Origin of the sequence: Roseibium marinum, from assembly GCF_002906165.1 — a bacterium.
Classification (GTDB): Bacteria; Pseudomonadota; Alphaproteobacteria; order Rhizobiales; family Stappiaceae; genus Roseibium; species Roseibium marinum.
On sequence record NZ_PPCN01000001.1, the window covers coordinates 744,483 to 799,774 of the forward strand.

Genomic DNA, 55,292 nt, shown 5'->3' on the forward strand with positions numbered 1-55,292 from the left:
CGCTCGCGCACCAGGTGACCGACCACTTCCTGATCGAATTTGGTGAGGCTCCACTCCACCAGCCGCCGCGTTTCGGCTCTGGCGTCCGGATGATCGGGCATGAGGCGTTTGTCGGCGACCGCATACCCACGGGTTTCGTCGAGATATTCCATGATCGGACCCGGACCGCAGATCGAGGGACCTTCGTTTTCCACCAGGACCGGAACCGTGCCGGCCGCGTTCAGCATGAGAAGCTGCTGCGTCCGTTCCCAGGGGTTGATGTGGTGCTCCTCGAACGCGGCCCCGTATTCACTGAGGATGAGTCGCACGAACCGGGACGACGGCGAGAACGGATGATGGTAAAGCGTGAGCATTTAGCGGTTTAGAGCCTGAACTGTGGCGAGACTAGGTCACGCCTTCATAAAAAAGTCCGAAACGGCGTGCTGCGCTTGCCCGCGGGACCGCGCAACGCGGCGCATTCGCCGGATGGGAACACCGTATTATCGGTGAGTTTGACTCAGATATGGTTATCAAGGGTTTGACGACCCGCGATTGCACCGTCAAATAGGCGGCATCCGGATTCGCGTCGCGGATTCTATCAAGCCGTTTTGGAGAAACGACAGGCAATGGACGGTCAGACGATTGTACACGCTCTTATTCTGGGGATTGTCGAAGGACTGACAGAGTTCATTCCGGTATCTTCCACCGGCCACATACTTCTCCTCGGACATTTTCTCGGCTTCGAGAGCACCGGCAAGACCTTCGAGGTGCTGATCCAACTCGGCGCCATTCTGGCGATCCTGTCGGTTTATTTCGCCCGGCTCTGGAACCTGTTCATCACCCTGCCCAGCGATCCCACCAGCCGCCGCTTCGTCGCCGGTATCCTGATCGCCTTTCTGCCGGCGGCCGTGATCGGCGTGATGCTGCACAGCTTCATCAAGGAAGTCCTGTTCGAGAGCCCGGCGCTGATCTGCTCCACGCTGCTGATCGGCGGCGTCATTCTGCTGTGGATCGACCGGCTGCCCCTCAAGCCGCGCTATACAAACGTCATGGACTACCCGCTGTCGCTGTGCCTGACGATCGGCTTCTTCCAGTGTCTCGCCATGGTGCCGGGCGTCTCCCGCTCCGGCGCGACCATCGCCGGTGCCCTCCTGATGGGAACCGACAAGCGCTCGGCTGCGGAGTTCTCGTTCTTCCTGGCCATGCCCACCATGGCCGGGGCCTTCGCCTACGATCTTTACAAGAACCGCAACGTGCTTTCGATGGACGACGCGGTGATCATCACCATCGGCTTCGTCGCGTCGTTCATTTCCGCCGTCTTTGTGGTCAAGGGCCTGCTGGACTTCGTCTCCAGGCACGGCTTTGCGCCCTTCGCCTGGTGGCGGATCTTTGTCGGCCTTGCCGGATTTGCCGGACTTTATTTTCTAGGCTGAGCGTTCCAGCGGCGGCCCGGCGCCATAGAGCGCCGTCAGCTCCGCCAATTCCTGCGCCAGTTCCCGCCGCAGGCCGTCCGGCCCGATGAGTTCGGCGCCCGGGCCGAGCCAGCGGACCAGCGGCAGGATACGCGCCGGTTCCGTCGACGGAATGCTGATCAGCACCTTGCCCTCCTCCGCCGGGGTGAACACCGCGTGGCGGTAATACCAGTCGGTGCTCAGCTTCTGGGCCTGGCGGGAGGTGATCAGGATCTTGGCGATCTCCTCTTGCTGTTCCCAGCGGCGCATCGCGCGTGAGAGCCACGTCCCGCCGAGCAGGCTCTGGATGGAAAAGTCCTTGTCGGGCCGGAAGAAAAGCCCGCTGATTTCAAGGCCGCGCACCCGGTCGGCCCGGTAGACCTTGACAAGATCCGTGTCCACGCAGCGTCCGGCAAGATACCAGTGATCCCGGTCGAACATGACGCCGCGCGGTTCGACGTCATGGGCCTTCACGGTCTTGCGGGAGGGGTTCACATGCTCGAACCGCACGCGCTTGCCGTCCAGGATGCCGGCCATGAAACCGTCCAGCGCCTTTTGCCAGTCCCCGCTCGGCTCCGCCTTGGTGCCGGAATGGAAGATGTCCGGCGGGATCGGCTCGATGCCGACAATCCGTTCCGCATCCTTGAACAGCCCGTGGACGCCTTTCGGCAGCGAGGCGAGCAGCTTCTGTTCCGCCGAGGCGAGGTCCGCCGCCAGCGGCACCATCCGGCTGGCGCGCACCATGGCCATGGCGGCCAGCAGCGCCGCGGTCTCGTTGCGGGTCAGGGCGACGGGCGGCTGCAGGTAGCCGCTGGCCAGCCGGTAGCCGCCTTCCGCGCCCCGTTCCGCGTCAACAGGAACGCCGAGGGCGATCAGCCGGTCGATATCGCGGTAGATCGTCCTGAGCGACACCTGGAAGCGCTCCGCCAGCACCGTCGCCGGTATGAGTTTGCCGCCTGTCAACAGCAGCAGGATGCCGAGCGCGCGTTCAATCGGGTTCATCGGATGGCCCCATGGGAGAGAATCTCGAAAAAAAGCATATCCCGCGAACATAACGAGATCAAACCTGACTCCCTGCTGTCAGGATTGGCCTGTCATTCTCTTTTTGTCCCCGAAGATCGAAAGAAGAAATCGGGTAACTACCGTCCCGCCCTGCTTTCATCGATCCTCCATGAAGGTTGCGGAGTTGGCCGGTTTGAAAATGTGAGAGCCTCCGGCCCGCGCCGGAATGCTCCGGGAGAAGTGAGATGAGCGTTGAGATCGATACTGTATTCCACCGCCGCGCGCGCAGCCGCAGTCTTTTGGTGTCTGGCCTTCTGGTGTCCGCCCTTGGTGTATTGGCCTCCGAACTGCGGCGCTATTTCCGCCGCAGGGCGACTGCCAGGGCTTTGTCTCATCTGACGGCGGACGACCTGAAGGACATCGGCCTGGTCCGCACGGAGTTCGGCTACCGCGAGCTGCATCACGACCGGCTCGGAGCCGACTACTGGCACAAATGACGGACTTGCCGGCGGCTGATCCGTCAGCCGCCGGACCTGCGCGTCAGCGCCTTGATGTCCGGCTTGTTCCAGGCCAGGAACATCACGGCGAGCGCCGCGATCGAGACCGCGATGACGCCGTAGAAGGGCAGGTCGAGGTCCAGGCCGATCAGGTCGCCGCCGAGCAGTGACACCACGCCCGCATCCAGGGTGAAGACGGCGATGGCCACGCCCATCACCCAGCCCTGTTCGCTATCGTCGACGGACGCCGAATACAGCCCGAGAAAGGTCGGATAGGCGATGCCGAAGACGAAATAGAAGCAGAACACCGGAATGAAGGTGAGGATCGCCACGGGCGATGCCAGGAAGGCGGCGGCGGAGACGGCCCACACCACAAAGGTCACCGTCAGGATCGCCTCCTTGCTGAAGCGCTTTTGCGCCGGCACCACCAGGAAGGTGCTGGAAAAGGCCAGCGCCACGCCGATTGTCAGCATCACCATCGAGCCACCCAGCGTGCCATAGCCGAAGCGGCTGCTGAGATAATTGTCGACGAAGATGTAGAACGACATGTTGGCGAACTGAAACAGCACGAACACCGCCGTCAGCCGCATCACCTTCGGATACTTCCTGATCTGCCACAACAGCTCGACGATTTCCGCCGGACGGAAGACGAAGGGCGGCCGGTCCGCCTGCCTGTCGTGTTTGTCGCGGAAGGCTGCGAGCACCAGGATTATGGCCACTCCCACGAGCGCGAAACACGCAAGGAACGGCAGCTTCACGCTGGCGATACTGCCCGCGAAAGCGGGATCCGACAGAAAGCCGCCGATGATCGGCCCGCCGACCAGCCCGAAGCTGATGCCGGTGATGATGTAGCCCATGTTGCGGTTGCGGTCTTCGTCGTCGCTGCTGGCGTCGATCATCGCGGCCTGGGCGATCGGCTGGTTGCCGGCGGTCAGCCCGGTGATCGCCCGCCCCACGATGAGCAGCGCGAAGCTGTTCAGGTAGAGCGCCAAGATGGACAGCGCATAACCGCCGAGCGCCCCGAAGAGGCAGATCAGGATGGCGTTCCTGCGGCCGATCACGTCGGAGAGCTTGGAGACATAGGGCGCGCCGAAAAACCAGCACAGGAAGAACACGCCGATGATCAGCCCGTAGTCGAAATGCCGCGCCGCCTCCGACGTATCGCGCGCCAGCATCGGCGAACCGGTGTCCATGATCAGCCCGTTGAGGATCGGAAACACCAGCCCCTGGCCCAGCATGTCGACAAACACCACAAACAGCAGAGTGAATTTCGCGGCAAATGACATCGGCGCCCCTCGGCAAAAGAACCGATGTCATCCCATCCCAAAACGGACCGAATTGCCAGCCCTGAATTTCCTCGAAGCACTGCCACCCGCCGCGGCCTGATCCCCTTCCCCCTTGTGGGGAAGGGCCAGGGAAGGGTCAGGGAAGGGGGTACACCGCGCAGCGGTATCCGGCCCGAGTCTCAAACCCCCGGCCTCACCCCAAGCACCGCGCGGGTCCCGGATCAAGTCCGGGACAGCGGAAGGAGGTGGCACCGCCCCGCCTCACACTCAGCGTCATCCCCGACTTGATCGGGGACCCAATCCACGCTTCCACAAACGAGACCCCCCGCAAGGCGCAGGGCCTATCCGCGTGCTTTTCCAAAAAAGCATAGGCTCTGGAAACCAATGGATCCCCGATCAGGTCGGGGATGACTCCCGGAGGTGGTTGCGGGAGGCGCCCGCCGCGGCCTGATCCCCTTCCCCCTTGTGGGGAAGGGCCAGGGAAGGGGGTAACCCGCGCTAGCGGTATCCGGGTCTCGAACCCCCGGCCTCACCCCAAGCATTGCACGGGTCCCGGATCAAGTCCGGGACAGCGGAAGGAGGTGGCACCGCCCCGCCTCACACTCAGCGTCATCCCCGACTTGATCGGGGATCCAATCCACGCTTCCGCAAACGAGACCCCCCGCAAGGCGCAGGGCCAATCCGCGTGCTTTTCCAAAAAAGCATCGGCTCTGGAAACCAATGGATCCCCGATCAGGTCGGGGATGACTCCCGGAGGTGGTTGCGGGAGGCGCTGCCGCCCGCCGTAGCCTGATTCCCTTCCCCCTTGTGGGGAAGGGCCAGGGAAGGGTTAGGGAAGGGGGTAACCCGCGCAGCGGTATCCGGGTCTCAAACCCCCGGCCGCACCCCAAGCACCGCGCGGGTCCCGGATCAAGTCCGGGACAGCGGAAGGAGGTGGCACCGCATCGTCTCACACTCAGCGTCATCCCCGACTTGATCGGGGACCCGATCCACGCTTCCGCAAACGAGACCCCCCGCAAGGCGCAGGGCCTTTCCGCGCGCTTTTCCAAAAAAGCATAGGCTCTGGAAAGCAATGGATCCCCGATCAGGTCGGGGATGACCACCGGGAGGTGGGTTGGCGAGGCAATACTGCCCCACAACCGCCGCGGCCTGATTCCCTTCCCCCTTGTGGGGAAGGGTTAGGGAAGGGGGTACACCGCGCAGCGGTATCCGGGTCTCAAACCCCGGCCGCACCCGAAACGCTGCGCGGGTCCCGGATCAAGTCCGGGACAGCGGAAGGAGGTGGCACCGCCTCGCCTCACTTTCAGCGTCATCCCCGACCTGATCGGGGACCCGATCCACGCTTCCGCAAAGGAAAAACCTCGTAAGGTGCAGGGCCTATCCGCGCGCTTTTCCAAAAAAGCATAGGCTCTGGAAACCAATGGATCCCCGATCAAGTCGGGAATGACACCGAGGAGGTGGCAATGGAAGGTGGGGCGACCACCGGCAGGCGGCCGCGAGCAGACCGCTTCAAGCCGGGCGGTGCGCGTCGTACTGGCCGTGTTCGCGGTAGCGTTCCAGATAGGTCGGCAGCACGGCGGCGAGCGTCGCCTGGGCGATGCCGAGGCCGTCCAGGGTGCGGCCGTCCGCCTTTGCCGCCGAAGAGACGACATTGTCGGTCTTCAGCAGCTCCACCTGGTCGGCGGTGAACGGCGCCATCGGGAACATCTGCAAGACCTTGCCCATGGCCGAGGCTACGGGGAAGGGGATCGGCAGCAGCGTGCGCGTGCGGCGGGTGACCTCGAGCGTTTCTTCCAGGCACTCGCGGAAGCTCTTGATCTCGGGCCCGCCGAGCTCATAGACCGCGCCGGCGGCCAGATCGCCGTCGACGGCACGCGCCGCCGCTTCGGCGACATCGCACACATAGACCGGCTGGAACTTCGTCTCGCCGCCGCCGATCAGCGGCAGCACCGGCGAAAAGCGCGCCATGCCGGCGAATTTGTTGAAGAACTCGTCTTCCGGTCCGAAGACGATCGACGGCCGCAGGATGACGCTGCCGGGCAGGGTCTCCAGCACGCCGGCCTCGCCCGCCGCCTTGGAGCGGGCATAGGCGGAGGAACTCTCCGCGTCCGCGCCGATGGCGGAGATATGCGTGATGCCGGCAAGACCCGCCGCGCGGGCCGCCTCGGCGATGGCGCGCGGGCCGAAGGCCTGCACCGCGTCGAAGGTCTGTTTGCCGGAAGGCGCCAGAATGCCGACCGCGTTGACGACGGCGTCCGCGCCCAGAACCGCCCGGTCGACGGACCAGCGGTAGCGCAGGTTCGCCTGCACCGCCATGATCTGCCCCGGCATGCCGAGCGGCTGCAGGTGCGTCGCCAGATCCGGCCGCCGCACGGCCACCCGCACCCGGTAGCCGCGCCTGGCCAGTGCCTGGACGATATGGCGGCCGAGAAAGCCCGAGCCGCCGAAAACCGTGACGAGTTTGCCGTTAAGGGAAGTGGACATCGTGAAATGCCTTCTGTCGCGCCGAAAATGAACTGTCCTGCCCCGGGCGTTCGCCCGGCTCTCACCAGTCTCTTAGCCCTTTGCAGCCGGTGTGTGAAGGGCCGGCCATGACCTTGGGAGCAATGAGCGCAAAAAGTAGCATTCCATGATTGACAACCCGTAACCTCCCCCTTACAAGCCCCCCTCACAGCCCAGGTGGCGGAATTGGTAGACGCGCTAGCTTCAGGTGCTAGTGCTCGAAAGGGCGTGGAGGTTCGAGTCCTCTCCTGGGCACCAAATTCCGGTTTCGGACGGACTGCCAAAGTCCGAAACACTCAAAAAAGCTCCGGTTCGCCGGGGCTTTTTTTGTTTGTGGTGTCCGGTGTTGTCCGGTGGGGTGTGTTGGTACTATTGTCGATCTGAAGCCCATTTTGACCTGCGATGAGTTGGTCTTAGGACGGAGCGAGACCAACATTTGCCTCTATCCGATGCTCAATTCGCCGCCTGAAGCAGTGAGAGAAAGAAAAGAAGATCAGTGACGGGGTGGGGCTGTATCTCCTGATCAAGCCAACAGGTACGCAGCTTTGGCGTTTGGCATACAGATTTGGACGCAAGCAGAAATCGCCCGCACTGGGTCCGTACCCTAGTGGAAACACGTTTAATGTTGTCGCAGACGAACTTTTGGCAAAGGTGACTAGGGACGAGCTGGCGGAAACAACTCTCACAAAAAGCGTTGGCTGCTGGACTTGGCAAGGCCCGATCTAGGGCATAGGCCGATCACTAACATTACTGCTGCTGAAATTCTGGTGTCTTTGCGCAAAGTGGAATCGCAAGGAAATTATGAGATCGTTCGCCGACTGTGGGCGGCAATTGGTCAGGTTTTCCGCTACGCAATCGCGACAGCACGTGCGGACAATGACCGGGCATTCGGTCTGCGTGAAGCACTAACAACGCCGACAGTTGTCCATCACGCAGCGATTACAGACTGGCAGCGCTTGGCCGGATTGATCGGCGCATTGTGGGAATATGAAGGGGCGTACGGAGAACAATATGCAAATCAAACTTCATAATGAGAGCACTTCTGGGGATGTCAGCTAAAGATTCCACTCACAGTGAAAATACTATAAAAGGATGCCGTTTAGATTCAAAAATAAGGATAAATGACAATGAGATTTCTTGTATTGGTTTTAGTCACTTCGTTTGCCCTTTCTGGCTGCAAGAACCAATATGAAATCACAGGAACCAACGCCAGTGGAACTGAAATTTTCAAAGGTAGCGCACTCGGGTTTCAAGCCGGCAAATTTAATATTGAGAGCAACAAAAACCGAAAATGTAACGGTAGATTTGACTCCGTCAATGACTTAGCAAGTGGATACGGCAAAGGTGACTTTAAATGCACAGATGGCAACGAAGGAACTTTCTGGTTCAATATCGAAAAGAACTATAAAAGCGGGAATGGTGCTGCGTACATAGGTGGTGAAAAATTTAAATTCATTTACGGAAAACAAACCTGATTATACGCCAAGCATCTTGCCCGATCCGCGAGCAAGACCCGGCGCCCGTGAAGAATCCGCAAGCCACTGATTTTGTTCCTCTTTAGCGCTGTTTTCGGTTGTTGTTTTGCAAGATTTTAGCCTGATTACGTCGATTTCCTTGCGATTTTACACGGCGTTTTGGTCGTGATTCATGCCCTTTGATGATGTGTTTAAAGGGGGGCGTGTCGGCCATGAAGCTTAATGACCCGGTTGAGACAGGACAGCGGGATTTTTTCCGGGCGCGATTGGATCAGGTCCTCGACATGGCGCATCCCAACTTGGAATTTGGGATGACGATTGGAGCTTGGCTTCAAAGAATTGGCATTGCTCGGTTGATCGCACTGCTATGCCGCTCAAGTGAAGAGCCGGAATAGATGCAGACCCGCCGATTTGTTTACCGGCTTCAATCGTCGTCAGCAGCCATTCAGAAGCCTTAAAGTGGGTGATTGAGATCAAAGGTCTGTCCGAGGTAAAGCGGTTCTACATAGCCCAGCAACGATCCGGGCAACCGAGACGGAACCATCGACCTGATCGACGGCGACCGCCTTTGCGATCTGCTCAAGCGATACGATCTTGGTATGAAGACTGAAATGATCGAGGCGGTGACGATCAACAAAGGTTGGTTCGATGGCCTTTGAAGGCGCGGGGTTCCGGTGCGCGCGAAACGTTGGATAGGCGCGATGAAACTGCCCCACACCGGGGTCATCACCGGGCCTAACCCGGTGATCCATGCCGTGCCGGTGCTCCAAGTCAGGCCTGAGATTTTTGACCCGCAACGGCATGGATGCCATGGTTGGGCCATGGCAGGACCGGGGGAGGGGAAAGAGGATTGTTATTGCCGGTCCTCAATTTTTTGACAGGTCTCCAGTGCGTCGTCCCGGACGCAGCGCAGCGAAGATCCGGGATCGGTGGGCCGAGGTCTGTCGATAGACAGTTTTCAAGGGCTGCGGCTTGTGGCTCTCCGGTCCCGGCTCGCGCTGCGCTTGGCCGGGATGACTTCGGTGAGGCCCAAATTGCGTCGTCGGTCTGAGGGCCGTTTGGAAAGTCCTTTTCGGGGAACCGGCACCGGAATTGATGTTTCAAGATCTTTTTAAAAGGAGCCCCCATGCGCCAACCCGGATCCATGAATTCCCTTGAAAACCTCGGCCGGGTGCGCCTGTCCGAAAACTTCTTCATGCGGGATTTTCTCTATTCGGAAATCTCGAATTTTTATGGCATCCCCAACATTCCGCATCATCCCGATGTCGCCATCGAGGCGGGCACGAAGCTGTGCGAAGAGCTGTTGGAGCCGCTGCGGGCCGCCTTCGGGCATGTCGCCATCCGCTCCGCCTACCGCTCGCCGGAGGTCAACGGATTCGGCAACGAGAACGACCTCAATTGCGCCCGCAACGAGGCCAATCATGCTCATCACATCTGGGACTACCGCGACGGCGAGGGCCGTCTGGGGGCGACCGCCTGCATTGCCGTTCCCTGGGTCTGGGACCGTCACAGCGAGGAAGGCGACTGGCGGCGGCTGGCGTGGTGGATCCATGATCATCTGCCGTATAATTCGCTCTGGTTCTTCCCCAAGCTCTGGGCGGTCAACGTCAACTGGCGCGAGGCTCCCGAGCGCCGCATCGACAGCTACGCCGCGCCGGTTGGCCTGCTGACAAAACCGGGCTTCGACAACCACGCGGGCGATCACGGTGCGTGGTATGAAGGCTTTCCGGCGCTCAAGGGGCGTGGTGAGGGCGGTGGTTCGTGAAATTGCTGCTATGCAAGCCCGGAAAGGCAAGGGCGTCCCATTCCCGTTTCCGCCTCCTTGCCCCCCCGGCTAAACGAACCAATTGATACCGTCTCTGGCAACGCGGCTGGCATCCGTCTCCCACCTTTGCGGGCCCACCCCTCGCCCGGCATTTCCGGCAACGGCACCCCGCTAGACATTCCCGCCCGCCTTCGCCATTTTCCCGCCTTCCCCCAGATGATCCGAGAACAGTTCTTCCATGAAGATGCTGAAGAGATGGGAGCGGCCTTCGACGTTTGCCTTTGAATAGATCTTCGCCGTTTGCGCGCGGACCGTGCCGGCGGCGGTGCCGCGCAGGCGGGCGATGTCCTCGTTGTCGAAGCCTTTGAGGACCAGAAGGGCGACGTCGCGCTCCGACGGGGTGAGATCCCAGCTGTCGAAGAAACTGTCGATGAGCTGCGTCATTTCTCCCCTGGCCGCGCGCAGGCCCGTCGCCATCGAGGAAAACCTCCTGAGAAGCTGTCTCAGCTCCAGCATCAGGTAGATGACCCCGCAGATCAGCGCCAGGGCCGCCAGGGCCTCCAGGGCCATGTGGATGTCGTCGAGATGCCCTCCCTCGGTCATGTCGACAAAGACATCGCCGACAAAAAAGAAGGCGCATAACGCCTGCAGAAGAATGATGGCGGCGAGCGTGAAGGCCCGCCGCTCATTGGCGTTTTTCGGGAAATTGAGGCTGGTCATTGAACGGATCGGTCCCCGGGCACTGTCTTGCGCCCCGTGATCATCGCCGGGACGAGCGCGACGCGCGTCCGCCAACTATCGAACGCCACGCCGCAAATGTGAAGCGCCACGCTCACGAGCAGCCAGTTGAACGCCATCTCGTGGGCTTCCTCCAGCCATTTTGATCCGAAAAAACGCAGCGTGCCCATCAGGTAGCCGGTCGCCACGAGGACGAGGACGGTTGCCCAGATGTTATAGGCCATCAGCGCGCCGAGCGGATTGTGCGACAGGTGAACGGGCCCCTTGCCGCAGACCATCAGCCGCAGATGGCGGAGCGCCGCCGCCGGGTTGGGGGGAAACGCCGCGAAACGGGCCGGGCCGGTGCCGATCAGTCCCCAGACAACCCGGGTCGCGACAAGGGCGAACGCCATGTAGCCGACGATCTCGTGCAACGGGCTGTCCCCGTCGAGAATGGCGCCGTTGAGCAGGATTGCCAGTGCGAGGCACCAGTGAACCAGCCGGACCAGCGGATCCCAGACCGCGAAGGTGCGGGCGCCGGAGCGCCCTTTGAAAGCTTCGGAAGCCGGAGCCATGGCGACCTCACTTCATGTCCACTTTCGTGACCTTGCCGGTCTGGGCATCCACATAGATTTCGCCCTTCGCGGTTCCCTTGACGAAGTAAACCTCGATCTTGCCGTCTTCCATTTCGGACTTGCGGACCTCGTATCCCTGGCTGGTGAGGGTTTCGGTGACCTGCTGCAGGCTCGTGCCGAGGCCGGTCCCGACCTTCAGTTCGGCCGGCACATCGCCCGAGGCGAATGCGGAGGTTGCGGACAGAAGAGTGGCGAGAAAAATGAACTTACGCATGACGATCTCCTTTGAGTGACGCGTTCGAGTGACGCGTTCCCGGGCGCTTCGGCATGAAACGGCCCGATGACCTCGATCTGGAGGTTCTCTTTCGCCGAAACCATTGTTCTTGCGCTTATTCGGGCGCGCATAAGCGCGCGCTTATGCGCTGGCTTGCCGGGAGGAATGGGGCAACGCTCCCGGCGGCGGACTTTTCCCGTGCTGTCCTGAGCCCGAAAGCCCTTACTCCTGCGCCCACAATCTCCCCATGTCGAACCCGTCCACATCCTTCAGCAGCTCGATGAAGCCGTGCGCGGCGTGGTCCAGCGACTGGCGGCCCTTGTCGGCGGTGGCCAGGGAGGCGTTGCCGATGGCGCCGGCGGGGTTGAGGTCCTGGGCTTTCCAGCCGAACTGATGCTGGCCGTGGGCGCGCAGGTGGGTGAAGTCTTCCACGAAGGCGTGCTGGTTGGAGCGGAAGTCCTCGGCGCGCTCCATGCGCACCAGTTCCGGGTGGAGATGCAGCATGATCGAGGTTTCGACGTCGCCGCCGTGGATGCCGTAGGTGAGTTCCTCGGAGGAGAATACCCCCTCCGGCTGGCCGAAGCGGGCCCAGGCGGTGCCGGAGGCCAGCATGGAATGGCGCACGCGCAATTCGCGCGTCACGATGTCGATCAACGGCACGTTGCCGCCGTGGGAATTGACGATCACCAGCTTGCGGATGCCGGCGCGCTGAACGCTCTCGCCGATCTCCAGCCAGGCCTTTATGGCCGTCTCCCAGGTCAGCGTCAGCGTGCCGGGCGAGGAGATATGCTCGTTGGATTTGCCCACCGCCTGCACCGGCAGGAAGGTCGCCGGAAGGTCTTCCGGCAGCAGCTCCACGACGCGGCGGATCTGGCCTTCCGCAATGGCGGTGTCGGTGAACACCGGCAGGTGCGGACCATGCTGTTCGATCGCCGCGACCGGCATCACCGCGATCCAGTTCTCCACGTCGGTCCCGCGAAAATCGGTCGTCGTCATTTCATGCCAATAGGGTGTCGGCAGCATCGGATGGTCCTTCGGGTAATTCGGTCCGGCCAGGCTCGGCCCGGTTTGGGGCAGGGGCTGTCAGGTGTTATGGCGCGGCGGCGATGACTTCCACCTCGACGACGAATTCCGCGCGCGCGAAGCCGGAGACGATCATCAGCGTGGAGGCCGGCGGCGGGTCGGAAATATAGCTGTCGCGCACCTTCATGTAACCGGGAAGATGGGCGCGGTCGCTCACATAGGCGTTGATGCGCACCACGTCGGCAAGCGTCATGCCCGCTTCGTCCAGGATGGCGGAGATATTGTCGAAACACAGCCGCGTCTGGCCCTCCGCGTCAGCGGGGACCGTGTCGTCGGCGGCAATGCCGAGCTGGCCGGAGGCGAACAGCAGCCGGTGGTCGGGCGGAACCTCGATGGCGTGGCTGTAGCGGGCGAAGGGCGGGCGGATGCCGGCGGGCGTGTGGGCGCGTGTCAATTTTCATATTCCCGTCGTGAAAGGCAGCTAATATCTGAGAGCTTTTGCGCAAACCTATCCTGCGCTTGCCGGTTGGGCAATTTCCCCCGCTGCGTATTTTGGATGCTTTTGCTAAAATTTCAAGCATGTCTATTTTTTATGCTGACACGGTCCCGCTCCTGTGCAATTGTCTCTCCGCTACCGGCGTCCGGCGACGCTGGCGAGAATTCTGGCGGGCGAAGGATAATACCGGATCCGCTTTATTGCCTGTTCCGCTCACAGGGCCTTATCGAGGCACAGCGGCAGAGCATTCGGCCCGTTGCGGGCGGATTGACCTGCGCGGTGTATGAAAAGATAAGGGAAGGCGGATACATGACAGTTTCACGGAAAATCGGAATTGCGGCGCTTGCGTTTGTGGCATCCACGAGTGCGCATGCACTGGAAAAGGTCACCTTCGGTACGAACTGGGTCGCCCAGGCCGAGCATGGCGGCTATTATCAGGCACTTGCGGACGGCACCTATGAGGCCTGCGGCCTCGAGGTTGAAATCAAGCCGGGCGGACCGCAGGCCAACAACCGCATCCTGCTGCCGGCAGGCAAGATCGACTTCCTGATGGGCGGCAACATGCTGCAGGCCTTCTCTGCCGTCGAGCAGGGCATCCCGACCGTCGTCGTCGCCGCGCATTTCCAGAAAGAGCCGCAGATTCTGATGACCCATCCGGGCGAGGGCCTGGACACCTGGGACAGCCTCAAGGGCATCAAGCTGCTGCTCGGCAAGGGTGGCCTGAACTCCTTCTACCAGTGGATGAAGGCCGAATTCGGTTTCACCGACGAGCAGGTCCGCCCCTACACCTACAATTCCGCGCCGTTCCTGGCCGACAAGCAGATCGGCCAGCAGGGCTACGTGACCTCCGAGCCCTTTGCCGTCGAGACCGAGGGCGGCTTCACGCCGAACATCTTCCTGATCGCCGACTATGGCTACAACACCTATGCCACAACCGTCGAAACGCGTGCGGATCTGATCGAGAGCAAGCCGGAAGCGGTCAAGTGCTTCGTCGAGGGCTCGACCATCGGCTGGGTCAATTTCCTCTACGGCGACAATTCCAAGGCGCTTGAGCTGATCAAGAAGGACAACCCGGGCATGTCCGACGGCCAGCTCGCCTTTTCCATCGAAAAGCTCAAGGAATACGGCATCGTCGACAGCGGCGACACGCTGACCATGGGCATCGGCGCCATGACCGACGAACGCCAGAAGTCCTTCTTCGACAAGATGGTCAAGGCCGGCGTCGTCAAGTCCGATATCGATTACACCAAATCCTACACGCTGGATTTCGTGAACAACGGCGTCGGCCTCGATCTGAAGAAAAAGCTCTCCGGTAATTAACTGGCGAACAGGATCGGCACCGTTTCGCGGCAGCCGGAAAACATGCAACCATGGCCGGAATCTGAAACCCGGAAAAACACTCCCCGGAAACTTGATGCCGGGACCTGAAGCGTGTCGCGTTAAATTGAATTCAGGAAATCGCCCGAACGCATTTGCAATGCAAACGCTGCCTGGGGCGTCTTCCTGAAACCATGAATCCGCTTAAACGCGACACGCTATAAAATACCGGAAACGCAATCAATGACGGCCATGGCGCAAACGAAAATGCAGACTGATCCAAACCCGGCGATCGTATCGCTGAAGGGCATCTCCAAGACCTTTTCCAACGGCACGGTGGCGCTCAACAACATGTCGCTCGATATCCGCCAGGGGGAGTTCGTCTCCCTGCTCGGGCCGTCGGGCTGCGGCAAGTCGACGGCCCTGAGGATCATCACCGGTCTCACCGGACCGAGCACCGGCCGCGTGGACTGGCCCCAGGAAACGGCGAGCGCCACGGAGCACGAACTCTCCTTCGTCTTCCAGGAACCGACGCTGATGCCCTGGGCGACGGTGTTCGCCAATGTCTGGCTGCCGCTGCGCCTCAAGGGCATCTCGCAACGGCAGGCCCATGACAGCGTCATGGAAGCGCTGGAAATGGTCGGGCTGGCGGAGTTCTCCAAAAGCTATCCGCGCGAACTGTCTGGCGGCATGAAGATGCGTGTCTCCATCGCACGGGCGCTGGTGACCAAGCCGAAACTGCTGCTCATGGACGAACCTTTCGCCGCGCTTGATGAAATCACCCGCTTCAAGCTGAACAACGATCTCCTCCACCTTTGGGAGACCTTCGGCTGGACGGTCGTCTTCGTCACCCATTCGGTGTTCGAATCCGTCTATCTGTCCGACCGCATCGTCGTCATGGCGGCCCGGCCCGGACGGGTGGTCAATGACATGGCGATCGACGCGCCTTATCCGCGCGACGAGAGCTTCCGCACCTCCACCGTCTATAGCGGCTTCTGCCGCGAGGTGTCGCAGGCCCTGCACGCGGCCATGGATGCGGGAGACGACATGTGATGCACACCCGCGCAGGTTTCCGGAAGAGGGGAAATTCATGACCGTCGCGCTGACCGGCAAAGCCGCTCCGGCCGGAGACACCTATGCCGCGCCTCTCGACGCGGCCCCTCTTGACGCGGAAGAGCTGAAGCGCGTTCGCGCCGCCCGGGTCGAGTCGGTCGGCCGGTGGGTGGTGCCGCTCGTCATCCTGGTTCTGTCGATCTGGCTGTGGGACCGGATCTGCGTCTGGAACGAAATTCCCCACTATATCCTGCCCAGGCCCGGCCTGGTGTTCGAGACACTGCTCACCGACTGGCCGATCCTGTCGGTCGCGCTTCTCAACACGCTGAAGATCACCTTCGGCGCGCTTTTCATCGCCACCGCCGGCGGCCTCGGGCTCGCGGTGCTGTTCACCCAGTCGAAATGGATCGAAATCTCCTTCTTTCCCTTCGCGGTCATCCTGCAGGTCACGCCGATCATCGCGATCGCGCCGCTGATCCTGATCTATGTGGATTCGCTCTCCGCCAGCCTGCTGATCTGCGCCTGGATCGTGGCCTTCTTCCCGATCCTCTCCAACACGGTTCTGGGGCTCAATTCGGCCGATCACAACCTGCGCAATCTCTTCCAGCTCTATGGCGCCAGCCGCTGGCAGACGCTGCGCTACCTGCGCCTGCCGGCGGCGATGCCGTATTTTCTCGGCGGTCTGAAGATCGCCGGCGGCCTGTCGCTCATCGGCGCGATCGTGGCGGAGTTCGTGGCGGGCTCGGCGGGCTCCGGCTCCGGCCTCGCCAACCAGATCCTGGAGGCCAGCTACCGGCTCAACATGCCGCGCATGTTCGCCGCCCTGCTGATGATCTCCGTGACCGGAATCCTGATCTTCCTCACCATGAACCTTCTGTCGCATCTGCTCCTGAGAAAGTGGCACGAGAGCGCCCTGAAGCGGGAGCTCTGAATGGGCCACATCCTCAAGGCCGGGCTTCACGGATCCGGTTATCTGAAAAACGCGACGGTCCCTGCCTGCCTGATTGCCGGCAATGACGGCCTGAAACCGGAAGACATGGTCGCGGCCGATCTGGAAATCTCGAAGGGGAAGCTGGTGCGCATCCTGCCCGCCGGAACACCGACGGGACTGCACGGCACGTTCGATCTCGACGGCAGCCTGGTCCTGCCGACCCTTGTCGACCTGCACACCCATCTCGACAAGGGCCATGTCTGGCAGCGCAAGTCGAATCCGGACGGAAGTTTCCAGAGCGCCTTGCGCGCCGTGGGCGAGGACAGGGTCGCCAACTGGTCGGCCGAGGATCTGCGCGCCCGCATCGAATTCGCGCTCAAGTCCGCCTATGCGCACGGCACCTCCGCGATCCGCACCCATCTCGACAGTCTGCCGCCGCAGGACGGGATTTCCTGGCCCCTCTTTGAGGAGATCCGCGGTGAATGGGCCGGCCGGATCGACCTGCAGGGCGTCTGCCTCTTCGGCATCGACCGCCTGATGGAGGACGGCCGGACATATCTCGACGGCATCGCCGGCCGGGTCGCTGCCGCCGGCGGTGTCATGGGCGCCGTGACCTATATGGTGCCCGGTCTCGACAGGCATCTGGAAGCGGTCTTCCGCGCGGCGATGGAACGCGGCCTGGATCTCGATTTTCACGTCGACGAGACCCTCGACCCCTCCGCGGACTCCCTGCGCCATATCGCCGAAACCGCCATCCGGGTGGGTTTCGAGGGCCGCATCGTTTGCGGTCATTGCTGTTCGCTGTCGGTTCATGGCGAGGAAGAGGCCGTAAAAACACTGGATCTCCTTGCCAGGGCCGGGATCGCCATCGTCTCTCTGCCGATGTGCAACATGTATCTCCAGGACCGGCAGGCAGGGCGCACGCCGCGCAGGCGGGGCGTCACGCTGCTGCACGAGATGCGCGCGCGCGGCATACCGGTCGCCGTCGCCTCCGACAACACCCGCGATCCGTTCTATGCCTATGGCGATCTGGATCTTGTCGAGGTTTATGCCCAGGCCACCAGAATTCTTCATCTGGATCATCCGGTCGCCGACTGGGTCAGCACGGTGACGACGACGCCGGCGGATATCATGAATGTCTCGCACGGGCGGCTGCGCCCGGGGGCCCCCGCCGATCTGATCCTCTTCCAGGCGCGCAACTGGAACGAGCTGCTTTCCCGACCGGCGGGACCGCGCGAAGTCATCCGCGAGGGCTACAGCATCGACAGCACGCTGCCCGATTACCGCGAGCTCGATCATCTGATGCAGGACCCACTGATGCAGGACCCACTGATGCAGGAAAGGCAAGCCTGACCATGAGCGCCATCGCCGCCCTTAAAGCCGACCTCGAAGGATTGCAGATCGAGGACAATCCGCAGATCGTCCGGCAAAAGAGCCGCGATTTCTTCTGGTATTCCCCGGTGCTGAAGCAGCAGCTTGAGGATGTCACCGCCGATCTGGTCGTGACGCCGAAATCCGAGGCCGAGGTCATCCGCGTCCTGAAGGCCTGCTACGCCGCCGGTGTGGCGGTAACGACGCGCGGCGCGGGAACCGGCAACTACGGTCAGGCGATGCCCCTGTCGCGCGGCGTCGTGCTGAACCTTGCCGAAATGACGGCGGTAAGGGATATCCGTCCCGGATCCGTTGTCGCCGAGGCCGGTGCGATCATAGCGGACATCGACGCGGCGGCGCGCGCCCATTCGAACCAGGAACTGCGCATGCACCCGTCCACTTACCGGACGGCGACCATCGGCGGGTTCATCGCCGGAGGGTCCGGCGGCGTCGGGTCGATCAACTGGGGCGGACTGCGCGATCTGGGCAATGTCATCCGGCTGCGCGTCATCACCATGGAGGCCGAGCCGCAAGTTCTGGAAATGACCGGCGACGATCTGCAGAAGGTCATGCATGCCTACGGCACCAACGGCGTGATCACGGAAGTCGAGATGCCGCTGACGGCCGCTTATGACTGGGTCGACGTGCTGGTCGGCTTCGACGACTTCATGGACGCCGCGGTGTTTTCCGACGAGCTTGCCAATCTCGACGGGCTGCTTGTGAAGAATATCGCCCCTATCGCCGCGCCTGTGCCGCATGACTATTTCCTGCGCCACAGGAAATTCATCCGCCGGGACCAGTCGGTCGCCGTCCTGATGGTCGCGCCTTTCGCGATGCCCGCCTTCGAGGCGTTTGTCGCCCGGCAGGCAAAGGGCGAGGTACTTTACCGCTCGGATCGGGCGAGCGAGGAAGACAGAACCCGGCTGCCTCCGGCCTATGAGCTGGCCTGGAACCACACCACCCTGCGCGGCCTCAGGGTCGATCCGAGCATAACCTATCTGCAGGTGCTTTATCCTTTCCCGGACCAGATCGAGCGTGTGCGCACGATGCACGAGCTGTTCGGCGACGAGGTGCCTGCGCATCTGGAATATGTCCGCTTCGACGGCAACATCACCTGCTTCGGTCTGCCTATCGTCCGCTATACGAGTGAAGCGCGGCTCAACGAAATCATCCGCCTGCATGAGGACAACGGCTGTCCGATCTTCAACCCGCACCGCTATACGCTGGAGGAGGGCGGCATGAAACGCACCGACGCCGTCCAGCTCGCCTTCAAGAAACAGGCGGACCCCAAGGGCCTGCTCAATCCGGGCAAGATGATCGCCTGGGAAAACCCCGATTACGATTTTTCGAGCGATCAGGTTTTTCTGTTTCCCGGCCTGCAGCAGGCCTGACGATTCATGCCGCCGATTCCCGGCGGGAACAATAAATAACGTGTCGCAAAGGCCAGACCCATGCGCGTTCTTGTGGTTTTCAGCCACCCCTGCAAGGAAAGTTTCAACGCCGCCCTTTGCAAAAAGGTGGTGAAGACCCTGGAGGAGCAAGGCCACGAGCTGCATCTGACGGATCTTTATGCCAAGGGTTTCGATCCGGTCATGAGCGCGGAGGAAAGGCGCGGCTATCACACGCCGCAGGCCAACACGGAGCCGATCGCCGACGACCTTGCGGACATCATGTGGTGCGAGGCGATTGTTTTTGTCTATCCGACCTGGTGGTTCGGTCTGCCGGCGATGCTGAAGGGCTGGCTGGAGCGGGTATGGGTGCCGCACGAGACATTCAAAATGCCGACGGCGGACCAGGGCCTGCGGCCCAACATGCAGCACATCAGGCGTATCGCCATCGTCACCACCTGCGGGGCAAGCTGGTGGGTCTCCAAGCTGATGGGAGAACCTGGGCGCAAGACGATCCTGCGCGGCATCGGGCTTCTGTGCCGGCCCGGCTGCAGGACGCTCTATCTGGCCCACTACAAGATGGACAGCTCGACTAGCGAAAGCCGGGAAAAATATCTGCGCAAGGTCGAGCGAAAAATTGCGGCATTCACGGCAAAATAGCGGCCCGCTCGCCTATTTAGCTTCGCCCGGCTGGCCCGGTGGAACGGCCTTTGCCGCGCCCTGTCCGATCTGGGTCTGATAGCGGGCGAAATTGATTTCCACGATATCGATATGATCCCGCATGGCCTTGGCGGCTTCGTCCCGCTGGCCGCGCAGGATGGCGTTGACGATCCCCACATGTTCCGTCTGGGACTTCTTCAAACGTCCGAGCGTGCGGAACTGGGCCCGTCGAAACGGCGCGAGCCGCTGGCGTGTCTGCAGCGTCAGGGAGGCCAGATAGCCGTTGTGGCTGCCGCTGTAGATGGCGGAATGAAAGTCTTCATTGTGGACATGATAGCGCTGCGGGTCGCCCGAGCGCATGATCTCGGCAAGCTGTTCCAGCAGCGCCTGCAGGTCCCCGCGCTCCTCGCGGGTCATGTGAATGGCCGCCAGGCCTGCACAGGCCGCTTCCAGCTCCGCCATGGCAACGAACATTTCATGTAGCGATTCAGGCGAAAGCTCCTTGACGAAACATCCCCGGTGGGGCCGCAGTTCCACCAGCCCGCTCGTCTCCAGAAGCCGCAACGCTTCGCGGATGGGTGTTCTGGAAACGCCGAAGCGGCAGGCAAGGCCCTTTTCGTCAAGTTGCTGACCGGGTGTCAGCGCGCCTTCGACGATCTCGTCGGCAAGCTGAAGGCGGATGTCTTCCGCACGGGTCCGGCTTGCGGCTTTCGGTTTTATGCGCATCTCGTTCAATGCCGTCCTGCCGCCTGATCCGACCGTTGCAAAGCCGGATAGACCGGTTTGCCGGGCTGTTCAAGTCAAAGGTTGTCTGCGGGGCCGCTGACGATCAGGTCTCGCTGATGACGCTGACATGGGCCGCCGCCACCTGCCAGCCGGCATCGGTTTTTATCCAGGTCTGCATCTGCCGGCCGACCTTGCCGGGTGCGGTGTCACGGTAAAACAGCGTCGAAGCCGTGGCGTAGGCCGTGCCATAGGTGGTGATCACGGTCCGCTCGAGCCGCCGCGCCAGATTTCCGTCATTGCGAGCGGAGCGGAACGCTGCGATCTCCCCATAGCCGTAAAGGTTCTCTCCGCCGCCAAAGCGGATGGTGGTCGGCGCATCGAAAAACAGCCGGTCGAGCGTGGCGACATCGTTGGACACGAGTGCGTCTTCGTATTCGGCAAAGACCGTCTCGACCTCCGCCTTCACCGCTGGAATGTCGATGTCCATCAGGTCTTCATCCTTTGCGCGCGAATGCGGTCGTGCAATTTTCCAAGAAACGGAATGTCCCGGAACTGATCCGGTTGAACCACGTCCCAGGCAACCCCTTCGGGCTGCGGGAAAGGCGTATGCGTTTCGATCAGGCCCTGCTCGGTGGCGATCGCATGAAGCGCGCTGTCATGGGCCATCATCACCAGTTGGTCGTTGTCGACAACCTGGGAGGAATGAACCGTCGTTGTGATCGGCGTATCGGGTTTCAGCTTGGACAGCTCACGGAAAATTCCGAGTTCCAGGTCGGCAAATCCACCGCCCTTTCCGGTCCGTCCGCCCGCCCGGCTGACGGCAACGCAGCCGACGACGACGAAATCCAGCGGCTCCATGTCTTCGAACTCGACCGGTTCGCCATGTTCGACGAAGCCCTGCGAGGTGGCGGCCAGCTCGAACTGGATTCCGTTTTTCGCGAGTTTTTCCGGATCGAGCCGGACGAACGGGAAGGGTTTCAGCAGTTCCGGCACCGGCGCGTAGACGATCTTGCCGTCATAAAGCGCTCTGAGCCGGACCGGGATCTGCGGCGGGTCCGGATTGCACTTCACCGTCCGCGCCGTCCGCCATTGCGGCAGTCTGGAAAGGTGATAGGCCGCCGTGTCCGCGCCGACGAAATTCGGGATGCGGCTGCCGGCCGGACCGACGCTGATCCCGTTGTCTTCAAGACCGGTCCAGATATCCTGCCGGATCTTGTCCTTGTCCTGGTTGCGGCCTGCCCAGCGTGCTGTCTCCATGAGTTTTCCCTGTCTTCAAGGTTCGTTGTGTTCAATGCGTGCTAAATCCGGGCGACCGGCGCCGCGGCGATGCCGTCCCGTTCAAGCTGGTGGGCGACGCGCAGCGCGAGATCCTCCCGCCATGCGGGCGCGATCACCTGCACGCCGATCGGCAGATTTGATCCATCCGGCCAGACCGGAACGGCGACCACCGGCAACCCGATGAAGGAGATCGGCTGGGTGAAGAGACCGATATTCGGCCGCGCCGGCATGGTCTCGCCGCCGAGCGTGATGGCCCTGGTGCCCGAGGGAAGGGCGCTGAAGGGGGTCGCGGGCGCCAGGATGATATCCACATGCTCGAAGATCTTCCGCATCATGGCGCGGAACCAGCTGCGGAACCTTTGCGCCTGTTGAACCCAGACCGCGGGCACCATGGTCCCCGACAGGAAACGGTCGCGCGTGTCCGGATCGAAATCGTGGGGCCGGTGGAGGATCCGCTCGAAATGCAGGTTCGCCCCTTCCGCGACCGTGATCACATAGGCCGCCGCGCGCGCCCGGGCAGCTTCCGGAATGTCGATTTCCGCCGATGCCCCGAGGGCCAAGGCGACCTTGTCGACCGCCGCCAGCGCTTCCGGTTCCAGCTTCTGACGGAAATATCCGCCGGCAATGGCGATCCGAAGACCGTTCGCGCCCTTGGCCAACTCCGCGCGCGTGGCAAGCACCGGCCTGTCCGACTGGGCCGGGTCGTTCTCGTCGAAGCCCTGCAGGACATCGAACACAAGCGAGAGGTCTTCCGCCGATCGCGCCAGCGGACCGAGGTGATCCAGGCTGCCGACGAAGGGATAGGTGCCATGGCGCGACAGGCGGCCATAGGTCGGTTTCAGACCGAAAAGGCCGCAAAAGGACGAAGGCACGCGGATGGAGCCGTTGGTGTCTGACCCGAGCGTGACCGGCACCATGCCGCTGGCGGCCGCCGCACCCGAGCCGGAAGACGAACCGCCCGACATCCGGGAAAGATCATGCGGGTTGAGGCAATTGCCGTCATGGGCGTTCTCGCCGGTAAAGTCATAGGCGTATTCGCCCATGTTCAGCCCGCCCACCAGCACGGCTCCGGCCCGGCTCAGGTTGCGGATCAGCGTCGCATCGGCTTTTGCCGGGGCGTTCTCAAGATTGATCTTCGAACCCGCGCGCGTGACGACACCTTCCACATCGAAGAGGTTCTTGACCGCAAAGGGAACGCCGGTAAGCGGCAGGTTTGCGCCGCTGGCAACGGCCTCGTCGATCCCGGCCGCCTCGGTGAGGGCACGATCCGCCGTCACATCGGTAAAGGCGTTGAGGACAGGGTTCAGTTTCTCAATCTGCCAAAGGCAGTCCCGAACCACGTCCACCGCGCTTGTCGTGCCGGAGCGGACAGCTTCCGCGGTGGCCGACGCGGTCATTGCGGTGAGCTTGCTGGAAACCGTCATGGTTCAAACACCGGCGCGGCTTCGACTTCCTCGTCCAGCGGGAAGGAAAGCACCAGTTCCGCCGCCTTCTGCGTGGCGGCGATATGCGCCTCGACCACCGGCCGCCAGTCGTCCTCGATGGTCAGTCCCATGACCTTTTCCATGTGCGCCACATGGGATTTCGCGTCAAACTTGCCGCTCATCGAACCTCCGGAGTGTTATTCATTGACTGCCGCCTTCAGCGCCTGAAGAGGCGCGGTCCAGCCGACAATACCGCCCTGGGCGCGGATCATGTCCAGCGTGGCCGCCTTGAATTGGGGAAAGTAGCTTTCCGTCGCCTCCTCGATCAACAGGCACTCGAAGCCCCGGTCGTTGGCCTCGCGCATGGTGGTCTGCACGCAGACTTCCGTCGTCACTCCGGCAAAGATCAGGCTTCGGATTTCACGTTCCGCCAGGATCTCGCCAAGCGATGTCGCGTAGAAGGCGCCCTTGCCGGGTTTGTCGATGACGATCTCGCCTTCGGCCGGGAACAGATCGGGGATGATCTCGGCTCCCGGTTCTCCCCGGATCAGGATCCGCCCCATGGGGCCGTGATCGCCGATCCGCAGGGAAGGACTGCCGCGTTCGCGTTTGGCGGGAGGGCAGTCGCTCAGGTCGTGACGATGGGTTTCCCGCGTATGCACGACCGGCCAGCCTTGCGCCCGGAAGAGGTCGAGAAGGTCTCGTGCCGGGCCGATGGCGCGCTGCATGTGGGAAATGTCGTTGCCGAGCGTTTCGCCGAACCCGCCCGGTTCGATGAAGTCGCGCTGCATGTCGATCACGATCAGCGCCGTGTTCGCCGGATCGAAGCTGAATTCGAACGGTTCCGCATCGACTGTGATCATCAGTGGTGTCCCGCCATTGCGTGTCCGATGGTCGCCCGGTCGGTCCGCGCCATCGGCGACTGGTAGGTGATCCGTCCTTCCGACATGACGGCCACCGTGTCGGCCAGTTCGAGAATTTCGTCGAGATCCTCCGAGACCAGAAGAATGGCGGCGCCCTTGTTGCGCTGGTCGATGATCTGCGCCCGGATTTCGGCCACCGAGGCGAAGTCGAGCCCGAAGCACGGATTGGCGACGATCAGCACGTCGACATCGCCGGAAAGCTCGCGCGCCAGAATCGCCCGTTGCACGTTGCCGCCGGACAGGTTCTCGATGGGCTCTTCGGTGGAGGGCGTCTTCACCCGGTAGGCGTCGATCAGGCCCCTGGCCTTCTTGCGCATCGGCACCGGCGACAGCCAGCCCCTGAACGGCGAGATCGGCGACTTGTCGAAGGTACGGAAGGCCATGTTCTCCGCGACGCTCATGCGCGGCACGGCGACGTTGCGCAGCGGCTCCTCGGAAAAGCCGAAGACCTTGAACCGGTCCATCTGCCGGCGCTCCGGTTCATATGGCCTGGTATCGATGAAGATGCGGCCGTCCTTGAGGAGGCGCTGGCCGGAAAGCACTTCGATCAGCTCCGATTGGCCGTTGCCGGAGACCCCGGCGATGCCGAGGATCTCGCCGGCATGGATTTTCAGGCTGATCGCCTCGATGGCGGGCAGCTCCTCGTCGTCATCGGCGAAGAGGCCGGCCAGTTCCAGCTTGAGCTTCTTTTCCGGCTGCGCGGTGCGCGCCGCGCTTTCCCGGATGTCCGTTTCGCCGATCATCATCCGGCTCATCTCGGCGATGGAAAGGTCCTCGACCCGGCCGCTGCCGACAACCCGCCCGCGCCGCAAAACCGTGACATCATCGGCGTAGGCGGTCACTTCGCGGAATTTGTGGGTGATCATCAGTATGGTCAGGTCGCCCGCTTTTGTCATGCCGTGCAACAGGCCGAGCATTTCATCGGCTTCATCCGGAGTAAGCACCGAGGTGGGTTCGTCCAGGATCAGAAAGCGCTGGTCGAGATAAAGCTGCTTGAGGATTTCCAGCTTCTGCTTTTCGCCGGCCGACAGGCCGGAGACCGGCACGTCCAGGGGCACCCTGAAAGGCGTGGTCTCCAGAAAGGCGTTGAGCGCCGTGCGTTCCTTGCCCCAGTCGATCACCGCCGGTGTGTCCACCCGGGCGATGACGAGGTTTTCCGCCGCCGTCAACGAGGGCACCAGCGTGAAATGCTGGTAGACCATGCCGATGCCGAGAGCGGTTGCGGCGCGCGGATTGGGAACATCGACCTGAACATCGTTGACCAGCATCTCGCCGCGTGTCGGCTGGTAGAAACCCATCATGCATTTGACGAGCGTCGATTTGCCGGCGCCGTTTTCGCCGAGCAGGGCGTGAAATGAGCCGGACGCGACCCTGATCGACACATCGTCCAGCGCGGTCAGACCGCCGAAAATCTTGGTCATGCCGACGGTCTCGACACCGATGGCGCGCGTCGCCCCGGGCCTTGTTCGCGCAAGGCTCATGACTGTTCCCCCTTGGGTGCGAGGCCCGCGAGCAACGCCTTGCTGTCGGCGACGGCACCGAAAACACCGCCCTGCATGGTGACCATCTTCAGCGCCGCCGCGTGGTTGCCCGCATCGGTCGCCGCGCAGCAATCGGAGAGGATCAGGCACTCGAAACCCCGGTCGTTGGCCTCGCGCATGGTGGTGTGCACGCAGACATCCGTCGTGATGCCGGTGAGGATCAGGTTCTCGATGCCGCGCGTGCGCAGAAGCAGCTCCAGGTCGGTTGCGCAGAAGGAGCCCTTGCCCGGCTTGTCGATGACCGGTTCGCCGGCAATCGGCGCAAGTTCGGGAATGATCTCCCAGCCGGGCTCTCCGCGCACCAGGATCCTGCCGCAGGGACCCGGATCGCCGATCCCCGCGCCGATCTGCCGTGAACGCCAGCGCTTGTTGGGAGGCAGGTCGGCGAGATCCGGCCGGTGGCCCTCGCGGGTGTGGATGATGTGATAGCCGGCCTGCCGCATGGCGGCCAGCACCCGGCCAATCGGCGCGATGGGCGCGCGTGTCAGGGAGATATCGTAGCCCATGCTGTCGACATAGCCGCCCTTGCCGCAGAAGTCGGTCTGCATGTCGATGATGACGAGCGCGGTATTTTCCGAGCGCAGATCGCCATTATAGGGCCAGCGATAGGGATCGGCCGTAACCTGGCCTTCCGGAGCAGGGGGTGGGAGGTCTTCTGCCAGGCTCATCGCCGTCACTCCGCCGCGTCGCTGAGATTCTTGTCGCCAAAGGCCCGTGTCGGACTTTCGAAGCCGCAGGAGGTGCCATCGGTGTGGATCACCTCGTCTTCCCAGGGCAGCCGGTATTTTCCGGCGGCAAGGTCGCTCATGTAGGTGTAGGGGCAGTCCTGCGCGCCGCCCTTGACCGCGACATAGCCGCGGTGGCCGAACTGATAGATGTTGTTTTCGACACCCCAGGTGATCCGCGCCTCGCGAACCAGGTCCGGGCGCACTTCCGCGGTGATGATCTCGTTCGCCCGGCCGCTGGTGCCGTGGGCCATGATTGTCCCGTCGAAATTGACGATCATGCCTTCGCCCATGGAATCGAACGTGCCGTCCGTGCCGCACATGCAAACATTGGCGGTCACCATCAGGTTGCAGAAGGCGTTGGACTGGTTGGTGAATTTCCAGCTCTGCCGGATCGGCGCGGTATAGCCGGCGGTGCGGATCATGATCTCCGCGCCCTTGTAGGCGCATTCGCGGGCCATCTCGGGAAACATGCCGTCATGGCAGATGATCAGCGCCAGCTTGCAGCCGTTCGGACCGTCGATCACCGGGATGCCCTGATCGCCCGGTTCCCAGGGCTCCACCGGCACCCAGGGGTGCATCTTGCGGTAATAGAGCTTCAGGTCGCCCGTGTTGTCGATGATGAGGCCGGAATTATACGGCATGCCGCCGGGGTTGAATTCCATGATGGAGAAACAGCCCCAGATGTCGTTGTCGGCACAGGCCTTTTTGAAGGCAGCGACTTCCGGCCCGTCCAGACGGCACATGATTTCAGGATTGATGTCCATCGACAGGCCGTGCAGCGCATATTCGGGAAACACCACCAGGTCCAGGGTGGACATGTTCCGCCGCGCCTTGGCGACCATGTCCACGATCACCTGCGTTTGTTCGGCAAGATCCTGGCGCGTGACGACAGTCGGAAGCTGCAACTGCACCATGCCGAGCACCACGCCGTTCGGGGATTTGTTCAGGCCTCCAAGTCCGCTCATGGTGACGTTCCTATTTGGTTATCGACAGCTCGCCCGGAGCGCCTTTCAGCGACCGTCTGGGCGAGGTGCTCGCGATCATGATCAAAAGGGTGAGGATGTAGGGCGCGGCGTTGAAGAAGTGATAGCCGCGCGAAATGCCGATGGATTGCAGGGCCGGTCCGAGCGCGCCGGCCGCGCCGAACAGCAACGCCGCCCAGAAGCAGTAGATCGGGTTCCATCTGGCGAAGATGACAAGGGCGACCGCCATCAGCCCCTGGCCGGACGACAGGCCCTCCGTCCAGCTTCCCGGATAATAGAGCGACAGGAAAGAACCGCCGATGCCGGCGAAGAAACCGCCGGCCATGGTGGACAGCAGGCGGACGCGGTCCACATGGATGCCGAGCGCCAGGGCGGCGGGCGCGCTGTCGCCGGTGGTGCGGATGATCAGCCCGTATCGGGTGTTCTTCAGCGCCCACCACAGGAAGATCGCCAGCGCGATGCCGAGCAGGAAGAGCGGATTGATTTCCAGCGCCTGGCGCACGGCCGGATGATCGCTCCAGGTGCCGAAGGAGATCGACGGCAGGCGCGGCGCTGACGGCTGGATATAGGGCTTGCCGAAAAAGAAGGCGAGGCCGGTGCCGAACAGCATCATGGCGATGCCGATGGCAATATCGTTGACCTTCGGCAGTTTGCAGAGATAGCCGTGCAACGCGCCGAAGAGCGAGCCGCACAGTCCCGCGACCAGCACCCCGAGCCAGGGTGAGCCGGTATGATAGGAAATCGCGTAGCCGGACATGGCGCCGAAGACGAGCGTGCCTTCCAGCCCCAGATTGATGCGTCCGGATTTTTCCGTCAGCATCTCGCCGAGACTGACGAAGAGAAACGGCGTCGAGACCCGGATGGCGCCGGCGAACATCGCCAGGAGGACGGTCATCAGACCGGGATCGTCTCCCATCATGCGGCTCCTTTCGATCTGAAGAAGGACAGGCGGCCGTAGAAGGTCTCGGAGACCAGGATCACCAGAAAGAGAAGCCCCTGAAGCACCAGCACCGTCGCGTCCGGAAGATCCATGCGCCGCTGGACCAGCCCGCCCGAGGCGGCGATCCCGCCCAGGAAAATCGCGACCGGCACGATGACGAGCGGATTGTGCCGCGCCAGGAAAGAAACCAGGATGCCGGTAAAGCCGTAGCCGGCGATCAGCGAGGCATTGGCCTTGCCATGGATGGCGGCGACCTCGAAAAATCCGGCAAGGCCCGCGCAGGCCCCGGCGATGGCGCAGGAGATCACCATCAGCTTGCCGACGGGAAGACCCTGCGCCTGCGCCGCCCGCAGATTGCCCCCGGCGATCTGGGCGGCAAAGCCGAATGTCGTCCGGTTCATCAAGAGATAAAGGGCGCAGCACAGGAGAATGCCGATCAGCAGGCCCCAATGGACATCCGTGCCGGGAATGACGCCGATCATGTTGTCCGCGCCGAGCGGTTTGGTGGAGGGCTTGTTCGGATCCGAAGGATCGCGCAAGGCGCCTTCGACGAAGAAGTTCAGGATCGACACGGCGATATAGAACATCAAGAGGGACGCGATGGTTTCGTTGACGCCGCGATAATGGCGCAGCGCGCCGACGATGCCGATCCAGATGCCGCCCGCCATCATGGCGGCGATCGCCATCACGCCGAGCAGCAGGTAGGCGGGCGCCCAGTCGATCATCGGGATGGCGATTGTCGCGGCGGCGAATCCGCCGAGAACCAGCGCACCTTCGCCGCCGATGATGACAAGCCCGAGACGTGCGGGAATGGCGACGCAGAGCGCGGTGAAGATCAGCGGCGCCGAGCGGACCAGCGTGTTCTGCCAGGAAAAGCTGGTGCCGAAACCGCCGCGCCAGACCAGCGCGAAGAAATCGGCCGGCGATTTGCCTACAAGCAGCAGGAAGATCGAAAACAGCACGCCTGAGACGATGAGCGCCAGAAGCGGAATGACGACAAATTCCGCCGACCGCCGGAAGCGGTCGAAAAGCTCGCTCAAGAAGCCGGACTGAACCGTGAGGCCCGGGGCTTCGGTGGTCTCTGCCATGTCCTGTTCCTCGTTTTCCGCGTTCGCATGAAATCAGCGATGCCGGTCAGGCACGCGGCCACTCAGAAGAGTTTTTTCCCCGGACGGATGCCCGGGGAAACTGCGGGATCGAAGCGGGACGATCAGGTGATCGAACCGGTGACACCCTCGATCAGATAGTCGGTCTGGTCGAGGGACGGCTCGTAATTGTCGAAGCTCGCACCGGCCGCGAGCAGCGGCGTCCCGTCCTGTTTGTTGATCGGCCCGACGAAGATCGGCTTGCCGGCCGTGACGTCGGCGCGCGCGGCGTCAGCCGCGGCGATGGCGGCCTCCGTCGCACCGGCGCCGTAAGGCGTGTTGCGGACGAAATCGACATCGAAACCGCCGCCGGTGAAGTTCGGCAGAGGCTCTCCCTCGGCCAGATCGGCCGCGAACATCTTGTAGATGGTTTCCCACTTGTACTCGGCGCCGGTGATGAAGCCCTTCGGAGCGAGCGGTGCCTGGGAAGCGTTGTGGCCGCAGCATTTGACACCGCGGGACTCGGCCGTCTCGATCACCACCTTCGGGCCGTCGACATGACAGGTGAGAACATCGCAACCGGCATCGACCAGCGCGTTGGCGGCTTCCGCTTCACGGACCGGCATCGACCATTCACCGGTAAAGATGACCTGGACCGTGGCATCGGGGTTCACCTTGCGCGCGCCGAGCAGGAAGGAGTTGATGTTGCGCAAAACCGTCCCGATCGGCTTGGCGGCTACGAAACCGAGCTTGTTGCTGGTGGTGGACAGGCCTGCCGCCACGGCGTCGACGTAGTGCGCCTGATCGAGATAACCGAAATAGCTGCCGGCGTTTTTCGGATCGCCTTCGGTCCACAGCGGCGCGGCATGGCGGAACTCGACATCCGGATACTTCGCGGCAAGGTCCAGCACGAAAGGTTTGTAGTAGCCGAAGGAGGTCGCGAAAATCAGGTTCGCGCCGTCCAGGTTGATCATGGATTCCATCGATTTCGCGGCCGCGATGGTCTCCGGGACATTCTCCTCTTCGACCACGGTGACGCCCGGAACGTCCTTGAGTGCCGCCGCTGCGACGGCATGCGCCTGGTTCCAGCCGAAGTCGTCCCTGGGACCGACATAAACGATGCCGACGGTGAGGTTGCCGGCCTGCGCCAGCCGTGACAGGCTGGCCGAAGACAGCAGGGCGAGACCTGCGGCAGATGACTGCAGCAGTGTCCGGCGAGAAAGTTCGAATTTCGACATAAAGTCCTCCGTTATTACGGCAGCGCCACCAAAAGCCCGCCAATCTCCGTCTGGCCTCTGGTTTAATTTAGCAAGGCGCGTGCCATTTTCTCGGTTGCGGAACTCCTCGGCGTTTCCTCTGTTAATATATTGTTTTTGCTTATATTTCTCAGGTGTCCGAGTTGCGTTTGGCGAGGTTGGTCAGGAATGATTGTATGCAATCATCATTTTAGTGATTAAATTTTATGCGTATTTTTCTATATGGCTTTTTCATAGGCAATGAATGTCCGGCTACAGGCTTGCGGTCTTTACCGGTTCGTAGCTCGCATCCAGCCTGGATTTCAGGTACTCGGCGCCTGAGACCGGCGCATATTTCGCTGTCCCGCCCGCTTCAATGCAGCCCGGCATGCAGGCGACTTCCGCATCCGGATTGGAATCCAGGAAAAAGGCGATGGAATAGCGTTCCAGACCGCTGGAATTGACCACGCGGTGCGGCGTTGAAACATAGACGTCGTTGGTCCAGCGCATCAGGCAATCGCCGATATTGCAGACGAAAGCACCTTCGATGGTCGGCGCTTTCAGCCACACGCCGTCCCGGCGTCGGACTTCAAGGCCGCCGACCGCGTCCGGCAGCAGAATGGTCAGGTTGCCGTAATCGGTGTGAGTCCCCGCGCCGATCTGGCCTTCTTCCGCATTGGCCGGTTGCGGCGGGTAGTGCAACAGGCGCAGGGTCGCCATCGGAGCGTCCAACATGCTTTCGAAAAAATCGTCATCCGCGCCGAGATCGACAGCGAGCGCCCTGTGAATCCGCCGGCTGAGCACCCATGCGGCGTTGTAATAGGCAAGCAGGGTTTCCTTCCAGCCCGGCAGGTCCGGCCATTGATTGACCGCCCTGAACGGTTCGCCACTGAGAATGCGCGGATCGCCGGCCTCAAGATCGAGCCCGATGTTGAAGGCTTCCTTCAGGTCCGACGGCTTGGTCGGGTCGAGGTTTTCGCCCTTCATCGGCACATAACCGCGATTGGTTTTGAAAAAGTTCTTCGTCAGAGGCATCTTCGCCTCTATCGGCTGGGCGAACAGCGTGCGCGCGGCAGAAAATGTGTCATCGATCAGGCTTTGCGGAATGCCATGGTTGTTCACATAGAAAAAACCGGTGTCGCGTGCCGCCCGTCCAAGCGCGGCGGCAGTCTTTTCGAGGCCGCCGGGTTTGCCGGAGATCAGCGGTTCCAGATCGATGACGGGAAGGTCCGTATCGGACATGGTCTTTATTCCTTTCCGGCACTCTTATTCGGCGGCGGCAATCGAACCACTGTCGGTAAAGCTGCGCCAGCTTTTAAGGTGCGTGATGTTCTCCGCGCCGCGAACGCCAGCGGTTTCGCAGATGAAACCCTTGACGGTCCGCCCGTCGGCAAGCTCCAGCGTTCCAAGGCCCAGCGGCGACGGAATGCCTGCCAGAAAGCTGCCGGTCTGGGTCTTCGGCATGGCCCAGATTTCCAGCTCGATCTCGCCGCCGTTTGCGGTTTCGCCGCGTACGAGACCGGGACGCTTCGGCGGTCCGCCCGCCAGTGCGTAAAGGCAATAGGCATCGCTCGTGCGTGCGGTCTCCAGAAAGCGTGCGCCGCGGGAAGTGAGTTCATGGTTGAGCGCCATGCCGGACATATGCGCGCCGCAGACGGCAAGCGCGATTTCGTCCGCTCCGGCGGCAGGGACCAAGGTGGCGGGGGCCAGCAGCGTCCAGCCGGTCGCGCCCAGCTTGTGAACGCCGAGTTGCTCCAGCCGGCTGCCGATGGAAGCCAGGAATGAGTCCCTGCCGGCCGCCGCCAGCAGGGTCACGCTGCCCGGACGCCCGTCGCTGCGCGGGGCGACCGGCACGGCAAGGCCGCACATGTCGAGCAGGTTGACGAAATTGGTGTAGGTGCCATTGCGCGAATTCGGTCCGATGGGATCGGCTTCCAGATCCGCGACGCTGTAAAAGGTCGGCATGGTCGGCACGCACAGCAGATCGAGCGATGCGAGCACAGGTTCGGTTTTCCGGGCAAGTTCCTTCAGGCGGTAAATGCCACGAAAGGCGTCGGTCGCGCTCAGGTCCAGGGCGGCCTCGACGACCTTGCGGGTCACCGGGTGGACGGCCTCGGGCGCGTCGCGCATCAGGTCCTCGATCACGGAGTGCCGTTCGGCGACCCAGGCGCCTTCATAAAGCATGTGCGCAACGTCGTAGAAGGGTGTGAAATCCACTTCGACGATCTCGGCCCCCTCCGCTTCGAGAAGCGCAACGCTGTCGCTGAAGGATTTCGCCTGGGCCTCGTCGCCGCAAAACTCGATGGATCCGGCATCGGGAATGCCGATGCGGAGTTTCGCAGGCACAGGGGAGAGATCGGGCGTTGGCACCACCTTCGAATAGGCGTCCGCCGCATCATATCCGGCCGCGCACTGAAACACGCAATAGGCGTCCTCCACGGTCAGCGCGAAGATCGAGATCGTGTCCAGAGTCCGGCAGGCGGGCACCACGCCGGAGGCGGAGAGGGCGCCGAGGGTCGGCTTGAGGCCGACGATATTGTTAAGGGCGCCGGGGACCCGGCCGGAGCCTGCCGTGTCCGTACCGAGGGAAAAGCTGACGATGCCGTGCGCGACGGCAACGGCGGAGCCCGACGACGATCCGCCCGGGACGATGTCCGGATCGACCGCGTTCCTGGGGGGCTGATAGGGAGAGCGGACCCCGACGAGACCGGTCGCGAACTGGTCGAGATTGGTCTTGCCGATGACAAGTGCGCCCGCCTCTTTCAGCCTTCCGACCACGAACGCGTCTTCTTCGGCCAGGTACTCATATGCCGGACAGGCGGCGGTTGTCGGTTTCCCGCCCGCGTCGATGTTGTCCTTGATGACGAAGGGAATGCCCCAGAGCGGCCTGGCCGGATCGTAGGCACCGAGGGCGGCGGCGGTCTCCAGCACTTCCTGCTTGTCGAAAAGGTAGATGAAAATCCCCGGATCATCGATGCTGTCGATCCGCCGGTAGACTTCCTCGACAATGTCCTTCGCGCTCGTACCGCTCTTGTAGGCGGCCGCAAGGGAAGGAAGCGTGAAGGGGAGATCGAACATTTTATTCCTCGTTATTCCTGGTGTCATTCAGCGGCGGATGTTGCCAGAACAGGCGGTTTGGGCGCGGCGGCCAGCAATTGCCGCGTATAGGGATGAGCCGGTGTTTCCATGACCTTTGAAGTCGGTCCCTGCTCGACGATCTCACCGTCTTTCATCACGATGACATGGTCGCAGAGCAGCCGGACGACGTGAAGGTCATGGCTCACGAAAAGATAGCTGATCCCGAGCTTTGCCCGCAGGTCGACCAGCAGGTTGAGCACGAGAGCCTGGATCGAAACATCGAGTGCGGCGGTTGGCTCGTCGAGGATCAGGAATTGCGGATCGACGGCGATGGCCCTGGCAATTCCGACACGCGCTTTCTGGCCGCCCGAAAGCTGGTGCGGGAACCGCTCCAGCAGCGGGCGGGGCAGGCCCACAAGATCCGCCAGTTCCTCCACCCGCGCCTTCAGGTCCAGGCGGGAAAGGTTGGTCAGCCGCGCCAGCGGCTCGCTGATCGAGTGACGGGCCGTATGCCTGGGATTGAAACTGTCGGTCGCGTCCTGGAACACCATCTGGATGGCGGCCCGGCGGGGATCGCGCGCGAAACCGGCGGCGGGTGTCAGTGCGAGATCCTCGCCGTTGAAGAGGATTTCGCCTTCGGTCGGATCGCTCAGGCGCACCAGTATCGACGAGGTCGTCGACTTGCCGCAGCCGGACTCCCCGACCAGACCGACGCTCTCGCCCTTGTTGACGGTAAAACTGATCCCCTTGACCGCGTGCACGGGACCGGATTTGCCCCGGTAGGTCTTGGTGAGGTTGCGCACCTCCAGAAGCGGCGTGTCCGATTTCGGCAGGTCCGGCTCCGGCGTGCGCTGCTCGGCCGGCAGGAGCGCGCGCACGCAAGTCCCTTCGCGCGGCGTGGCGTCGACCAGCTTGCGCGTATAGGCGTGCCTGGGTGCGGCAAACATCTGTCCGGGCGCGCCCTCCTCGACGATCCCGCCGTCCTTCATCACCACGATACGGTCACAGTACTGGGCCGCGAGGCCGAGATCGTGGGTGATCACCATGGCGCTCATGCCACGCTCGGCGATCAGGTCGGCGATCAGCTCCATCACCGCCTTCTGGGTGGTGATGTCGAGGCCGGTGGTCGGTTCGTCGGCAATCAGCAGCCTGGGATCGCAGGCAAGGGCGAGCGCGATGACGATGCGCTGGCACATGCCGCCGGAAAGCTCGAACGGGTAGGCGTTGTAGCGCGCCTCCGCGTCGTTGATCCTGACGGCCTCGAGCGCCTTGATCGCTTCGGCCTTCGCCGTCGACCGCGTTGCCTTGGCGTGCCGCCGCAGCACGTCCTCGATCTGCTGTCCGACCTTGCGGATCGGGTTGAGGGCGGCGCGCGGGTTCTGGAAGACCATCGAGATTTCCCGGCCGCGCAGGTCCCGCATGGTGCTTTCCTTCACGCTCCTGAGATCCATGCCGTCATAGGTCAGCGCCCCGCCGGTAATGCGGCCGTTGCTTTCTAGAAGGCGCATGAGCGCATAGGAGGTGACGGATTTGCCGGAGCCGGATTCGCCGACAACGCCAAGGATTTCACCCTTTTTCAGCTCCAGCGAAACGCCGCGCACCGCCTGGACCTCGCCGCGCCGGGTCTGGAAGGAGACCTTCAGGTCGGTGATGGACAGCAGGCTCATGAGCGTTGCCGGGGATCGACAATGTCGCGCAACCCGTCTCCCAGAAGATTGAAGGTGAATACCGCGAACATCAGGGCAAAGCCGGGAAAGAGGGCCAGCCACCATTCGCCGGAAACGATGAAATTCGCGCCTTCCGCGACCATGATGCCCCATTCCGCCGTGGGCGGACGAACCCCCAGACCGATGAAGCTGAGGCCGGCGGCGTTGAGGATGGCCCAGCCGAGATTGAGCGAGACCTGCACCATCATCGGCGGCAGGGCATTGGGAAAGATATGCAGCGCAAGCACGCGGATATCTGCATTGCCGGCCAGTTTGGCGGCCTGCGCGAAGCCCGCGTCGCGGCGGATGTTCACCTCGGCGCGCACCAGGCGGGCATAGAAGGGAATGTTGATGACAGCGGTGGCGTAGACGATGTTTTCGACCGTGTTGCCGAGCGCCGCGACGATGCCCATGGCCAGGACGAACAACGGAAAGGCCATGATCGTGTCGAACAACCGGTTGAGGATCGAATCCAGCCAGCCGCCCCAATAGCCCGCGATGCTGCCGAGCACGGATCCGATCAGGAAGGACAGGGCCACCGCCGCGATCGAAATCGCCAGATCCAGGCGGGTCGCCACGATCACGCGGCTGAAGACGTCCCGGCCGAGACTGTCGGTGCCGAACCAGTGGGCGAGCGACGGCGGATCGAGGGCGAGCGCGGCGTTGGAGGCGAGCGGATCGTAGGGCACCAGCGAGGGGCCGAGCACGGCCGCGATCATCAGCACCGCGAACATGCAGAACGCCAGAAGCGTGACCGGATTGGAGCGCAGCACATAGGCCATATGCGCAAATGCGCCGTCCTGCTGCTCGGCCGGGAGCGGGGTGGAGCCGGAATTGGTCATCTGGTTTCAAATCCGATCCTGGGGTCGATGAGCGTGTAGGTGAGATCGATGACGAGATTGAGCGCCACGAAGAGCAGCGCCATCGCCAGAACGAACCCCTGCACGGCCGCATAATCGGACACCACCAGCGCCTCGACCGCGTAGGAGCCGATGCCGGGCCACGCGAAGACCTTCTCCACCAGCACGTTGGCGCCGAGCGTGAAGGAAAACACCATGCCGAGCGTGGTGATCACCGGAAGAAGCGCATTGCGGAAGGCGTAGGTGAACAGCACCTTGTCCTCCGTCAGGCCCGCGGCGCGGGCGGTGCGGATATAGTCGGAAGAGAGCGCGCCGAGCATGGCCGCGCGGGTCATCCGCGCCAGCGGAGCGAGGGTAAAGAGGGCCAGCGTCGTCGCCGGTAGCACGAGCTGTTTCAACGCCCCGAGCCAGGTTTCAAGGTCCCCGGCAAGCGCGGCGTCGATCAGGTAGAAACCGGTGACATGATCCGGATCGAGATAGATGAAGTCGAGCCGGCCGAGAGGCGCGGGCGCGATGCCGAGCAGGTAGTAGAAGACGTAGATCAGCACCACGCCGGTGAAGAAGGTTGGCAGCGACACCCCTGCCGTGACGAGCACACGGCAGAGGTGGTCGACCGCCGATCCCGGACGTGTGGCTGCAAGCACGCCGAGAGGGATCGCTATGGAGCAGGACAGCAGCAAGGCCGTCAGTGTGAGCTCCAGGGAGGCCGGAAGCCGGTTGGCGAGATCCTGCAGGACCGGCTGCCCCGTGGAGATGGATTGGCCCAGGTCCCCGGTCAGCACGTCCTTCGCATAGATCAGGAACTGCTCAGGCAGGGGTTTGTCGAGGCCGAGCGCGGTGCGTATCTGCGCGATGGACTCCTCGTCCGCGGCGGCGCCGGCGAAATAGACCGCCGGGTCGCCGGGGAGGGCGCGGGTCAGCACGAAGCTGACCACAACAACCCCCAGGATCACGGGAATGGCATGGGTGATCCTGAGTCCGACAGTCGCAAGGCGTCCGGCCATCGGTCCTAGACCTTCTTCAGGCCGCGGACATCGAGCTGGCGGTGGAACCAGTACTCGTATCCGTCAAGTTCGCGGGTGCCGACATTGAGCGCCGGCTGCCAGAGCGCGATCCGGGGCACCTCGTCCCAGACGATCTCGATCATGCGCTTGATCTTCGGCGCATAGTCCGGGTCGTCCACGGGCATGTGCAGGGTTTCGGAGGTCAGCGCCTCGACCTCTTCGTTCCGGTAGTTGGACGAATTGAAGAGATGCCCTTCCTGGTAGGCCCAGAAGAAGTAGTAGCAGGGATAGTTCAGCCAGCCGCCGAAGGTCTCCAGATGCAGCGGCAGGCGTTTTTCCACCAGCGAAGCCGTCCGCCAGTTGGCGCCCGGGATCTTTTCCACGCTCGCGGTGATACCCACCTTGGCAAGGTTCTCCTGGATCAGCAGCGCCGCCGGTTCCATCCAGTCGCTCTGGGAAAGGTCTATGGAAAGCGGAACCTCGAAGCCGCTTGCGTAGCCGGCTTCCTCGAGCAGTGCCTTTGCCTTGTCGAGATCGGTCGCATAGGGGAATTTCTGCGGCCAGGCGATATCCGCCGGCGAGGCTGCCGGTCCGCCCCACATCGGCGCTCCGCGTCCATAGGCGGCCGTCTTGAAGACCTCCTCATAAGGCACGGACCAGGCGATGGCCTGCCGGACCTTCTTGTCCTTGAACGGTTCGAAGGCGAGATTCGGGCACAGGCAGTAGATCGAGTTCTCGATCGGCGTGGTGGCGACCGTGATGTCCTCGGTGCCGGCAAGTTCCTTGGCGTCCTTGTTGGGCATGTTGAACGACATGTTGACGTCGCCGCGTTCCAGCAGCGCGCGCCGCGTGGCCGGGCTTGGCACCTCGCGAAGCACGACCCGCTTGACGGCGGGCACGGGACCGGACGTCCAGTTGTCGTTGCGTTCGTAGACCAGTTGCTCGCCCGGCTTCCATACCGCCACCTTGAAGGCGCCGGACCCGGCCGGGGTCTTGTGCAGATATTCCATCGCCCAGGGATCGTCCGCGGTCGCGTGTTCCAGCGCCACCTTGGAATTGATGATCATCGGCACCGGAACGGCGAGATCCGGCAGGGTCAGCTTGGACTTGCGCAAGAGGTTGATCTTGAAGGTGAGGTCGTCGACGACCTCGAACTGTTCCGGCTTTTCCAGCGATCCGGCCTTCATCTGCACGGTCGGGAACCCGCCGACGCTCACGGCGCGGTCGAAGGACCACTTCACGTCCTGCGCGGTGATCGGCGAACCGTCCTGGAATTTGCCGTCCGGCCTCAGCTTGAAGATCAGCGCCATGCCGTCTTCGCTGACTTCCCAGCTTTCCGCCACCTCAGGTTCGATGACCGAATAGTCGTAGGAGAGGCTTCCGTCTTCCAGGGTCTTGGTGCCGAAGCTGACCAGCCGGTCATAAACGTTGACCGCGACCTGATAGCTCGGGCGGTTGGTTCCGGTGCGGTGCAGGTCGAGACTGTTGATGGTCTGGCCGGTCACTGCCACCACCACGTCATTGCCCGCGGCCGATGCCGGCAGCACTTTCAGGAACGGTAAAACGGATGCTCCGAGCACTGTCGCTCCGGCGCCTTTCAGGAAGCCGCGCCGTGAAGTTTCATTGGTCATGTTCATCCCCTCTTGGACGGAAAGGGGTAAAGGCCCTTCCCATTGAGGTCACGATGCGCGACTTTAGTGAGTACCTCTAATGCTAAATTTGCAGCTTTGTGCTTCGTAATTTGCAGCGGTAGACAGCAAGGTATTGATAATGAGGCACATTCAAACGCTGGTGTTGATCGAGGCGGTGTCGAAAGCCGGGTCGATTCGCAAGGCCGCGGAAGACATGAACATCACCTCATCGGCCCTGAACCGGCGGATTCAGGGCTTCGAGGAGGAATTCGGCGCGCCGATCTTCGAACGTCTCCCCCGCGGCGTGCGCCTCAATCCGGCCGGCGAACTGCTGATCCAGCACATTCGCGGGCAACTGGCCGACCTGGACCGGGTCCGCAGCCAGGTGGCGGATCTGTCGGGCCTGAGGCGCGGCCACGTCAGCATCGCCTGTTCGCAGGCGCTCCAGCCCTATTTCATGCCCAGCCAGATTGCCGCCTACCGGGCGGAGCATCCAGGCGTGTCTTTTTCGGTCCGCGTACGCGACCGGGAAGCAGCGGAAGAAGACCTGCGCGCCTTCCAGGGAGACCTTGCCCTGGTGTTCGAACCCATTCACCTGGGGGATTTCGACGTGCTTCTGACGGTGGAACAGCCAGTCTTCGCGGTGATGGCGAAGGACCATCCGCTCGCCACCAAGGACAGGCTGCGCCTTCGCGACTGCCTGGTCTATCCGCATGTGGTGCCACCCAAGAGGATCGGCATCCGCTATCTTCTCGATCTGGCGGTCAGCCGCATGACCCAGAAAATGGAGCCCATCGCGGAAGCGGATTCATTTGAATTCATGCGCCACTATGTCCAGCACGAACAGGCGGTCGGCTTCCAGTTTCCCATCGGTCTCAATTTGCGCGGCGATGACCGGCTGATCTTCCGCCCCCTGCCGAAATCCGACATTACCTATGGCAATCTCACGCTCATGCAGATGAAGGGCCGCACTCTGTCCGTGGCCTCGGCCCGTTTCGCCAATCAACTCGCGGTCGCCCTGAGCGGCAACTGGGAAACGCTGTGACCGGCGTTGCCGAATTTTCAGCAGTTCGCGGCTTTGTGTGTCTTACCGTCTTGACCTTCCAGTGACTGGAGACCCTAAGTGAGGGACAGTGCCCCTTCAGGTGAGAGCTTAAGATGCAGGAAACAGCAGTAAAGTCAGGCCACATACCGGCAACCGAAAAGGCTATCGATCCGGTTTGCGGCATGTCCGTGACGCCCGGCACCGGCAAGCCGACCCTGAACTACAAGGGTGACGACTATCATTTCTGCAGTTCGAAGTGCCACGACAGGTTCGGGAACGATCCCTATTTTTACCTGTCCGGAAACAACGCCAGGAAAAAGGCGATGGACGCCGAGGGGGCCGCGCGCGGTACGATCTACACCTGCCCGATGGACCCTGAAATCGTCCAGGAAGGGCCGGGCACCTGCCCGATCTGCGGCATGGCGCTGGAGCCGGCGAGCGGCGTTTCCGACGAGCCCAATCACGAACTGATCGATTTCACCCGCCGCCTCTGGGTCAGCGCGCTGGCCTCGGTTCCGCTGCTGGTCCTGACCATGGGACCGATGCTCGGCCTGCCCGTGCGCACATGGATCGGCGAAGGCGTCGCGATCTACCTGGAGGCCCTTCTGGCGACGCCCGTCGTGCTGTGGGCGGCGCTGCCGTTCTTCAAGCGCGGCTGGACCTCACTGGTCACCCGCCATCTGAACATGTGGACGCTGATCATGATCGGCGTCGGTGCGGCCTATCTCTATTCGATGGTGGCGACCTTTCTGCCCTTCCTGTTCCCGGATGAGCTCAAGGGCGCAAGCGGTCACATGCCGGTCTATTTCGAGGCCGCGGCGGTGATTGTAGCGCTGGTCTTCGTCGGCCAGGTTCTGGAGCTGAACGCGCGCGAGCGGACCGGGGACGCGATCCGCGCGCTTCTGGATCTGGCGCCGAAAACGGCCCGCCGCATCACTCCGGACGGGGACGAATATGACGCGCCACTGGAAAACGTCCTGGAAGGTGACAAGCTCAGGGTTCGCCCCGGTGAAGCCGTGCCGGTTGACGGTGTGGTTCTGGAAGGCACGTCCTCGATCGATGAAAGCCTGGTGACGGGCGAACCCGTCCCGGTGCAAAAATCGGCAGGGGACAAGGTCACCGGCGGCACGCTCAACAAGACCGGTTCCTTCGTGATGCAGGCCGAACTGGTCGGCGCGGACACGATGCTTTCGAAGATCGTCGACATGGTTTCTTCGGCGCAGCGCTCGCGCGCGCCGATCCAGGGCCTTGCGGACAGGGTTGCGGGTTATTTCGTCCCCACGGTGGTCGGCGTCGCCGTGCTGGCCTTCGTCGTCTGGCTGCTCGTCGGCCCGAGCCCCTCCCTGGTGCACGCGATCGTCGCCGCCGTCTCCGTGCTGATCATCGCCTGCCCCTGTGCCCTGGGACTGGCGACGCCGGTGTCGATCATGACGGCGACGGGACGCGGCGCGCAGGCCGGTGTTCTGGTGAAGACCGCCGAGAGCCTGGAACGGCTTGCCTCGGTCGATACGATTGTCGTCGACAAGACCGGGACATTGACCGAAGGAAAACCCGCGGTCAGCGACCTTGTGACGGTTTCCGGCATATCGGAGGAGGATCTGCTCAGGCTCGCCGGCGCGCTGGAAAAGGGATCCGAGCATCCGCTTGCGGAGGCTATTCTGGGCGAGGCGGACAAAAGGTCCGTCCAGCTTGCGGAGGCTGCCGATTTCGAAGCGGTCACCGGCAAAGGCGTCAGGGCCCGCGTCGGCGCCGACGAGGTGCTTTTCGGCAATGCCGCCTTCGCGGCGGAAAGCGGTGCGGATCTTTCCGCGGTCGAAAGCCGCGCCGAAGAACTGGCCGAACTCGGAAAGACGGTCATGTACCTGGTCAGGGTATCGGGCGGACAGGCGGCGCTTCAGGGACTGGTCGCCGTCGCCGACCCTATCAAGCCCAACGCAAGGGCTGCGATCGATGCGCTGCATCGCGACGGCATCAGGATCGTCATGGCCACCGGCGACGCACCGCGCACCGCACAGGCTGTCGCGACTGCTCTCGGCATCGACGAGGTGCGTGCGGGCGTTTTGCCCGAAGGCAAGCAAAAGCTGATCGAGGATCTGAAAGAGGCCGGCGCAACCGTCGCCATGGCAGGGGACGGTGTCAACGACGCGCCGGCACTCGCGGCGGCCGATGTCGGCCTTGCCATGGGCACCGGTGCGGACGTTGCCGTGGAAAGCGCCGGAATGACCCTGCTCAAGGGCGATCTGGAGGGCATCGTGCGCGCCCGGAAACTGGCCCGCGCGACGGTGCGCAATATCCGCCAGAACCTTTTCTTCGCCTTCATCTACAATACGGTCGGCGTTCCAGTTGCCGCGGGGATCCTCTATCCGGTCTTCGGCATATTGCTTTCGCCCATGCTCGCCGCGGCCGCCATGAGCCTGTCCTCCGTCTCGGTGATCAGCAACGCGCTGCGTCTGCGCAGGCTGAAACTTTAGAACATGGCTTGGTTCCACGCGTGAGTTGGCAGGTGGCATGATGAATATAGGTACAGCGTCCCGGCAGAGCCGGCTTCCGGTCAAGACGATCCGATATTATGAGGAGATCGGCCTGGTCCGCCCGCTACGCGGCGACAACGGCTATCGGGAGTTTTCGCAGGCGGACCTGGAGCGCCTTAAATTCCTGCAGCGGTCCCGCAGCCTGGGGTTTTCGATCGAGGAGTGCCGGGATCTGCTGTCGCTCTATGAGGACACGAACCGCGCGAGTGCCGATGTCAAAGCCATCACGTGCCAGAAGATACAGGAAGTCGATCGCAAGATCGCCGAACTGAAGTCGCTCAAGCGGGTCCTTCTGGAGATGGTGGAAGCGTGTCATGGAGACGACCGGCCGGACTGTCCGATCATGGACGACTTGTCGGGGCGCGAGCGCACTCATGGAGGCAAGCAACACTGATGCGGCGGATTTTCTTGCTTATCTCGGCGGTCCTTTCCCTGATTGTGCTTGGCGTTTTGATCCGGGGGCTGGTGTCAGGCCGGACAGACCCGCAACCGGCGAACGGCGCCGCCCTCGTCGCGGTCACCGTTCCCGCTCTGAACGCTGAAACGCGTGCTGGAGAAGCGCTCTTTGCGAAGAACTGCGCGGTTTGTCACGGCGACAATGCCGCTGGCCGCGATGGCTTCGGACCGCCGCTGGTGCACAGGATCTACGAGCCGGGGCATCATGGCGACGGGGCCTTCCATCTGGCGGCCGCGCGGGGAGTGCGCGCGCATCACTGGCCGTTCGGCGACATGCTGCCTGTCGAAAACGTGCGCCAGCGGGATTTGGAAAGAATTGTAGCTTATGTTCGCGCGCTTCAGCGCGCCAACGGGATCAATTGAAGGAGAGGCAACGGCATGCGGGGCAAACGGGTCGGAGTGTTTGTGATTTTGGGGCTGGCAGGTGCGGGGGCGGCCTTCGCCCATGGCGGTGCGACCGGCATCGTGAAGGAGCGGATGGATGCCATGTCGGAAATCGGTGACAGCATGAAATCCGTCGGCCGTATGCTGAAGAGCGGACCCTACGATCCGGACGTCGCGTTTGAAGCCGGCGCCGCGATCGCCGGTCATGCCGGCGAGGCTCTGACGGAATTGTTTCCCGAAGGCAGTCTTCAGCCGCAAAGCGAAGCGAACCCGGCGATCTGGAGCGATTGGCCGACTTTCGAGGACTATGCCGGCGATCTGCGGTCCTCGGCACTTACACTGAAAACACTGGCGGAAGACGGGGCCGACAAGCAGCAGTTGGCGGACGCGTTCGGCGAACTTGCCGGCACCTGCAAGGCCTGCCATCAGGAATTCCGCGTCAAAAAGTAGGGTTTTTGCGGAAAACCTCTGCGGACGCCGCGGCAATTTGCTTGCCACATACGGTGCCATGTTCTACCAGACGATCAAATTCTTCGGTTATTCCAGCGCTGGGCGCGGACCGGAAACAGGAGACGACGCTACATGACCATCCGCTACCACAAGGGCGACCTTCCCGACCTGAAGGCCTATGAAACGGCAAGCGCGGTGGCAGTTGATTCCGAAACCCTTGGCCTCAATCCGCACCGCGATCGCCTGTGCGTCGTGCAGCTTTCCCCGGGGGATGGCACTGCCGATGTGGTGCAGATCGCCCGCGGCCAGAAAGACGCGCCCAATCTGGCGGCGCTCATGACCGATCCGGCAAAACCGAAGATTTTTCACTTCGCCCGGTTTGATGTTGCCATGTTGCGGCACTATCTGAACATCGACGTATCGCCGGTGTGGTGCACGAAGATCGCTTCGAAACTGGTGCGCACCTATACAGACCGGCACGGATTGAAGGATATCTCGCGCGAACTGCTCGGCGTGGAACTGTCCAAGCAGCAGCAAAGTTCCGACTGGGCGGCGGAAACCTTGTCCGATGCGCAGCTCGCATATGCGGCGTCTGACGTTCTGTATCTGCACGCGCTGAAGGAAAAACTGGAATTCATGCTCGCCCGGGAAGGGCGGGAACATATCGCCAAGGCGTGTTTCGACTTTCTTCCCGTTCGCGCGGAACTCGACCTGAAGGGATGGGACGAAACCGACATCTTCGCCCATTCCTGATTTTCGCGGGCTGTCCTGAGCCCCAGGCCTTTCAGCCTTTTGGTTTTCGGAGACCTTGTTGAGCATTGTCAGCGAACATCCGGGAGGCGCGGCTCCCAGACACCTGCAGAGCCGGACTCAGCGGGCCGCGCGCAGGCACAGTCTTCTGGTCCGTATCCTGCGCTGGCTTTTTCCGCTGGTCGGTTTCCTGATTTTCGCCGGCATGGCCGGCCTTGTGATTCTGTTCAACATCCTGAGCGGTTTCGGCACGACGAACATGATGCTGACCAGCGAAGGCCTGGTCATGGATCAGCCGGAGTTGTCGGGTCATGATGGCGAGCGCTCCTACAGGGTAACCGCGCGGCGCGCCATTCAGCGCCTGAGCGATCCGCGCATCATCGACCTGGAGACGATCCGGGCGGACATCGTGCTGAGTCCCGACCAGAGCGCTGAAATCGTTGCGCTCAAGGGAACCTATAACAACGCGTCCGAAACCCTTCGCCTTTATGAAGGTATCCAGCTCAACTGGAGCGAAGGCTACAAGGTGGATCTGAAGGACGTGCAGATTGATTTGAGCACTGGCGCATTGACCACGTCGGAACCGGTTTCAATCCGGTCGGATCAGGGGCATGTTGTTGGCGGCAGACTTTCCTATGACAAGAACAAGGGTCTCGTCAGATTCTCCGATGGCATTAAGATGACCATCAACCCGGTTTCGAAGGACGGTAAACGATGACATTTTTCAAACGCGCATTGATAGCGTCTGCGGCGGTCCTGTTTATCGGCTCGGCGCAGGCGCAAACCTTTTCCGATGCCTTTGCGGGTTTTGGGTCGAATGAGGGTGAGCCGATCGAGATCGAGGCCGGCGAACTGCGCGTGGAAGACGGCAATAACACGGCGACCTTTGTCGGCGATGTGGTCGTCATCCAGGGCGAGACGACACTGAAAACCGAGCGTCTGAAGGTCTTCTATGCCGGGAAGGATGAAAACGCCGGCAACGGTGAAAACCAGCCCGAGGGTGCGATCCAGCAGAAGATCTCCCGCCTGGAGGCGGCCGGCGGCGTGTTTATTTCCTCCAAGGACCAGACGGCGAAGGGCGATGAAGCCAGCTTCGACATGAACCGGGAATTCATGGTGATGACCGGCCGCGAGGTCGTGCTCAGCCAGGGACCGAATGTGGTGGTCGGCAACAAGCTTACCGTCAACCTGAAGACCGGTCAGGCGAATCTGACTGCCGGGCAGGGGAGCGGATCGGGCCAAAATGGCGGCAGGGTGAAGGTCCGTATTCAACCCAACAGCGTAGAAAACAGCAATTGAGCCTGGAAACAGCCCGCATTGGCATGAATGCGAGTTGCCCCGGGCACAAATCCCTGATCTGACTCGACAGCGCTTGTCACAGATCTTATGTGAACCTGCGGCAGGGACTGGATGGACGACTCATCGGTGAAGATAACCTCCATGGATTATGACGGGCCGCAGGCAAGCGCGCCGGAACCGGCCGGGCGCAAGGACGATCTTTCCCGGGCTCTGGTCGTCGAGGGCATCGGCAAGACCTACGGCCGCCGCCAGGTCGTGAAATATGTAAGCCTGTCCGTGAAACCCGGCGAAGCTGTTGGCCTTCTGGGACCGAACGGCGCCGGCAAGACGACGACCTTCTACATGATCACCGGGCTGATCCGCCCGGATCAGGGCAAGATCCTTCTGGATAGCTTCGACATCACCCGCATGCCCATGTATCGGCGGGCCCGCCTCGGCATTGGCTACCTGCCTCAGGAAGCGTCGATCTTTCGCGGCCTGACGGTGGAGGAAAACATCCGTGCCGTTCTGGAAGTGATCGAACCCAGCCGCCAGAAGCGCCGGGAGGAACTTGATTCGCTCCTTGCCGAATTCGGTCTAACCCATCTGCGCAAGGCGCCGAGCATCTCGCTATCCGGGGGCGAGCGCCGCCGTGTTGAAATAGCCCGCGCGCTGGCGAGCCGCCCGTCTTTCATGCTGCTCGACGAACCCTTTGCCGGAATCGACCCGATTGCCGTCGGCGATATTCAGCAGCTCGTGCGTCACCTGACGCAGCGGGGTATCGGCGTTCTGATCACCGACCATAATGTGCGCGAGACACTGGGCCTGATCGACCGGGCCTATATCATCGCGTCCGGCGAGGTTCTCACCGAAGGCCTTCCGCAGGAAATCGTCACCAACCCCGATGTGCGGCGATTGTATTTGGGTGAACGATTTACGCTTTGATGACAGGTGGCCGCCTAGGCTATAAGGTCTGTAAACAAGCGATAAGCAAAAAGCAGACCAATCGCCTTTCACTCAAACGGCGCCCGGGACATTAATGGCCATTTCGACAAAGCTGGAGATGCGACAGAGCCAGTCGCTGATCATGACGCCGCAATTGATGCAGGCGATCAAGCTTCTGCAAATGTCCAACCTCGACCTTGTCGACTATGTCGAAGCCGAGCTCGAGCGTAATCCGCTTCTCGAAAAGACGGACGTGCAGGGCAGCGATGCCGGCGGTCCCGCGGACGACGGCGACACCGGACGCTCGTCTGATCAGGGGCCGGCAGGCGATGACGGCGCTGCCGCCGCCGGCGACGAAGCTGTTTCGAGCGACTGGTTGCAAAGCGATCTGGAGACCGGCTCGGAAGCCATCGCCTCACGCATGGACACCGATCTCGGCAATGTGTTTCCCGACGAACCCGGTGTTCCCGCCTCGCCCGATCCGGCCCTTCTCAAGGGCGGCGACAGCTACAAGAACGCCTCCAGCGGCAGCGCGTCGGATGACTACAATCTCGAGGCCTTCGTTGCCGAGGAAATATCGCTCGGCGCCTGGCTTGAAGAACAGATGCATCTCGCCCTGAGTGACGCGGCCGACAAGATGATCGGCGGCCATCTGGTCAATTCCCTCGACGAGAACGGCTATCTCTATCTGGATCTCGATGAGACGGCGGAACAGCTCGGCGTCGATATCGACCGGTTGGAACGGGTGCTGGGCGTGCTTCAGACCTTTGAGCCTGCCGGTGTCTTTGCCCGCAATCTGGCCGAATGCCTGAAGCTTCAGCTGATCGACAAGAACCGTTTCGATCCTGCGATGGAAGCGCTGATAGACAATATCGAGCTGCTTGCCAAACGGGACCTTGCCGCGCTGAGGAAAGCCTGCGGTGTGGATGACGAGGATATGATGGAGATGATCGCGGAGATCCGTGCGCTCGATCCGAAACCCGGCAGCGTGTTCGGCTCGTCTTTCGTGCAACCTGTCGTCCCCGATGTCTTCGTGCGGCCCGCCAATGACGGCAGCTGGACCGTGGAACTGAATTCCGACACCCTGCCCAGGGTGCTTGTCAACCAGACCTATTATGCGAAGGTCATCAAGACGGCACGCAGCGACACGGAAAAGGAATATCTCACTGAATCGCTGCAGACGGCCAATTGGCTGGCGAAAAGTCTGGATCAGCGGGCCCGGACCATCTTGAAGGTCTCGTCGGAAATCGTCCGGCAGCAGGACGGCTTCCTGACCTACGGCATCGCGCACCTGCGTCCGCTGAACCTCAAGACCATCGCCGAAGCCATCAGCATGCATGAATCCACGGTCAGCCGGGTGACTTCCAACAAGTACATGGCAACGCCGCGCGGCATCTACGAATTGAAATATTTCTTCTCCTCCGCCATTTCGGCGACGGTGGGCGGCGACGACGCGCATTCAGCGGAAGCCGTGCGCCACAGGATCAGGCAGATGATCGATGCCGAAGACGCCAAGGCGATCCTGTCAGACGATACAATTGTCAAAATTCTGAGGGATAGCGGCATCGACATCGCACGCAGGACGGTAGCAAAATATCGCGAAGCAATGAAAATCGGGTCTTCGGTGCAGCGCCGGCGGGAGAAGAACTCCCGGATTTAAGGCCTATGGCGCTGAATTACCGGGACCAGGCCAAGCGGTTTCTCTCCTGTCTTCAAGATGTCCACTGAAAGAAAACACTGAATTCGTTCCTAGTTTCTTGGGCGGGGTTTTTCTTTTCCATAAACGTTTGACTCTTCGCGTTGACGCAATTATGCACCGCCCTCGTGACCTAAACAGGGGATGGCGCTTCGGCGCTGACTGGTCCATTCTGTAAGCTTGAAACGTTTCGCGTTTCAGCACCGGCGGCATTGCCGGTGACCTGTCGGTCAATAGAAAAAGAAGAGGTCCCCATGGCTTTGCGGATTTCGGGTAAGAATGTTGATGTCGGCGACGCTCTGCGCGTCCACATCACAGACCGAATTGAAGATGCCCTGTCGAAATACTTCACGGGTGGCTATACAGGCCACGTTACGCTCAGCAGGGAGGGCGCCGGCTTCAAGTCGGAGTGCAACCTGCATCTGGACACCGGGATACTGCTGCAGGTGTCCGCGCAGGACCAGGACCCGCGCAACAGTTTCGATCTTGCTGCGGAGAAGATCGAGAAAAGGCTGCGGCGCTACAAGCGCAAGCTGAAGGACCATCACAGCCACAGCGGCAACGGCCGTGAGGCACTCGAGGCGGCCTCTTATGTGCTCGCCTCACCGGACGAGGATGAGGAAGTGCCGGTGGATTTCAATCCGCTTGTCATTGCCGAGACCTCTGCGAAAATCAAGACAATGACCGTCGGCATGGCGGTCATGGAGCTGGATATGACCGAAGCACCGGTTGTCATGTTCAAAAATGCGGCAAACGGCGGTGTCAATGTTGTTTACCGCCGGCCGGATGGCAACATAGGCTGGATTGACCCGGCGTTGGTGGCCAGCGTGGCTGCCGAATAAAGATGCGGACGAGGTCGGCTTCCTGATGGAAGCCGACTTCTGAAACTTGTAGGCGAACGAATGGATCTTAGTGATCTTCTGGGTAAAGACGCGGTTATTGCCGACCTTAAGGCCAAAAGCAAAAAACAGGCTATTCAGGAACTCGCGTCCAGGGCAGCGGAGCTGACCGGTCTTTCCGAACGCGAAATTTTCGACACGCTCCTTCAGCGCGAGCGTCTGGGCTCCACCGGTGTCGGCAACGGCATTGCCATCCCGCATGGCAAGCTCATCCGTCTCGACAAGCTTGTCGGCCTGTTCGCCAAGCTTAAGAAGCCGGTCGAATTCGATTCCCTCGATGACGAACCGGTGGATCTGATCTTTCTGCTGCTGGCGCCGGAAGGCGCCGGAGCCGATCATCTCAAGGCTCTTGCCAGGATCGCGCGGCAATTGAGGGACTCTGTCGTGACACAGGGCATACGCGGCTCCTCCGACGCGGACGAGATCTACGCGCTTCTGACCCAGCCCCTGGCATCGTCCAACGCCGCCTGAATTTTCAGCCGGCCGGATTCGACGCAAACGCTTTGGGCAGCCTTCTTGATATTTTCAGGCTTTCGCCGGGTTGACATCGACCTGAACGAGGTCCTGCGAGCCGGTTGCCGGAATATGGCTCCTGGCGAGCGCGGGAAGGTGCAGGTCGCCGAGTTCGGCAGGCGGAGCGGTTTCTTCGGGGATGCGCCAGAGCGTGGAGCGCAGCGCGAGCATGCCGAGTGTCCGGGTTGATGTGGTCACCGCGATCCCAATCGCCAGGAGCGGGCCGAGGGCGACTGGAATAACCGGCCAGACCAGGCCAATCGGTTGTCCGGCGATCCAGGCGAGCCCGGCGAGCCCGAACAGGGTCTGCGGCCAGAGTTTGCGGGCGGTGAGCAGAACCGGCAACCGTGAAACACCCCGCGCCTGGGCACCCCAGCCAATGGTCTTGCCGAAGATGAGGCCGCCCATGAACAGGGTATGGGCGACGGCCATGACAGGCGCCAGCATGGCCGAATAGAGGATTTCCGCGAAAACGCTGATGAGCACGCGAACCGGCCCGCCGAACGCCTTGCGCAGATCCGCCCGCGCCAGAACGTCGGCGACCGTTGCCAGCTTGGCGGCGAACACCATTGTCAGCACGGTGAAGAACAGGAGCGCACCGGTGTCCATGCGGTAGGGTGTTTCCTCCGACACCAGCCCAAGCACCGCCGCCGCTGTCATGAAGCCGATCCAGGCGGGGGATCCCAGAAACATCAAAATCGCCAGAAAGAGCTGCACGCGGCTGACCGCCTTCAGTCCCGGCATGCCAAGCAGCCGCCGGTATTGCAGGTTGCCCTGGCACCAGCGCAGGTCGCGGCGGATAAATTCCAGCAGATGCGGCGGGTTGACCTCATAGCTGCCGGTTTCCAGCGGCAGGACACGGACTTCGTATCCGGCGCGGCGCATCAGCACCGCTTCCACCTGATCGTGGGACAGGATCGAACCGGCCAGCGGTCCCTTTCCCGGCAGTTCCGGCAGTTTGCAATGTTCGGTGAACGGTTTCAGGCGCAGGAGTGCGTTGTGGCCCCAGTAGGGCCCGCAATCGCCCTGCCACCAGGCACTGCCCATCGTATAGGAGCGCATGCCGAGCCGCATGCCGAACTGGAAGACACGGGCAAAGGCGCTCTCGGTCGGCAATCCGACCACGAGGCTCTGCAGAATGCCGACCTTGGGATTGGCTTCCATGCGCCTGACGAGGCCGGTGATCGCCTCCGCCGACATGTAGCTGTCGGCATCGAGCACCAGCGCGAAATCATGCCTGTCGCCCCAGCGACGGCAGAAGTCTTCGATGTTTCCGGCCTTGTAACCGGTGTTTTTGGCGCGCCGCCGGTAATGAACCTCCATCTGGCCCCGGAACCTCTCGCCAAGGCGGGCCGCCATCTGCTGTTCCCGCAGGGCGATATCGTCCATCGACGTGTCGCTGAGCACATAAAGGCTGAACTGTTCCGCCTGACCCGCCCGGACCAGATGCGACATCATGGCGCTGAGGCTGGTTTCAAGGCTGGCGACGTCCTCGTCGCGGACGCAGGACAAAAGCGCGGTCGAACTGGTGAGCGGACCCTCGCCCGGGTTGATCGGACAAACCGTCTCGACCGGGTTCCGGGCAAACCGCATCACCACAAGCCCGATGACCGCATTCCAGAACCCGATGATTGTCCATGGCAGTGTCACCATGAAACAGAACAGGATGAAAAGGTCGAGCGCCGAATAACCGCCGGGCGAAAGCGTGACCGCCATCAGGGCGGTGAGGCCAATGAACCCGGCGACGACGAGAGTGGAGAAGATCCCTCGTCTGACGGTCATGCGGGCAGCTGCTTTATCCGAAATAGACATGTCAAAGACCCGAAACATTTTTTTGACTTCCAATCAGGGCGATCATCGCGATAGTGCGCATGTCAAAATGTCCTTAAATTGACAGAGGCGGTGTGGATGAGCAGGAACGGTAAAGGTAGAGCGGGGATATGGTGGTGACGGGCGACACACCCCTCTCGCAGGCGCTCTGGTATACCGGTCCGGCGCAATGCGCAATCGATGTCGTGCCGTGCGGAGCTCCGCGGGCCGGCGAGGTTCTGGTGCAGACCCTCTTCAGCGGAATCAGCCGGGGCACCGAGGGCCTGGTCTTCCGCGGAGAAGTTCCCGAAAGCGAATGGCAACGGATGCGGGCTCCCTTTCAGGCCGGAGACTTTCCCTACCCGGTCAAATACGGCTACGCCAATGTGGGCAGGGTGCTGGAGGGTGATCCTGACCTTGCCGGCCGCATCGTATTTTCGCTCTATCCGCATCAAAGCGTCTTTGTTCTCCCATCCAGTGCCTGCGTGCCCGTACCGGCCGGTATACCGGCCGAAAGAGCCGTTCTGGCGGCCAATATGGAAACCGCGATCAACGCTTTATGGGACGGAAAACCATCACCTGGGGATCACATCTGCGTGGTTGGCGGCGGAGTTGTCGGATTGTTGACCGCCTATCTGGCAAGCAGGCTCCCCGGATCGCGGGTGACGCTGGTCGACACGAATGCCGCAAGGGAAGAAACGGCCACGGATCTGGGCCTGAATTTCGCGCTTCCCGAACACGCGCCGCGCGATCAGGATCTCGTCTTCCACACCAGCGCCAGCTCGGCCGGCCTTGCCACGGCGCTGGCCTGCGCCGGCGATGGGACATCGGTTGTCGAAATGAGCTGGTACGGATCCCGCGACGTGCTGGCGCCGCTCGGCGCGGATTTCCATTGCCGCCGCCTGAAGCTGGTCTCCAGTCAGGTGGGCACCATCCCGGTGGAGCGGCAGGCCCGCTGGACATTCCGGCGCCGGCTGGAAACCGCATTGTCCCTTTTGCAGGACCCGGCTCTGGACCGGTTGATCAGCCACCGGGTGGACTTTCCGGAGCTTCCCGCGCAGCTTCCCGAATTGTTGAACAAGGCTTCGGATGTGCTGACGGCGCTGGTCGTCTATGACAGTGGCCCGGGCTGATCCATTCTCACCTCATCCACCCCTTCGAAATTTCAGGATCCTAGAGACATGTATGCTGTTGAAGTCCGCGACCACGTGATGATCGCCCACTCCTTCAAGGGCGAGCTTTTCGGCCCCGCCCAGGCGCTTCATGGCGCGACATTCGTCATCGACGCGGCCTTTCTGGCCGAAACGTTGGACGCAAACGGCGTTGTCATCGACATCGGCCGGGCACATGACGCCCTGAAAGAAGTGCTGCAGCCGCTCAACTACAAGAACCTCGACGAGGTGCCCGCGTTCGCCGGTATCAACACCACGACGGAGTTCCTCACCAGGCACATCCACGATCACCTGGCGAAAGCCGCGCGGGACAACCGGCTCGGCCGGCCGGGCAGCGAACTCGGCGCCATCCGGGTGACGATTTCAGAATCCCACGTCGCCCGCGCCTGGTATGAAGCCGCGATCTGACCCCGGCATGAAACAGCTCTTCTTCGCCTTTCCGGGAAACCTGGAGACGCCGACCGGCGGTTATGGCTACGACCGGCGGATCATTGCCGGGTTGCGCGATCTCGGCTGGCAGGTGGAGCTTGTGCCTCTTGGCGAGGGGTTTCCCCATCCATCGGCACAAACCCTGGCCACGGCGGAAAAGCAGCTCGCCGCGCTGCCTCTAGGCGCTCTCGTGGTGATCGACGGGCTGGCCTTCGGCACGATGGCCGGGGCCGCAGCGGCGCTTGGGCATGAATTGTCCCTGATCGCTCTCGTGCACCATCCGCTCTGTCTGGAAAACGGTCTGACGGATGGGCAGGCCGAGGCCATGCGGGAAAGTGAGCACAAGGCGCTCGCCTTCGCCCGGCATGTGATCGTCACCAGTCCCGCGACCGCCCGGCAGGTGGCCGATCTGTTCGAATATCCGGCGAACCGGATATCCGTTGTTCTTCCCGGCACCGACCGTCCCGAAGCCCTTCCGCGTGAAAAGTCGAATGTGGTCAGGCTGCTGGCTGTTGGAACAATCGTGCCGAGAAAAGGCTACGACCTGCTGTTTCAGGCCCTTTCCGCAATGCCGGACCTGAACTGGCATCTGGAGATTGTCGGAGGACTGGATGCCGATCCGGAGTGTTATCGTACACTGCTTCAGCAGGTAGGCGATCTGAACCTTGCCGGGCGGATCACGTTTCGCGGCGCCGCCTCGCCGGAGGATCTGACCGGGTTTTACCGCGATGCGGATATCTTCGTGCTCGCCAGCCGCTACGAGGGGTATGGCATGGCCTATACGGAAGCCTTGGCCCATGGTCTGCCCGTTATCGGCAGCGGCGACGGCGCCGTGCGGGACACCTTGCCTCAAGGGGCGTCGCTCTATTGCGGTGTTGAAGACGTCGGCGCGCTGCGCGAGGCGCTTGAACTGCTGATCACCGATGCCGCGACACGCTCGCAAATGGCGGCCGCTGCCCGGATTGCCGCCGAAGCGCTTCCCGGCTGGCAGGATGCCGCCGGGCAATTCGCGCAAATCTTGCAGGAGGTTCCGCAATGAGCGGATTTTCATCTGAATGGCTGGCCTTGCGCGAGCCGCTCGACCTTGTGGCGAGAAACGCCGAAGTCGAAGAGGCGTTTCTGGGGCGGTTGCCCGAAAGACCGCTGCGTATCCTGGATCTGGCGAGCGGCGCCGGATCGACAATCGCCGCCATGCACGCAAAGTTTAGCCAGCCGGTGAACTGGCTGCTCACCGACCATGATCCGGCCCTGCTCGAGATAGCCGCAGAGCGCTGGCGCAACGAGGCGACAGGCAGGCTGGAAACACGGCAGGTCGATCTTGCCGGTGATCTGGAGGATCTGCCGCTCGCGGATGTGGACGCCGTCACCACATCGGCTTTTCTGGATCTCGTCTCCGAGGAATTCCTGCTGCGTCTCACGGACGTGATTGTCCGGGCCGGAAAACCGTTTCTCGCCAGCCTGACATACGACGGACGCACGGCGTTCGAGCCGTCCCATCCCTTTGACGCGACCCTGGGCGCGGCCTTGAACGCGCATCAGAAATCCGACAAGGGCTTCGGTCCGGCACTCGGGCCGGACGCCGCGGTCAGGGCCACCGGCCTTTTTGAAGACCGGGGATACAGGGTGGTTCGCGGACCGTCCGACTGGCGGGGAGGACCCTCTTCCCCGGAATTTCTGCTGGAATTTCTGCGGGGCTGGGGTCGGGTCGGTCAGGAAATCGGGCTGGAAGAAAGCTCTCTGGACGCCTGGTGGGGCGATCGCCAGGGGAAAATCCGCTCGGGAGAGCTTCACGTGGAAGTCGGCCACATCGATTTCGCGGCCTTGCCTTCATCCGCCCTTTGACCGAGGCCGGTCAACTTTTCCGCTTTCATGATGTTTCCATGTGAAAGCACATTGATTTAGTATGGCAAGACTTACAGGGGGAGAGACCGGCATGGCCGAGGTGAATGAGCGTTACAGCCTGATCGCGCGTTCCATCCACTGGCTGACGGCGCTGCTGGTGCTGTCGATGGTGCCGGCCGGGCTGATCAT

General features: G+C 62.1%; 58 protein-coding genes and 1 tRNA gene (2 of these 59 cut by a window edge). 30 read left to right on the top strand and 29 right to left on the bottom strand.

Translation table 11 applies throughout. The features are described 5' to 3' along the window. Window positions 1–353 carry the 5' portion of a glutathione S-transferase family protein gene (locus tag CLV41_RS03495; RefSeq protein WP_103220850.1) on the bottom strand. It extends 340 nt beyond the left edge of the window, so the window shows 353 of its 693 coding nt (coding positions 1–353); its start codon is at window positions 351–353; its stop codon lies off the left edge, out of view. 252 nt (window positions 354–605) lie between these two features. Between CLV41_RS03495 and CLV41_RS03500 the strand changes: the two genes are divergently transcribed. Then, window positions 606–1,412 carry an undecaprenyl-diphosphate phosphatase gene (locus CLV41_RS03500; protein ID WP_103220851.1) on the top strand — a complete coding sequence of 269 codons (807 nt, stop codon included), beginning with the start codon at window positions 606–608 and terminating at the stop codon, window positions 1,410–1,412. On the opposite strand, the gene CLV41_RS03505 is transcribed toward CLV41_RS03500, so the two are convergent. Continuing rightward, window positions 1,404–2,432 (bottom strand): helix-turn-helix transcriptional regulator, encoded by a 1,029-nt coding sequence (locus CLV41_RS03505; protein WP_103220852.1) that lies wholly within the window; start codon window positions 2,430–2,432, stop codon window positions 1,404–1,406. The two genes, CLV41_RS03500 and CLV41_RS03505, sit on opposite strands and share 9 nt — an antisense overlap. Window positions 2,433–2,677: 245 nt before the next feature. Here CLV41_RS03505 and CLV41_RS03510 point away from each other — a divergent pair, with 245 nt between their 5' ends. After that, window positions 2,678–2,929, top strand: coding sequence for a DUF1127 domain-containing protein (locus tag CLV41_RS03510; RefSeq protein WP_103220853.1), 252 nt, complete (start codon window positions 2,678–2,680; stop codon window positions 2,927–2,929). 23 nt (window positions 2,930–2,952) lie between these two features. Here the strand turns inward: CLV41_RS03510 and CLV41_RS03515 are convergent, their stop codons facing one another. After that, the gene (locus tag CLV41_RS03515) at window positions 2,953–4,215 is read right to left on the bottom strand and encodes an MFS transporter (RefSeq protein WP_103220854.1); all 1,263 of its coding nucleotides are present in this window, start codon (window positions 4,213–4,215) and stop codon (window positions 2,953–2,955) included. A 1,509-nt stretch (window positions 4,216–5,724) separates the two neighbouring features. After that, entirely contained in the window at window positions 5,725–6,699 is a 975-nt protein-coding gene (locus CLV41_RS03520) for a complex I NDUFA9 subunit family protein (protein ID WP_103220855.1), read from the bottom strand. Window positions 6,700–6,888: 189 nt separating this feature from the next. On the opposite strand from CLV41_RS03520, the gene CLV41_RS03525 reads away from it, so the two are divergent. The 4 genes from CLV41_RS03525 (at window position 6,889) to CLV41_RS03530 (ending at window position 8,192) form a co-directional block, all read left to right on the top strand. Further along, a tRNA-Leu gene (locus CLV41_RS03525) sits at window positions 6,889–6,975 on the top strand. Between the two features lie 246 nt (window positions 6,976–7,221). Beyond that, window positions 7,222–7,443 carry an Arm DNA-binding domain-containing protein gene (locus CLV41_RS28325; protein WP_328590030.1) on the top strand — a complete coding sequence of 74 codons (222 nt, stop codon included), beginning with the start codon at window positions 7,222–7,224 and terminating at the stop codon, window positions 7,441–7,443. After that, window positions 7,425–7,748: a phage integrase central domain-containing protein gene (locus CLV41_RS27425; RefSeq protein WP_146048489.1), complete on the top strand. Its 324-nt coding sequence runs from the start codon at window positions 7,425–7,427 to the stop codon at window positions 7,746–7,748. Before CLV41_RS28325 ends, CLV41_RS27425 begins: the two co-directional genes overlap by 19 nt. Before the next feature lie 96 nt (window positions 7,749–7,844). Beyond that, window positions 7,845–8,192, top strand: a complete 348-nt coding sequence (locus CLV41_RS03530) for a hypothetical protein (RefSeq protein WP_146048490.1) — start codon at window positions 7,845–7,847, stop codon at window positions 8,190–8,192. A 473-nt stretch (window positions 8,193–8,665) separates the two neighbouring features. On the opposite strand, the gene CLV41_RS27430 is transcribed toward CLV41_RS03530, so the two are convergent. After that, complete coding sequence (locus CLV41_RS27430; RefSeq protein ID WP_146048491.1) at window positions 8,666–9,004, bottom strand: hypothetical protein; 339 nt, start codon at window positions 9,002–9,004, stop codon at window positions 8,666–8,668. Between the two features lie 314 nt (window positions 9,005–9,318). On the opposite strand from CLV41_RS27430, the gene CLV41_RS03535 reads away from it, so the two are divergent. Beyond that, entirely contained in the window at window positions 9,319–9,957 is a 639-nt protein-coding gene (locus tag CLV41_RS03535; RefSeq protein WP_103220857.1) for a hypothetical protein, read from the top strand. A gap of 171 nt (window positions 9,958–10,128) precedes the next feature. On the opposite strand, the gene CLV41_RS03540 is transcribed toward CLV41_RS03535, so the two are convergent. The 5 genes from CLV41_RS03540 to CLV41_RS03560 all read right to left on the bottom strand — a co-directional run bounded on the left by CLV41_RS03540 (window position 10,129) and on the right by CLV41_RS03560 (window position 13,000). Beyond that, window positions 10,129–10,677, bottom strand: coding sequence for a helix-turn-helix transcriptional regulator (locus CLV41_RS03540; RefSeq protein ID WP_103220858.1), 549 nt, complete (start codon window positions 10,675–10,677; stop codon window positions 10,129–10,131). Continuing rightward, window positions 10,674–11,249, bottom strand: coding sequence for a cytochrome b/b6 domain-containing protein (locus CLV41_RS03545; protein ID WP_103220859.1), 576 nt, complete (start codon window positions 11,247–11,249; stop codon window positions 10,674–10,676). The genes CLV41_RS03540 and CLV41_RS03545 overlap by 4 nt, the downstream gene beginning before the upstream one ends. Window positions 11,250–11,256: 7 nt before the next feature. After that, entirely contained in the window at window positions 11,257–11,523 is a 267-nt protein-coding gene (locus tag CLV41_RS03550; protein ID WP_103220860.1) for a PepSY domain-containing protein, read from the bottom strand. Between the two features lie 222 nt (window positions 11,524–11,745). Then, window positions 11,746–12,546, bottom strand: a complete 801-nt coding sequence (locus CLV41_RS03555) for a creatininase family protein (protein ID WP_103220861.1) — start codon at window positions 12,544–12,546, stop codon at window positions 11,746–11,748. A gap of 67 nt (window positions 12,547–12,613) precedes the next feature. Then, window positions 12,614–13,000, bottom strand: a complete 387-nt coding sequence (locus tag CLV41_RS03560; protein ID WP_103220862.1) for a RidA family protein — start codon at window positions 12,998–13,000, stop codon at window positions 12,614–12,616. A 351-nt stretch (window positions 13,001–13,351) separates the two neighbouring features. Here CLV41_RS03560 and CLV41_RS03565 point away from each other — a divergent pair, with 351 nt between their 5' ends. The 6 genes from CLV41_RS03565 to CLV41_RS03590 all read left to right on the top strand — a co-directional run bounded on the left by CLV41_RS03565 (window position 13,352) and on the right by CLV41_RS03590 (window position 19,762). Next, the gene (locus CLV41_RS03565) at window positions 13,352–14,362 is read left to right on the top strand and encodes an ABC transporter substrate-binding protein (RefSeq protein ID WP_103220863.1); all 1,011 of its coding nucleotides are present in this window, start codon (window positions 13,352–13,354) and stop codon (window positions 14,360–14,362) included. 264 nt (window positions 14,363–14,626) lie between these two features. Next, on the top strand, window positions 14,627–15,412 hold the full coding sequence (locus tag CLV41_RS03570; RefSeq protein ID WP_235867045.1) for an ABC transporter ATP-binding protein: 786 nt from the start codon (window positions 14,627–14,629) through the stop codon (window positions 15,410–15,412). Between the two features lie 37 nt (window positions 15,413–15,449). Next, window positions 15,450–16,343 carry an ABC transporter permease gene (locus CLV41_RS03575; RefSeq protein ID WP_103220865.1) on the top strand — a complete coding sequence of 298 codons (894 nt, stop codon included), beginning with the start codon at window positions 15,450–15,452 and terminating at the stop codon, window positions 16,341–16,343. Further along, window positions 16,344–17,696: a cytosine deaminase gene (locus CLV41_RS03580; RefSeq protein ID WP_103220866.1), complete on the top strand. Its 1,353-nt coding sequence runs from the start codon at window positions 16,344–16,346 to the stop codon at window positions 17,694–17,696. A gap of 2 nt (window positions 17,697–17,698) precedes the next feature. Beyond that, a complete protein-coding gene (locus CLV41_RS03585; RefSeq protein WP_103220867.1) occupies window positions 17,699–19,105 on the top strand; it encodes an FAD-binding oxidoreductase in 1,407 nt (468 codons plus the stop codon). 60 nt (window positions 19,106–19,165) lie between these two features. After that, window positions 19,166–19,762, top strand: a complete 597-nt coding sequence (locus CLV41_RS03590) for an NAD(P)H-dependent oxidoreductase (protein ID WP_103220868.1) — start codon at window positions 19,166–19,168, stop codon at window positions 19,760–19,762. A 12-nt stretch (window positions 19,763–19,774) separates the two neighbouring features. On the opposite strand, the gene CLV41_RS03595 is transcribed toward CLV41_RS03590, so the two are convergent. The 18 genes from CLV41_RS03595 to CLV41_RS03680 form a co-directional block, all read right to left on the bottom strand. Then, window positions 19,775–20,488 (bottom strand): GntR family transcriptional regulator, encoded by a 714-nt coding sequence (locus tag CLV41_RS03595; protein WP_103221515.1) that lies wholly within the window; start codon window positions 20,486–20,488, stop codon window positions 19,775–19,777. A 103-nt stretch (window positions 20,489–20,591) separates the two neighbouring features. Then, complete coding sequence (gene hpxZ / locus CLV41_RS03600; protein ID WP_103220869.1) at window positions 20,592–20,975, bottom strand: oxalurate catabolism protein HpxZ; 384 nt, start codon at window positions 20,973–20,975, stop codon at window positions 20,592–20,594. Further along, on the bottom strand, window positions 20,975–21,745 hold the full coding sequence (locus tag CLV41_RS03605) for a 5-formyltetrahydrofolate cyclo-ligase (protein ID WP_103220870.1): 771 nt from the start codon (window positions 21,743–21,745) through the stop codon (window positions 20,975–20,977). The genes hpxZ and CLV41_RS03605 overlap by 1 nt, the downstream gene beginning before the upstream one ends. Before the next feature lie 41 nt (window positions 21,746–21,786). Continuing rightward, complete coding sequence (locus CLV41_RS03610; protein ID WP_103220871.1) at window positions 21,787–23,190, bottom strand: AtzE family amidohydrolase; 1,404 nt, start codon at window positions 23,188–23,190, stop codon at window positions 21,787–21,789. Then, on the bottom strand, window positions 23,187–23,372 hold the full coding sequence (locus CLV41_RS03615) for a DUF4089 domain-containing protein (RefSeq protein WP_208987252.1): 186 nt from the start codon (window positions 23,370–23,372) through the stop codon (window positions 23,187–23,189). The genes CLV41_RS03610 and CLV41_RS03615 overlap by 4 nt, the downstream gene beginning before the upstream one ends. Before the next feature lie 15 nt (window positions 23,373–23,387). After that, window positions 23,388–24,053: a cysteine hydrolase family protein gene (locus CLV41_RS03620; RefSeq protein WP_103220872.1), complete on the bottom strand. Its 666-nt coding sequence runs from the start codon at window positions 24,051–24,053 to the stop codon at window positions 23,388–23,390. Continuing rightward, the gene (locus tag CLV41_RS03625) at window positions 24,053–25,594 is read right to left on the bottom strand and encodes an ABC transporter ATP-binding protein (RefSeq protein WP_103220873.1); all 1,542 of its coding nucleotides are present in this window, start codon (window positions 25,592–25,594) and stop codon (window positions 24,053–24,055) included. Before CLV41_RS03625 ends, CLV41_RS03620 begins: the two co-directional genes overlap by 1 nt. Continuing rightward, window positions 25,591–26,322 (bottom strand): biuret amidohydrolase, encoded by a 732-nt coding sequence (gene biuH / locus CLV41_RS03630; protein ID WP_103220874.1) that lies wholly within the window; start codon window positions 26,320–26,322, stop codon window positions 25,591–25,593. The genes CLV41_RS03625 and biuH overlap by 4 nt, the downstream gene beginning before the upstream one ends. A gap of 5 nt (window positions 26,323–26,327) precedes the next feature. Continuing rightward, complete coding sequence (locus CLV41_RS03635) at window positions 26,328–27,347, bottom strand: formamidase (protein ID WP_103220875.1); 1,020 nt, start codon at window positions 27,345–27,347, stop codon at window positions 26,328–26,330. Between the two features lie 10 nt (window positions 27,348–27,357). After that, a complete protein-coding gene (locus CLV41_RS03640) occupies window positions 27,358–28,281 on the bottom strand; it encodes an ABC transporter permease (protein WP_408013602.1) in 924 nt (307 codons plus the stop codon). Further along, complete coding sequence (locus tag CLV41_RS03645) at window positions 28,281–29,393, bottom strand: ABC transporter permease (RefSeq protein ID WP_103220877.1); 1,113 nt, start codon at window positions 29,391–29,393, stop codon at window positions 28,281–28,283. The genes CLV41_RS03640 and CLV41_RS03645 overlap by 1 nt, the downstream gene beginning before the upstream one ends. A gap of 122 nt (window positions 29,394–29,515) precedes the next feature. Continuing rightward, window positions 29,516–30,628, bottom strand: coding sequence for a BMP family ABC transporter substrate-binding protein (locus CLV41_RS03650; RefSeq protein ID WP_103220878.1), 1,113 nt, complete (start codon window positions 30,626–30,628; stop codon window positions 29,516–29,518). A gap of 270 nt (window positions 30,629–30,898) precedes the next feature. Continuing rightward, window positions 30,899–31,867: an isopenicillin N synthase family dioxygenase gene (locus tag CLV41_RS03655; RefSeq protein WP_103220879.1), complete on the bottom strand. Its 969-nt coding sequence runs from the start codon at window positions 31,865–31,867 to the stop codon at window positions 30,899–30,901. Window positions 31,868–31,891: 24 nt separating this feature from the next. Further along, window positions 31,892–33,703: an allophanate hydrolase gene (atzF, locus tag CLV41_RS03660; RefSeq protein WP_103220880.1), complete on the bottom strand. Its 1,812-nt coding sequence runs from the start codon at window positions 33,701–33,703 to the stop codon at window positions 31,892–31,894. 23 nt (window positions 33,704–33,726) lie between these two features. Further along, entirely contained in the window at window positions 33,727–35,370 is a 1,644-nt protein-coding gene (locus CLV41_RS03665; RefSeq protein ID WP_208987253.1) for a dipeptide ABC transporter ATP-binding protein, read from the bottom strand. Continuing rightward, a complete protein-coding gene (locus CLV41_RS03670) occupies window positions 35,367–36,191 on the bottom strand; it encodes an ABC transporter permease (RefSeq protein ID WP_235867078.1) in 825 nt (274 codons plus the stop codon). Before CLV41_RS03670 ends, CLV41_RS03665 begins: the two co-directional genes overlap by 4 nt. 56 nt (window positions 36,192–36,247) lie before the next feature. Next, entirely contained in the window at window positions 36,248–37,273 is a 1,026-nt protein-coding gene (locus CLV41_RS03675; RefSeq protein WP_103220882.1) for an ABC transporter permease, read from the bottom strand. A 5-nt stretch (window positions 37,274–37,278) separates the two neighbouring features. Further along, the gene (locus CLV41_RS03680; protein WP_103221518.1) at window positions 37,279–38,904 is read right to left on the bottom strand and encodes an ABC transporter substrate-binding protein; all 1,626 of its coding nucleotides are present in this window, start codon (window positions 38,902–38,904) and stop codon (window positions 37,279–37,281) included. Between the two features lie 139 nt (window positions 38,905–39,043). Here CLV41_RS03680 and CLV41_RS03685 point away from each other — a divergent pair, with 139 nt between their 5' ends. The 12 genes from CLV41_RS03685 (at window position 39,044) to ptsN (ending at window position 49,809) form a co-directional block, all read left to right on the top strand. Beyond that, on the top strand, window positions 39,044–39,949 hold the full coding sequence (locus tag CLV41_RS03685) for a LysR family transcriptional regulator (protein WP_103220883.1): 906 nt from the start codon (window positions 39,044–39,046) through the stop codon (window positions 39,947–39,949). Window positions 39,950–40,062: 113 nt separating this feature from the next. Beyond that, entirely contained in the window at window positions 40,063–42,420 is a 2,358-nt protein-coding gene (locus CLV41_RS03690) for a heavy metal translocating P-type ATPase (RefSeq protein ID WP_103220884.1), read from the top strand. Between the two features lie 40 nt (window positions 42,421–42,460). After that, on the top strand, window positions 42,461–42,874 hold the full coding sequence (gene cueR, locus CLV41_RS03695; protein WP_103221519.1) for a Cu(I)-responsive transcriptional regulator: 414 nt from the start codon (window positions 42,461–42,463) through the stop codon (window positions 42,872–42,874). Next, window positions 42,874–43,299: a c-type cytochrome gene (locus CLV41_RS03700; protein WP_103220885.1), complete on the top strand. Its 426-nt coding sequence runs from the start codon at window positions 42,874–42,876 to the stop codon at window positions 43,297–43,299. The genes cueR and CLV41_RS03700 overlap by 1 nt, the downstream gene beginning before the upstream one ends. A 15-nt stretch (window positions 43,300–43,314) precedes the next feature. Then, window positions 43,315–43,770, top strand: a complete 456-nt coding sequence (locus tag CLV41_RS03705) for a c-type cytochrome (RefSeq protein ID WP_103220886.1) — start codon at window positions 43,315–43,317, stop codon at window positions 43,768–43,770. A gap of 132 nt (window positions 43,771–43,902) precedes the next feature. Beyond that, a complete protein-coding gene (locus tag CLV41_RS03710) occupies window positions 43,903–44,523 on the top strand; it encodes a ribonuclease D (RefSeq protein WP_103220887.1) in 621 nt (206 codons plus the stop codon). 58 nt (window positions 44,524–44,581) lie between these two features. Beyond that, window positions 44,582–45,238: an LPS export ABC transporter periplasmic protein LptC gene (lptC, locus tag CLV41_RS03715; protein ID WP_208987254.1), complete on the top strand. Its 657-nt coding sequence runs from the start codon at window positions 44,582–44,584 to the stop codon at window positions 45,236–45,238. Then, window positions 45,235–45,819: an LptA/OstA family protein gene (locus tag CLV41_RS03720; protein WP_103220888.1), complete on the top strand. Its 585-nt coding sequence runs from the start codon at window positions 45,235–45,237 to the stop codon at window positions 45,817–45,819. Before lptC ends, CLV41_RS03720 begins: the two co-directional genes overlap by 4 nt. Window positions 45,820–45,930: 111 nt before the next feature. Then, entirely contained in the window at window positions 45,931–46,743 is an 813-nt protein-coding gene (gene lptB, locus CLV41_RS03725; protein ID WP_103220889.1) for an LPS export ABC transporter ATP-binding protein, read from the top strand. Between the two features lie 94 nt (window positions 46,744–46,837). Beyond that, window positions 46,838–48,403 (top strand): RNA polymerase factor sigma-54, encoded by a 1,566-nt coding sequence (gene rpoN / locus CLV41_RS03730; protein ID WP_103220890.1) that lies wholly within the window; start codon window positions 46,838–46,840, stop codon window positions 48,401–48,403. A 290-nt stretch (window positions 48,404–48,693) separates the two neighbouring features. After that, complete coding sequence (gene hpf / locus CLV41_RS03735) at window positions 48,694–49,281, top strand: ribosome hibernation-promoting factor, HPF/YfiA family (protein WP_103220891.1); 588 nt, start codon at window positions 48,694–48,696, stop codon at window positions 49,279–49,281. A gap of 60 nt (window positions 49,282–49,341) precedes the next feature. After that, the gene (gene ptsN / locus CLV41_RS03740) at window positions 49,342–49,809 is read left to right on the top strand and encodes a PTS IIA-like nitrogen regulatory protein PtsN (protein WP_103220892.1); all 468 of its coding nucleotides are present in this window, start codon (window positions 49,342–49,344) and stop codon (window positions 49,807–49,809) included. Between the two features lie 54 nt (window positions 49,810–49,863). Here the strand turns inward: ptsN and mdoH are convergent, their stop codons facing one another. Then, window positions 49,864–51,633: a glucans biosynthesis glucosyltransferase MdoH gene (mdoH, locus tag CLV41_RS03745; RefSeq protein ID WP_208987255.1), complete on the bottom strand. Its 1,770-nt coding sequence runs from the start codon at window positions 51,631–51,633 to the stop codon at window positions 49,864–49,866. A gap of 158 nt (window positions 51,634–51,791) precedes the next feature. Here mdoH and CLV41_RS03750 point away from each other — a divergent pair, with 158 nt between their 5' ends. From CLV41_RS03750 to CLV41_RS03770, 5 genes are all read left to right on the top strand, one after another. After that, the gene (locus CLV41_RS03750) at window positions 51,792–52,793 is read left to right on the top strand and encodes a zinc-dependent alcohol dehydrogenase (RefSeq protein ID WP_103220894.1); all 1,002 of its coding nucleotides are present in this window, start codon (window positions 51,792–51,794) and stop codon (window positions 52,791–52,793) included. Between the two features lie 48 nt (window positions 52,794–52,841). Continuing rightward, the gene (locus tag CLV41_RS03755) at window positions 52,842–53,240 is read left to right on the top strand and encodes a 6-pyruvoyl trahydropterin synthase family protein (protein ID WP_103220895.1); all 399 of its coding nucleotides are present in this window, start codon (window positions 52,842–52,844) and stop codon (window positions 53,238–53,240) included. Between the two features lie 7 nt (window positions 53,241–53,247). Then, the gene (locus CLV41_RS03760) at window positions 53,248–54,300 is read left to right on the top strand and encodes a glycosyltransferase family 4 protein (RefSeq protein ID WP_103220896.1); all 1,053 of its coding nucleotides are present in this window, start codon (window positions 53,248–53,250) and stop codon (window positions 54,298–54,300) included. Beyond that, window positions 54,297–55,103, top strand: a complete 807-nt coding sequence (locus CLV41_RS03765; RefSeq protein ID WP_103220897.1) for a class I SAM-dependent methyltransferase — start codon at window positions 54,297–54,299, stop codon at window positions 55,101–55,103. Before CLV41_RS03760 ends, CLV41_RS03765 begins: the two co-directional genes overlap by 4 nt. Before the next feature lie 91 nt (window positions 55,104–55,194). Then, window positions 55,195–55,292, top strand: partial view of a cytochrome b gene (locus CLV41_RS03770; protein WP_103220898.1) — the start only. Its footprint extends 433 nt past the window's final position; 98 of the gene's 531 nt are visible here — the first part of the coding sequence; the start codon lies at window positions 55,195–55,197; its stop codon lies beyond the right edge, outside the window.

Excerpts from the sequence above, each read along its gene's own strand:
- hpf (WP_103220891.1), top strand. The coding sequence starts at position 48,694 with ATGGCTTTGCGGATTTCGGGTAAGAATGTTGATGTCGGCGACGCTCTG.
- CLV41_RS03500 (WP_103220851.1), top strand. The coding sequence starts at position 606 with ATGGACGGTCAGACGATTGTACACGCTCTTATTCTGGGGATTGTCGAA.
- CLV41_RS03545 (WP_103220859.1), bottom strand. The coding sequence starts at position 11,249 with ATGGCTCCGGCTTCCGAAGCTTTCAAAGGGCGCTCCGGCGCCCGCACC.
- lptB (WP_103220889.1), top strand. The coding sequence starts at position 45,931 with ATGGACGACTCATCGGTGAAGATAACCTCCATGGATTATGACGGGCCG.
- CLV41_RS27430 (WP_146048491.1), bottom strand. The coding sequence starts at position 9,004 with ATGGCATCCATGCCGTTGCGGGTCAAAAATCTCAGGCCTGACTTGGAG.
- CLV41_RS03575 (WP_103220865.1), top strand. The coding sequence starts at position 15,450 with ATGACCGTCGCGCTGACCGGCAAAGCCGCTCCGGCCGGAGACACCTAT.
- CLV41_RS03680 (WP_103221518.1), bottom strand. The coding sequence starts at position 38,904 with ATGACCAATGAAACTTCACGGCGCGGCTTCCTGAAAGGCGCCGGAGCG.
- CLV41_RS03555 (WP_103220861.1), bottom strand. The coding sequence starts at position 12,546 with ATGCTGCCGACACCCTATTGGCATGAAATGACGACGACCGATTTTCGC.
- CLV41_RS03675 (WP_103220882.1), bottom strand. The coding sequence starts at position 37,273 with ATGGCCGGACGCCTTGCGACTGTCGGACTCAGGATCACCCATGCCATT.
- CLV41_RS03530 (WP_146048490.1), top strand. The coding sequence starts at position 7,845 with ATGAGATTTCTTGTATTGGTTTTAGTCACTTCGTTTGCCCTTTCTGGC.
- CLV41_RS03690 (WP_103220884.1), top strand. The coding sequence starts at position 40,063 with ATGCAGGAAACAGCAGTAAAGTCAGGCCACATACCGGCAACCGAAAAG.
- CLV41_RS03760 (WP_103220896.1), top strand. The coding sequence starts at position 53,248 with ATGAAACAGCTCTTCTTCGCCTTTCCGGGAAACCTGGAGACGCCGACC.
- CLV41_RS03755 (WP_103220895.1), top strand. The coding sequence starts at position 52,842 with ATGTATGCTGTTGAAGTCCGCGACCACGTGATGATCGCCCACTCCTTC.
- CLV41_RS03590 (WP_103220868.1), top strand. The coding sequence starts at position 19,166 with ATGCGCGTTCTTGTGGTTTTCAGCCACCCCTGCAAGGAAAGTTTCAAC.
- atzF (WP_103220880.1), bottom strand. The coding sequence starts at position 33,703 with ATGTTCGATCTCCCCTTCACGCTTCCTTCCCTTGCGGCCGCCTACAAG.
- CLV41_RS03640 (WP_408013602.1), bottom strand. The coding sequence starts at position 28,281 with ATGGGAGACGATCCCGGTCTGATGACCGTCCTCCTGGCGATGTTCGCC.
- CLV41_RS03610 (WP_103220871.1), bottom strand. The coding sequence starts at position 23,190 with ATGACGGTTTCCAGCAAGCTCACCGCAATGACCGCGTCGGCCACCGCG.
- CLV41_RS03580 (WP_103220866.1), top strand. The coding sequence starts at position 16,344 with ATGGGCCACATCCTCAAGGCCGGGCTTCACGGATCCGGTTATCTGAAA.
- CLV41_RS03565 (WP_103220863.1), top strand. The coding sequence starts at position 13,352 with ATGACAGTTTCACGGAAAATCGGAATTGCGGCGCTTGCGTTTGTGGCA.
- CLV41_RS03625 (WP_103220873.1), bottom strand. The coding sequence starts at position 25,594 with ATGAGCCTTGCGCGAACAAGGCCCGGGGCGACGCGCGCCATCGGTGTC.
- CLV41_RS03615 (WP_208987252.1), bottom strand. The coding sequence starts at position 23,372 with ATGAGCGGCAAGTTTGACGCGAAATCCCATGTGGCGCACATGGAAAAG.
- CLV41_RS03515 (WP_103220854.1), bottom strand. The coding sequence starts at position 4,215 with ATGTCATTTGCCGCGAAATTCACTCTGCTGTTTGTGGTGTTTGTCGAC.
- CLV41_RS03750 (WP_103220894.1), top strand. The coding sequence starts at position 51,792 with ATGGTGGTGACGGGCGACACACCCCTCTCGCAGGCGCTCTGGTATACC.
- CLV41_RS03505 (WP_103220852.1), bottom strand. The coding sequence starts at position 2,432 with ATGAACCCGATTGAACGCGCGCTCGGCATCCTGCTGCTGTTGACAGGC.
- CLV41_RS03765 (WP_103220897.1), top strand. The coding sequence starts at position 54,297 with ATGAGCGGATTTTCATCTGAATGGCTGGCCTTGCGCGAGCCGCTCGAC.
- CLV41_RS03570 (WP_235867045.1), top strand. The coding sequence starts at position 14,627 with ATGCAGACTGATCCAAACCCGGCGATCGTATCGCTGAAGGGCATCTCC.
- mdoH (WP_208987255.1), bottom strand. The coding sequence starts at position 51,633 with ATGACCGTCAGACGAGGGATCTTCTCCACTCTCGTCGTCGCCGGGTTC.
- CLV41_RS03710 (WP_103220887.1), top strand. The coding sequence starts at position 43,903 with ATGACCATCCGCTACCACAAGGGCGACCTTCCCGACCTGAAGGCCTAT.
- CLV41_RS03605 (WP_103220870.1), bottom strand. The coding sequence starts at position 21,745 with ATGGAGACAGCACGCTGGGCAGGCCGCAACCAGGACAAGGACAAGATC.
- CLV41_RS03510 (WP_103220853.1), top strand. The coding sequence starts at position 2,678 with ATGAGCGTTGAGATCGATACTGTATTCCACCGCCGCGCGCGCAGCCGC.
- ptsN (WP_103220892.1), top strand. The coding sequence starts at position 49,342 with ATGGATCTTAGTGATCTTCTGGGTAAAGACGCGGTTATTGCCGACCTT.
- CLV41_RS03520 (WP_103220855.1), bottom strand. The coding sequence starts at position 6,699 with ATGTCCACTTCCCTTAACGGCAAACTCGTCACGGTTTTCGGCGGCTCG.
- CLV41_RS03535 (WP_103220857.1), top strand. The coding sequence starts at position 9,319 with ATGCGCCAACCCGGATCCATGAATTCCCTTGAAAACCTCGGCCGGGTG.
- cueR (WP_103221519.1), top strand. The coding sequence starts at position 42,461 with ATGAATATAGGTACAGCGTCCCGGCAGAGCCGGCTTCCGGTCAAGACG.
- CLV41_RS03700 (WP_103220885.1), top strand. The coding sequence starts at position 42,874 with ATGCGGCGGATTTTCTTGCTTATCTCGGCGGTCCTTTCCCTGATTGTG.
- CLV41_RS03595 (WP_103221515.1), bottom strand. The coding sequence starts at position 20,488 with ATGCGCATAAAACCGAAAGCCGCAAGCCGGACCCGTGCGGAAGACATC.
- CLV41_RS03685 (WP_103220883.1), top strand. The coding sequence starts at position 39,044 with ATGAGGCACATTCAAACGCTGGTGTTGATCGAGGCGGTGTCGAAAGCC.
- CLV41_RS03650 (WP_103220878.1), bottom strand. The coding sequence starts at position 30,628 with ATGTCGAAATTCGAACTTTCTCGCCGGACACTGCTGCAGTCATCTGCC.
- hpxZ (WP_103220869.1), bottom strand. The coding sequence starts at position 20,975 with ATGGACATCGACATTCCAGCGGTGAAGGCGGAGGTCGAGACGGTCTTT.
- CLV41_RS03720 (WP_103220888.1), top strand. The coding sequence starts at position 45,235 with ATGACATTTTTCAAACGCGCATTGATAGCGTCTGCGGCGGTCCTGTTT.
- CLV41_RS03620 (WP_103220872.1), bottom strand. The coding sequence starts at position 24,053 with ATGATCACAGTCGATGCGGAACCGTTCGAATTCAGCTTCGATCCGGCG.
- CLV41_RS03705 (WP_103220886.1), top strand. The coding sequence starts at position 43,315 with ATGCGGGGCAAACGGGTCGGAGTGTTTGTGATTTTGGGGCTGGCAGGT.
- rpoN (WP_103220890.1), top strand. The coding sequence starts at position 46,838 with ATGGCCATTTCGACAAAGCTGGAGATGCGACAGAGCCAGTCGCTGATC.
- CLV41_RS03665 (WP_208987253.1), bottom strand. The coding sequence starts at position 35,370 with ATGAGCCTGCTGTCCATCACCGACCTGAAGGTCTCCTTCCAGACCCGG.
- CLV41_RS03550 (WP_103220860.1), bottom strand. The coding sequence starts at position 11,523 with ATGCGTAAGTTCATTTTTCTCGCCACTCTTCTGTCCGCAACCTCCGCA.
- CLV41_RS03645 (WP_103220877.1), bottom strand. The coding sequence starts at position 29,393 with ATGGCAGAGACCACCGAAGCCCCGGGCCTCACGGTTCAGTCCGGCTTC.
- CLV41_RS03540 (WP_103220858.1), bottom strand. The coding sequence starts at position 10,677 with ATGACCAGCCTCAATTTCCCGAAAAACGCCAATGAGCGGCGGGCCTTC.
- CLV41_RS03655 (WP_103220879.1), bottom strand. The coding sequence starts at position 31,867 with ATGTCCGATACGGACCTTCCCGTCATCGATCTGGAACCGCTGATCTCC.
- CLV41_RS03635 (WP_103220875.1), bottom strand. The coding sequence starts at position 27,347 with ATGAGCGGACTTGGAGGCCTGAACAAATCCCCGAACGGCGTGGTGCTC.
- CLV41_RS03670 (WP_235867078.1), bottom strand. The coding sequence starts at position 36,191 with ATGGCCTATGTGCTGCGCTCCAATCCGGTCACGCTTCTGGCGTTCTGC.
- CLV41_RS03585 (WP_103220867.1), top strand. The coding sequence starts at position 17,699 with ATGAGCGCCATCGCCGCCCTTAAAGCCGACCTCGAAGGATTGCAGATC.
- biuH (WP_103220874.1), bottom strand. The coding sequence starts at position 26,322 with ATGAGCCTGGCAGAAGACCTCCCACCCCCTGCTCCGGAAGGCCAGGTT.